Below are 48,317 nucleotides of genomic sequence, written 5' to 3'. Positions count from 1 at the left end.
TCTCAGTTGCACTCGACTTGATAAATCCTCAACATTTAAGAAACTGGTTTGCTAGTTGCTGCTACTGTACCTCATAACAGCCGTAAATGCTGTAACTGTAGCAGTGAAATGGGTTTCTGGATAACAAAAGCATCTAACTTTGTTGCTTATTATACAATTTATTGGCAATAGCAGATTACAGGGGATTGAGTGAAAAGTTGAGCCAGTCACTTGGCGTTAGGTTAGGATTGGATGTAGCAATTTATAAAAATAATAATTTTTTATGGCAATTTAAAATGACTTTGAATTGCTAATTACCATTTTTCAGACCAATAGATAATTTCTGAGGCGGAACTATTAATTGCAACCCCGTAACTATCTCCATGATTCCACTTAAAGCCAGGTCTACCTTTGTCGTCTGTATTTAATACCAGTATTTCATAAGTAGCTGGAAAAGATTCCGTAGGAGAGTCACTGGTGTAGAAAAAAGTTGTCGGTACACCGTTAGGCTGATTTATGTGGTTGTTTGTGTTACCACCTATATATTTGTGCTTTGCACTACTTCTGTATTGTGAGAGTAATTTTTCTATCTTGTTTGGTGGCTCTTTCATCCTAATTTGAAAGAAACTATTTCCTTGTAAAAATTCAGGAGAGTAAGCAATCCGAACGCCTTTAGCATCAGTGGGAATATCATTAGGAAAATGTTTTACTTGGTCATTACCCTTCCATAGTTGATGACGAATTTCTTTGTAGCGTGATGTATCAGTTACTATTTTAGGTTCGCTAGTACTGCTAAAAGTTGTTCTCATAAAAAAGCTTCCCCCGACAATACTAAGACTAGCAAGGGCTAATAGAAATTGCGATCGCTTTATCATCGAGTTGGGTGTGCCTAATCTTTAGAATCATATACCCAACTAATAAACCAAATTAGTACTATTGCGGAGATGCCATCCGAGATATTAATAGAAACTTTGTGTATCCAGGGCAAATTGGAGATAATTGTAAAATTATTGTGAAGCTAGTCAATGATTACCTAGTCAAAAACCGTAGGTTATCCCATTCAAGCTAGTACTGCTGGCGTAGCTAGAAAAATCAACACCACAGCCATCTATTTTTTTCAATTCTTCCTGATTCAGCAATAACTAAGGCGGAGATATAAATAGTAGATGCACCTTAATTAAATCACAGCCCTCGGCTTTTAGTTGGGGGCTTTTTTTATGTTGATATTTTTAAGTTTGGAATAAAATAAATTGGGTTAAAAGTCTAATTTTCCCGGATATGGTAATCAATAAAGTGGATTAATAAATGGTAGATGCACCCTAATAAATTACAGCCCTCAGCTTTTAGTTGGGGGCTTTTATTATTTAAATATAGATGGCAGCAAACCAGGAGCTAACCATAGTGCATAACCAAGAAATCCAAACATCAAGGTAATCAAAATAGTAATTCCGTAGCTGATACAAATTAATAAACCGTCAGATTCGATAGTGGCAACAGTCAAAAGTAAAATACCTATAGTAGGGATAGGATTTGTAAACGGAATTGGTAATATCAGTAATACTGTTAACAAAGAAATACAAAACCCATTAATTCGCCAAATTAAAGGATTATGGGCTATTTTTGCAAATCGGGGACGGGCGATTTTCTGTAAAATTTTGGTAAGATGTCCCAAATTTTGCAAAAGTAACTGGGCGAAGGGACGAGGAAATTTGTAGTTGGCAATTCTTTTCGGTAGCCAAGGCGATCGCCTCCCTAAAACCATTTGCGCTGATAATAGTAAACAAGCACCACCAAAAGGGCCAGTTAATCCTGGTGGCATAGGAAATAAAAAGGGCAAGACTAATAATGTAATTACCAGACTGAACCCTCGTTCTGAGGTTTCTGCCAGAACATCACCTAGAGTAAGTGGTTGTTCAGCTAGGCGTTGCAACAGGGACTTTATATCTTGAGAAAATCTCAGATGCATTTGGCGTGAGTTGATGCGAGTTTCCACATTTTTCGCAGAGGGAGATAACCAGAATAACTCCTAACTCCTAACTGCTTATTTCTGGGGTACTAAAACAGCTATAGCTTTAGATATAACTCGAAAATGAGCAGGAGTGTAAGTAGTGATTTCACCATCTGTATTAATAGGACGCGGTTTGTGAGTATATACTTTTATTTCTTGACCTTGAAAAGAACGTACATTCTCCCAATGTATATGTCGCCCTTGCCGCATGGCAGGGAGTAACAATATAATCTGCCACCAATGTTTTATCTCCAAGCTGTAGAGGTCTAGTCTTTGATCGTCTATTGTGGCATCGTCAGCCACAGCCATACCACCGCCGTAATAACGGCCGTTACCCACAGCAATTTGCACTGTTTTTACGCGAACTGATTCACCATTGATTGCAATCTCCGCAGTAAAAGGTCTAGCTTCCCAAGTTACTTGCAATGCAGTGGCGGCATAAGCAAATATTCCCCAACGGCGTTTGACTTCTTTGGTAAGTCGTTGGGTAATTTTTACACTTAATCCCAAACTAGCAACGTTAAAAAAGTGCTTGCCGTTTACCCAACCTAAGTCGATGCGGCGTAAATTTCCATCTGCAATAATTTTGCAAGCTTCGCTGAGGGAATTCGGAATTTCCAAAGTCCTTGCTAGGTCATTGGCAGTTCCTAAAGGCAAGATTCCCAAGGGCAACTGAGTATCAACTAAAGCATCTACTGCTGCATTGAGAGTGCCATCTCCTCCACCAATAATTACTAGGTCAACTTGATGCTGATAGCGAAATATAACTTCAGCAAGATGTTTTGGGTCTTCTGTAGACTCCTCAATTAAATCAAAGCCGAGTGTCTTCAGATATTCAATCCCTTCCGACAGACTCTTTTGCCCTTGGCGGGCATGACGATTTACTAACAGCAGTGCGCGGGAACTCATGGGTAGTACCTTTTGTAGTTGATATGTCCAATTATCCGCATCTATGTATTCTGCTTTAAGTTGACTACAAACAAAGTGTTTAATTTTTTATGCTATTCATCAATAATTCATTTTTTAAATGCTTATTATGCTGTAGCTATTAATTTTTACTTTCTATTCTATCTAGTTTATCTCTATTAGCCCTTGGTGTGTTGATACTAAGTCAATAAAATTTTTATTAACTAAATGACTGGATTTAGGTATTTTTCTTTGAAAAAAAGATATTTTTGCCAAGATATTACTATAATAACCACGAAATAATACAAAAAAAAAGGATATGTGTTATTGGTAGTAGATAGTGTTCACATTTTTACAAATCTTAAAAAAATTTAATTTTTATAGTTTAGCTAAATCTACTTATTAACAATAAATAATTCAACAGCAAAGCTGCGAAATTCTGTTGCTTACAGCGATCGCAAAATAACTGAAAACTCTTTATTAGTTATCGTATTTCCTATGTTTTTTAACTGGATTCATCCACACTTCTAACCGACTAAATGCTTGTGAAGAAAGTAATGTCAAGAACAAATAAACCACCGCCACAGCCGCGTAAATTTCAAAAGCGCGATAGTTATCGGCGACAATTAGCTGTCCTTTGCGAAACAATTCTTCAAAACCAATCACTGCAACTAAACTTGTATCTTTCAACAAACTGATAAACTCATTACCTAAAGGTGGAATCATCCGCCGGAAAGCTTGGGGAAAAATGATATAACTCATTGTTTGCACAGAACTTAAACCTAATGATTGTGCTGCTTCTGATTGTCCTGTTTCGATTGATTGAATCCCAGCACGCACAACTTCGGCAATGTATGCAGCGCTATTCAAACTTAAGGCAATTACCCCAGCTACCAAACGATCAAAAGTAAATGTCAAACCCAGTTCTTGTAAAATTGCCGGTAATCCGAAGTAAATCATAAAAATTTGCACTAACAAAGGCGTTCCCCGGAAAAAATCTACATACGCCCTCGCTACCCAACGCAAAGGTGCGATACGAGAAAGGCGGATAATACCAATCAGGGAACCTCCAATTAAACCAAATACTACAGAAAGTAACGTCAATTGCAACGTTACTAAAGCTCCCTGTAATAAAGTTGGTAAAACTTGCAAAATTAAGCTAATTGAACTGATTTTTTGAGGTGTACCAGTGTTAGTCTCGTTCTCAAATGGTAATTTGACTGGTAGTAATGGCGGTTTAATTTTAAACCATTTTTGATAAATTTGGGAATAAGTGCCATTTTTCAACACTCTATCTAAACCAGCATTTATTAATGCCAAGTTAGATGAATTTTTCGCCGTAGCAATGCCGTAAAATTCCTCTGTTAGCAATTGCTGTATTACTTTTATTCCCTGAAGATTGCCAGTATCAATAGCATATAAAGTCACTGGTGCATCATTTATTACCGCATCCACATTACCATTGGCCAATTCTTGCAGGGCTAAAGGTGCTGAATCAAAACTGCGAATTTGGACTCCAGGAACACTCTTAGCTTTTGCAGCCCCTGTTGTACCAATTTGGACTGCAATTTTTTTATTTTTGAGACTGTCAAAGCCAGTAATATTTTGATCGTCTGCACGGATTGCGATCGCTAACCCCGCTTTAAAATAAGGACGGGAAAAAGAAATCGTCTTCGCCCTCTCCTCTGTAATTGTGATCGAACTAATCGCTGCATCTACCGTTTTCGCTGCCAAAGCCGATATCATACCATCAAAAGGCATACTTTGAAAATCAACTTTAAAGTTAGCAGAGGAAGCCAATGCATTCATCAAATCAATTGAAAAACCCTGCAACTCACCACCTTCTTTTTTAAACTCAAAAGGTGGAAACGCCGGTTCAGTAGCAACCCGTAAAGTCTTCCCCGCACTAGAATTGACAACACAGCCAGTCAATAACAAACAGCTAAAACTAACAACCACACACCAGCGCAACCAACGTCCAAAAACAAATTTAGCCATATTATTTTCTCTTACTTCTGCGCCCTTGGTGTCTTGGCGGTTCGTTAAAAACCTTACAATCAACTGTAGAGCAGCTTGACACAAGTAATGAACAATACCATTCCCGCGATTATTTTTGACAATATCGAAAAAAACTTTGGTTCCCTCAAAGTCCTCAAAGGAATCACTGGTGAAATCAACCGGGGAGAAGTCGTTGCAGTTATCGGTTCCTCCGGCTGTGGTAAAAGTACCCTACTACGCTGCTTTAATCGCCTAGAAACCATTGACAATGGGCGTTTAATAATTAACGGCATCAACTTATCTAAGCCCACAGTCAACTATAACCAACTGCGACAACTACGAACACAAGTAGGCATGGTTTTTCAACAGTTCAACCTGTTTCCTCATCTCAGCGTTCTGGAAAATATGACACTCGCACCTCGGAAAGTTTTAGGTAAAACACCGAAAGAAAGCGCCCAAATAGCGAGATTATATTTAGAAAAAGTTGGTTTACATGACAAAGCATCTGCTTATCCCGAACAACTTTCTGGCGGACAAAAGCAACGAGTAGCGATCGCCCGGAGCTTATGTATGAATCCCCAAATCATGCTATTTGACGAACCCACTAGCGCCCTAGATCCCGAACTCGTGGGCGAAGTTTTGCAAGTGATGCAACAATTGGCATCAGAGGGGATGACAATGGTGGTTGTCACCCATGAAATGCAATTTGCAAAAGAAGTAGCCCATCAGGTAATATTTTTAGACAAAGGTATTGTGACAGAAAAAGGTTCAGCTTATGAATTACTGACCAACCCCCAAAGCGATCGCCTGCGTATTTTCCTCAGTCGCCTTAAAGTAATTCGTAATTAAAGACTTGCTTTAAACTCTTCACTCCCTACTCAGCACTCAGCACTCTTAAAGGTACTCGCGCAAGAAATCAAAATGATCGTCTTCCCGACACGGTTCAGGTATCAGCCAAACCAAACTACCACTGATGTCGGCTTCAATTTCATCACCGTCGTCTCTATAAAATAGTTCTATCAAAGCTGTCCAATCACGTTCTCTCAGAGATGTTAACGATGGGGCATATACCTGGAAATTATTTGAGTAATTCACGCGCAAAGTTGTGCTTTACAGCCGGAAAAATTTAGTATAGAAATTTGTAAATAATCAGATTCTAGCTTTGCTAACCGTAGTTAAATAGGTATTTTGATACTATTAAATATCGGTTAATTTCATAAGTGTCTCATAATTTAAATAAGACTACTATAGTATTTGTTACATAATTATAAGCTGAATTTACTCAGACCAGAAAAATACTTAAGGTTGCGATTCGATTAATTCCACACCAAACACTTCAGCAAAGCACTGTGCTACATAAAAACGCACTTCTTCGCAAGTAATACCTGGAATCCATTCGGCTAAACTGCCTACAGGTTTATCAGAAATACCGCAGGGTATAATGCGCTCAAAGCCTGACATATCTGGGCAAACATTTAATGCAAAGCCGTGCATACTAATCCAACGGCTGACTTTAATCCCAATAGCCGCAACTTTTCGCCCTTGTAACCAAACACCAGTAAAAGTCGGAATTCTTTCTCCCTGCAACCCATAAACTGCCAATACGCGAATTATCACTTCTTCGAGTTGCCGTAAGTACCAATGCAGGTCTTTACGATAACGTTGCAAATTTAAAATTGGATACCCCACTAGTTGACCAGGACAATGGTAAGTAACTTCGCCGCCTCGTTCAACTCGATGCACATCATATTGACCTTTATCAATATCAAATTTGATAAAATCTGAGTTACTTCCTTGTCCCAGAGTGTAAACGGGTGGATGTTCTAGCAAAATTAACACGTCATCTAGACTGGGGTCATGAATGCGCTGAGTGAGGAGCGATCGCTGCCATGCATGAGCATCTAAGTAAGGTATTAATCCTTGGTTATACAGCAAACAACGGTTTTTGTGTGTTTTCATACTATAGATAATGCCAAAAATCAACTGTATTCAGGACGAAATATATTTCAATTTACAGGATTGGAGTCAATAAATGTTAAGTTTTGCAAAGGATTTTAAAGGAAAGTCAAGGGAACCTGCATTAGAAAATACAAAGTGCTAGCTTGAATATTAACCTCAATAGGTTTTAGGAGGAATTCTCTGCAATAAGCATCATGCCAAGACAATAAGAACGATAAACTGGCTGATGACTCTAATAATCTTGTTTGAAATATAAACAAGATCGACTTCTACAAATACTCTTGTTGTTGATCAACAGTGAGTAAACCTCAACCGGACACAGAAGGAGCAACTATCAAAAGTTCTGTAAGCGTTGTTTTAATAGAGAAGACAGTTACGGCAGAAACTACTCAAATTTCCTCACCAAATAGTTCTATGTGGAAATCCAATTGGATATCAGCGCAGAGATGAGGAGGAAAATCGAGAGTACAATGAGCAAAAAATCAGATGCAGTAGGCTTAGAGATGGCTTACCAGCAGTACATAAAAACAGTTCACAATTTGTTTTGGCGGGAGTAATAGACCTTACCGCAATTTCTTTTCATACAAAGCAAATTCACACATCAAATATTCAGTGGGAGAGTTTACATGAAGCTTGTCATCCACAGCAAAAATATTGAAATCACCGATGCGATTCGGGAATATGTACATCAAAAGATTGAAAAAGCAGTTAGTCACTTTCAGAGCATTACAAATGAAGTGGATGTGCATCTGAGCGTAGCCCGGAATCCTAGAATTAATACTAGACAAGCAGCTGAAGTAACTATTTACGCTAATGGTAGCATTATCCGTGCTGAGGAAAGTAGTGAAAGCCTATATGCCAGCATTGACTTAGTTGCAGATAAAATTGCCCGTCAACTGCGGAAATATAAAGAACGTCGTCAAGATCACAAAACTCATGCCCAACCAACAGAAGTAGTTGTTGCAGAGTCGGTAGTTCCAGATTTAATTGGCGATCGCACCCCCGAACTACCCAACGAAGTCGTCCGCACCAAATATTTTTCCATGCCACCGATGACCCTTGCAGAAGCCCTAGAACAACTGCAACTCGTGGGACACGACTTTTATATGTTCCGCAATTCTGAAACTGGAGAGATTAATGTAATTTACGAACGCAACCACGGCGGTTATGGTGTGATCCATCCCCGCAATGGTAACGGTCATACAAACGGCAAGAATGGGAAGTCAAGCCACACTAATATTGTCATGCCGGAAAAGTTGCATTCTAAATAGGGACTGGGGACTAGGGACTAGGGACTAGGGACTAGGGACTAGGGACTGGGTAAAGAAAGAATTTCTCAGTACCCAGTACCCAGTACCCAGTACCCAGTACCCAGTATCCAATCCCCAATCCCCTCATTTCACAAGCTGTTGCAAAGTTTTCAATGCTTCTTCAACATGACCTTTAAAGTTGAACATTGAATCAAACACATATTGCACAACTCCTTGTTGGTCAATGACATAAGTAACGCGACCGGGGAATAAGCCAAAGGCTGCTGTTGCACCATATAGCTTCCGTACTTGGTCGCCTTTGTCAGTTAACAGGGTAAAAGGTAGATTATATTTTGCAGCAAATTTTTGGTGAGATTCGCTAGAGTCAGCACTCACGCCAACAACTTCAGCACCAGCGCCTTTAAACACTTCATACTGATCGCGGAAGGCGCAGGATTCAGCCGTACATCCTGGTGTGTCATCCTTGGGATAAAAATATAGGACAACAGCTTTTGTGCCACGAAAATCTTGGAGGCTAACTGTTGAGCCGTTTTGAGCAGGTAAAGCGAAATTAGGAGCGGTATCTCCAACTTTAATTGGCATAACAAGTGGTGGTAATTATTTAACAAAATTTTACCTTGTATCCGAGTATATAAATTTTGCTTGATTACCTGCATCAGGCGGGGTAGCTTAGATACTCATCAAAGAAAAAATTCCCCTTATGCGTCTGACTTCACTGGATGTTTTTCGCGGCATTACGATCGCTGCTATGATTCTCGTTAATATGGCGGGAGTCGCAGATGATGTATATCCTCCCTTAGCCCACGCTGATTGGCACGGTTGCACTCCAACTGATTTGGTATTCCCTTTCTTTCTCTTCATTGTTGGTGTAGCCATGACTTTCTCGCTGTCAAAGTATACGGAAGTTAATAAACCCACTTCAACTATTTACTGGCGAATATTACGCCGCGCTGCCATTCTCTTCGGCTTGGGATTGCTACTAAATGGCTTTTGGAATCAAGGCGTTTGGACTTTTGATTTGAGTAGCATCCGCATTATGGGAGTGTTGCAGCGCATCAGCATTACCTATCTGTTGGCTTCCTTGATAGTTCTCAACGTTCCGCGCAGAGGTCAATGGATACTTGCAGGAGTGATACTCATCGGTTACTGGCTAACGATGATGTATCTACCAGTACCTGATTATGGCGCGGGAGTTTTGACACGAGAAGGTAATTTTGGTGCTTATATTGACCGGATAATTATTCCCAAAGCACATCTATATAAAGGTGATGGTTTCAACTTTATGGGAGATCCAGAGGGACTATTCAGTACTATTCCCGCGATAGTAAGCGTCCTCGCTGGCTATTTTACTGGACAATGGATACGCAGCCAAACTGTACAATCACGCACAAGCATCGGCTTAGGATTATTTGGAGTTGGTTGTTTAATTATCGGTTGGGCGTGGGGATGGACATTTCCCATCAACAAAAAGCTGTGGACAAGTTCTTATGTAGTCTTTACTAGCGGTTGGGCGTTACTTTTGCTAGCGGCTTGTTATGAACTCATCGAAGTCCGGCTGCATCGTCGCTGGAGTAAACCTTTTGAAATTATGGGCTTAAATGCGATCGCACTTTTCGTTCCATCGGTTTTGTTGATTAAAATCTTAGTGAAAACCACTATCGGCACCGGTAAAGACGCTCCCAGTACCTACAATTGGATTTACCAGAACTTTTTCGCATCTTGGGCGGGAGTTCTGAATGGTTCTCTATTGTTTGCCATAGTTACCGTATTGTTGTGGTGGGCTGTTGGTGTTCTGATGTATCGACAACGTTGGTTTCTCAAAGTCTAATATTATATCCGATAAATCAGTCGTAATTAGTCAATTGCATCGCAAAGTTTTTTCGGGCTTGTTTCCCTACACTGAAAACAAACGATCGCAACAACAGTTATTTGAGCGGACACGGTATAAACTCTGCCTTTTTCCCTCAAACGCAAATATGCAAAGTTTTTATTTGCGTTGTTTTTGCTCTAAGCTAAGGTTCTAAATTATTGTACTTAAAAGCAGGCATAATCAAATAAAAATATTTTTTGTGGTTTACGTTTGAGTGTTAGCTAGGTTACAACAGGTATTAAGTAATCCTTTTTTTACACTCAAGGAAGAAAGACGATCACAGCGTTATCTATAACTCTTGATAAATTCATTTTCGTTCTTATTAAGGAACTGATAGAAATTCTGATGTCTGGCAAAAAGCCGCTTCTAAAATTACGAATAAAGAAGCGTCTACAAACTTCTCTGTGTGTTGAAAATTATTATTTCTTCTAATTCACTAAATTAATCCATAGAAAAAATTGTGAGGTCATAAATGCATCGCATTAAATTTTGGGTACTTTTACCAGTTACCCTGATATTCGGTTGCTCAAATCAACTGTTTCAATCTAGCCCGTCTGTGGCAAACTCTAACCCAGCAGTAGTTCAACCAACCAGTCCAACTTTATTAGCTAAGGCGAGTTACCTTTCACCACTTGAACAACAGGTAATTGTTGAAACAAATAAGGTACGAACAAATCCCAAATCATACCTTCCGATTATAGAAAACTATAGGAAACGCTTTGAGGGGAATCGAGTCAAAATTGCTAATAATACCTATTTGCGAACTCAAGAAGGAGTCAAAGCAGTTGATGAAGCGATCGCATTTTTGAAATCTGCACGTCCTGTAGGAGCATTGAGTGCCTCAAAAGGTATGTCTTTAGGAGCAAAAGACCATGTTAAAGACCAAGGCCCAAAAGGTGCTATAGGTCATGATGGTAGCGATGGTAGCAACCCCTTTAATCGCATCAACCGTTATGGTAGATGGGAAACAACCGCAGGCGAAAATATCAGTTATGGCCCAAACACTGCCCAAGATATCGTCATGCAATTAATTATTGATGATGGCGTGCGCGATCGCGGTCATAGAAAAAATATTTTTAACGGTGCTTTTAAAGTATCTGGCGTTGCTTATGGAACTCACAAATCATATAGAACAATTTGTGTAATTGACTACGCTGGTGGGTATATGGAAAAATAATTTGAGCTAGCGAGTGGGGACAATACGGTTCGGTTAAAATCCCCCCGCTTTCTTTTTACGAATAGTAACCACTCAGGGGCAGCAATCAGATGGTGATATTATCGTCCCCTTGCTGATTAATCATTAATCGCAAAATTGATAATCCTAAAATTATCAAAAATAGCACTAACCCAATTGTACAAGCATAACTAATTTCCAAGTTACTAAAAGCTTGCTCATATAGATAATAAACAATTGTTTTAGAACTACTGAGTGGGCCACCTTGGGTCATAATATATACTTCCTCAAAAACTTTGGTCGCAGAAATAGCCGAAATCACCGCTACTAATGCTAAATATGGCTTCATGAGAGGTATAGTAATATCCCAGTGTTTGCTAATACCATCAGATCCATCAATGGCTGCCGCTTCATACACATCAGCAGGAATTGATTGCAACCCCGCTAAATAAATTACCATGTAGTAACCTAGTCCCTTCCACACGGTTACAGCCATGACGCTGGCAAGAGAAATTGGTACAATACCAAAAATTTTTGCTGGGCTAGTTAGCCAAGGAATACCTTCAGGAAAAAGCCCCAAAGCTTTCAATAACTGATTGAGTAATCCGTTTTCTGCATACAGCCATTTCCAAGCTATTCCCGCAACCACCATTGAAATTACCACTGGGGTGTAATACGCTGCCCTAAACCAATTCATCCCCCGCAGTTTCTGATTTACCAAAATTGCCAGCACTAAGGGAGCAATTACTAAAATTGGGACTACACCCACAAGATATAAAAAAGTGTTTTCCAAGGTTTTCCAAAAAACTGCATCCTTCCAAAGTTTGAAAAAGTTGGCGAAACCTATCCATTGTGGCGGCTGGGCGATATCTTCATAGCTAGTAAAGCTGAGGTAAAACGCTTGCAGTGCAGGCAAAAAGACTGTTAACCCCAAAAGAATCAAGGCGGGTAGTAAAAATAAATAAGGCGTAAGTCGGTGTTTGATGAATATCCAATTTTTAGGTGTCAATTGATTCATATAAGTTTTAATAGTTGTTTTCGCTTTGTCAGCAATAATTTGGGGATGTGAGTAGATTTAAGCTTCAATATTCTAAAGGCATATATTTGCAATTTGCTCTCATAGCTCAGAGATAAACGATGATGGAAACTCAGCACAACCCGCCCATTGAACATCAAAATGTCCCCATAAACCACCGTGGGCTACATGAATTTTTGTATAGTTCCGAGGAGGAACATGCCGCCATTGAGGTGAGTATAAGCCCTGAACTGGCAAACGATGATACTGAAATCATTGACCTTGAAACTTGGAGTGCATCTGCTCAGAACGCTAAAATTGCGGGTGTTTATGCAGTTTTAGATGCAGAACGCCGCACGCAGTACATCGGCTATTCTCGAAATGTGTTGCTTTCTCTAAATAGTCATGTCACCCAAAATGGTCAGCAAAAGTGTGCTTTTGTGCGGGTGCAAGCATTCAAGTTCCCTAAGCGTCAAGATATGGAAGATTTGCGAGATGCGTGGATAGCAGAACTCGAAACCACACCACCTGGTAATGCAACTGATGGCGAAATGTGGGCTAGTACAGTAGGGGAAGCTGCAAAGGCGGTAATGTCGGAGGTGGAACGTCAAGCCTATGAGGAGAAAAAGTTAAAACTGCGGAAAGCAATGGCTGACACAACCCTCTCTAAAGAGTTAGAAACAATAGATGCGAGTATAGCCGAACGTCAGCGTCAGCTTGAAGCTGCTGTGACAAATGATGACTGGAGTGTAATTATCGACGCACAGACACAAGAAACCAAGTCTTAGAGGATGAATGAACAAGTCCTCTTGTCGGTATCAAAAGTTTTAGATCCCCCTAAATCCCCCTTTTTAAGGGGGACTTTGATTCCGGTTCCCCCCTTTTTAAGGGGAGCCACTCCGGTCTTGGGGTCTCTCCAAGTAGAGCAAGTGGCGTGGGTTAGGGGGGATCTCTAAGTGCCTAAAATAACAGTGAAATACTTGTTCATTCAACCTCTTAGGATGAGTTTCAGTCGGGGTTTAAATCCCCGTCTGAAAATGTCTTTAATTTTGTGAGCGCAGCGTAAAGCCTACGGCATGGCTTCGCTTAGAGCGAGTCGGCGAGCGTCATTTTGAATTTTGAATTTTGAATTGTTAACTCTGTCCAGCCCTTTGGCGATCGCAAAATAATCATGGGATATTCAGGTGTGTTTTTTTCTTAGTCCCCAGTCACTACTCTTTTTTATCCTCATCTCCCAACATTTTGAGTAATTTCCTCGCAGCCAGAATACCCACAACTCCTGCACCTACTATGCCCGCTACCTGCACCACTTTTTTACCTACATCATGAGGGTCGAGATGCTGATGAAAAACCTCTTCATCTACCCATTCAGTTGTAGCTTTAAAATCATGAATTGGTGTTGGTAATAGCGTTAGATAAGTGGCTTGACGGATTAAATGCGCGGTTTCGCCTGCAACTTCAAAAACATTCAAAAGGTTAGCAGCAGCATGATTTATCCCCAATTTCAAGAGAGTTCCACGAATGTTAACCTTAACAGGTTTGAGTTCTTCTCCGAGAGCGATCGCTTTCAAATTATGGGCAATATTAGCTCCTTGTTGATAAGCCACTTGAGCCGTAGGCGGTAGTGAATTATCCTGAACTGCTGCACAATCACCCCCGACAAACACTTCTGGAAAATCAAGCAGTTGCAAGGTGGGAGTAACTAAAGGGCGATCGTGGCGATCTCGATGTTCTTTAGAAATTGGCAAATCTTTAATTAGTGGATGGGTAGAAGTGCCAGCAGTCCAGATTGTAGTGGATGTTGGCAATGTCTTAACTTCATTATTGCTTTTATATTCAATTGCGTTAGCGTGAATAGTAGTGACTTCTGCTCCCGTAAGGATTTCAACTGGTACAGCGCGTTTTTGTAATTCTTTTTCAGCAATTGGACGCAGTGGATTGTTAACATCGCCATCAAGGATTTTTTCACCATGATTGAGCAGTACTATGCGAATTTCACTTGAATTACCTCCCAAAGCGCTATACCACTGTGGGAGAAAATCAGCTAAAGTTGCTGCCATTTCCACACCACTAGCACCACCACCAACTATGACTAGTGTTAATAGTTTTCGGCGTTCTTCTGAATTTTCAGTTTGAACTGCTTTTTGTAAACAGTCACGTAAATGCCCCTCAAGAGCGATTGCATCTGCTTGTGTCCAAAAAGGAAAGGCGTATTCTTTACCACCCTCAACCTGATGATAGCCAGTAACACTGCCCAAAGCTAATACTAAGTTGCTGTAATTATAAGAGTTTCCTGAACTTAATTTGACTTCGCGTCCATGCAAGTCTATCGATTGCACTGCATCTTGAACAAAGATGACACCACTACCTTTAAGTAGTTCCGAAAAGCGCGGGACAACCTGAAAGTTCTCCATCTCGCCATCGAAGTATTCATATAGTAGTGGCTTAAAGCAAAATCGCTCATCTTTATCAATCAAGATCACAGAACGCGGATAATGTTTGTGAGCTAGGTGTAAGGCTGTAAATAGTCCGGTAAAACCACCGCCGACAATCACAGTTTGATCAACTGGGCTGTTCATAAAATCTCTCCCAAATCTTGTTAAATCAGGATATTTAATTAATGAAAGCTTTTCTAGATGAAAAACAAAGCTATCACAATAGCGCTGAGGAGTACAGCCAATGCAATAGCGTATTCAACTCTGCGACTAAAAAATCCTACAGCAGCAATCAGAGCGATCGCTAGCCCAATGATGCCAGCATATTGCTCTTTTTGTAATCCACTTGCAATTAATGGGTCTTTACCTGGTGCTGGAGTTTCTTGAATTGCTTTTGGAGCGAGTTCTGAAGCTGGTATGTCTTGCAAGTATAAATTCATCAAATTACTCCTTAAATAACTGTGGTTTCTGAATGTTTTTATGCCCGCCAAAGGTAGAGAAGTGAGAAAAGAAAGACCCAAATTACATCAACAAAGTGCCAAAATAAAGTGGTGGCACTCGTACCAAAGTGAGTCTTATTATAATTGCCTGGAATGAATGAGCGAATCAGCATAATTATCTGAAGCACAACACCAGCTAAAACGTGTAGACCGTGGAAGCCTGTTAATAAGTAAAATGTCGAACCAACTAACCCTGTTGTAATCTTGAAATCGAGATTTTTCCACTCAATTAACAGACCAACTAAGAAGTAACTTCCCATTGCGATCGTTATTAACCATAACCAGCGAAATTTTTTGAGTTGATTACGCTTGAGGGCAGCTTCTGCTGGTTGAATAACAAAACTACTAGAAAGTAATACTACCGTATTTATAACCACAATTGTAGACAATTCCGGGCCAGAAATACCGGGCGGCAACCAGTTTTTAGTAGTCAGTCGCAGAACAACATAAGTAAAAATGAAACTCAAAAATATGATGCTTTCCGACAATAGGAAGATAGCAAATCCGAACAATCCTTTACCATGCTGATCTTCATGATTACCGCCCCCAGTTGGTAGAAAGCGTTGTAACCAATTTGGCAAGCGTTCCCGCCACAGATCAAAACGGACAGGACTTTCATCTATATGAGTTGGGGGACGTTGCATAATTCGTAATAGAGCCTCCGGCACGCTCCGCGAACGTAATTCGTAATTAAAATGGGTTTAACTCCTTACGGAATTTGAGATTTTGGATGGAATATTCAAAATCTCAAATGGAGTCATTCGTTATTATCTGAATTTACGATTACTGAATACTTTGGATTGGCATAGTCATAAGGAGGTCTTGTTACTGTTGGAATCTCTTCAAAGTTATCTCGTGGAGGTGGTGAAGAGGTTGTCCATTCCAACCCAGTAGCGTGCCAAGGATTATCAACTGCCCTCGGCCCGTAAAGCCAAGAGCCTACTATGTTAGCAATAAAAGGCAGCGTGGATGCTCCTAGTAAGAATGATGCTAGGCTAGCGATGACGTTCCATCCCTGATACTGTGGATCGTAGGAAGCAACTCGGCGGAGCATCCCTTGTAAACCTAATGGATGCATGGAGAAGAAGGTAATATTGGCAGGAATAAAGGTCAGCCAAAAATGCAACTTGCCCCAACCCTCGGCATACATTCTTCCAGTGATTTTGGGAAACCAGTAGTAAATTGCCGCGAAGATTGCCATTGTGATCGTGTTAAAAACGATGTAATGGAAGTGTCCCACAACAAAGTAGGTGTTATTAACGTGGATATCAAAGGGCGTGGCAGCAAGCATTACACCAGTAACACCGCCAAAAATAAACATGGCTGCACCTCCCATTGCAAACAGCATTGGTGTCTCTAGATGTAGCTTGCTCCTCCAGATAGTGGCTGTCCAAGCGAAGGCTTTAATGCCAGTGGGTATGGCAACTAACATTGAGCTAGCCATGAAGGTCATCCGCATCCAACCAGGGGTGGCACTGGTGAACATGTGATGTACCCAAACGAAGATGCTGATAAAAGCAATACCTAATGTAGCGATCGCAACTGACCGATAACCAAATAGGGGATTGCGAGAAAATGCAGGTAAAATCTCAGCAAAAATACCGAAGGCTGGTAGTGCCATGATATAAACTGCTGGGTGAGAATAAAACCAAAATAAATGTTGATAAATGATCGGATCGCCATTCCCGTCCGGTTTAAAAAATTGTGTACCCAAAGATAAGTCAAGCAACAGCAGGATCAATGCAGCTGTCAAGGCAGGCAAATTAATCAGTTGCAATAACTGGGCGCTGAAAACCGACCAAACAAATACAGGCATCCGAAAAAACGTCATCCCTGGGGCGCGCATCCAAAAGATGGTGGTAACAAAATTGACAGCCCCCATAATGGAAGAGATCCCGATCAAAACTAGGCTGACTATCCAAATAAATTCACCGTTAATAAACTGATCCCCTGGAACTTGCAAACTAACTGGTGGATAAGACCACCACCCAGCTTGTGCAGTCCCGTTTGGGAGGAAGAAGCTAGACAGTAGTAAAAGACCAGCTGGTGGCAAAATCCAAAACGAGATGGCGTTGAGCAAGGGAAAAGACATATCCCGCGCTCCAATCATTAGCGGCACTAAGTAGTTAGAAAGACCTGCATTGAAGGGAATAATCCACAGGAAAATCATGATTGTCCCGTGCATGGTGAACAAACCGTTATAAAGCGGGCGATCGACCAAATTTGATTCTGGGGTGAGCAACTCAGCCCGAATCAGCATTGCCAATAGCCCACCAATCAGGAAGAAAATGAAGGTCATCACCATGTACTGAACTCCAATCACCTTATGATCGGTGTTGAAGCTGAAGTATTCCCGCCAAGTATTACCCTGCTGGTTCTGCGATTCTCGATCCCCGGTAATCTCTTGACTAAAGTCATGTGTCATTATTTAATTTCCTTTTATTGGCAATGCCAGGTTGAGCAGGTGTGACGGTGTACCAGCCGCTATTAAACAATGTTTTTGGTGGTTGGATATTTTCGGCAACTGCCTGATTTACTGGAATTTCTTCGCTATTAGCGGTTTGCGTGAGCCACTGATTATATTGCTCAAGGGATTCAACGTATACATCCGTTTCCATTAAGGCAAAGTAAGTACCGCTAAATTGAGAATCTTTCAGCCGATATTTGCCTGGGCGAATCGGTGTTAACACAATATCAATCTTGCGCCCTGGAATAATATCTTGCTTTAAGCGAAATTCAGGGACATAGAAACCGTGAATCACATCCTGCGCTTGCAGATTTAAACGAGTGCTACGATTGATCGGCAGATGTAGCTGATTACTAGTAACGTTATTTGGATAACGAAAAGACCAATCCCACTGCTTAACAAAAACATCAATAGTTTCAGATGCAGGTTTTGGGACATCGGTGACGGTTCCGGCGTAGGCGGGTGCAGATTCTAGGGGTGTATGCAAATGCACGATTTCCTTTAAACCCAAAATATCTAACTGCTGATAAATATTGAAGCTTTGCAAAGCAATCCACACTACTAACAAAGTCGGGGTGGCTGTCCATAATATTTCTAGCCTCGCATCACCTCTAGATGGGTGTCCTTCGGTGTAGTCTTCAGGGGGGGCGCGATGGAATGCGATCGCATACACCATAACGCCAACTAGCCCAAGGAAGATAAATGCTCCAATTGAGACTAAGAAGCTAAACAAATCATCTACCCGTTGTGCTTCTGCTGTAGCTTGGGGAGGCATCCAAGAAAACGCCTGCTGTCCAATCCACCGACTAATGACGAGCAGCACTGCTACATAAACCGCTATTAATACATATTCAAAAACACTAAACATAAAATCCGTTAAATTCTCGTTTAATTATTTGCTGTAAACATTTTTGGAAATTGTATTAGCAGCAGTAACATGAACCCCAAATTCTTCTCCCAAGTGCGCCCCCAAAGTTCCGTGAACGAATAATATGCCTAGTATTGCAATCCCTGCTAACAAGTAAGCCCACTGCACCTGTCTGGAAGCATCCTTACGCCAGAGGTAGCGTTGCAAACCTCTCCATACAGTCATGGCTACAATGATCCCCAATAAGAAAACGCCACCCAAACCATGTAAAAGCATTGTCAAACCAGGACTTAACCCCCAAGCACTCTTTTGATCGACTGGTGGATTTGCCAAAAGTAGCTCAAAAAAACCAGCAGCAACCGTGAAAAATGTGATTGCTGCTGCTGCTATGAGATTGTACCAGCCGACATCAAAAAAGCTAGAACGGATGGCAGGCAATCCCAAAAATTTGAAAATTGGTTTTTCTAAAGAAAACAACACTCCTGCTATATCGAAAATGATGGCAATGATGAACAAACCCAGTGTTAGATGCACTAACTGCGGATGTACAGGAATCTCGTAGGGTAATCCGTTAGCACCCAACCGCAATCTCAACTGATCGATCAGTTGTGAGTTCATGGTGAAACCCCCTGTTTCAAGGCTTGAACTACAGGCTCGACGTGCAAACCATATACCCAAAACAGTTTGCTCCCTAAATATACTTGTAAGGATACTAAGCACACTAACAATGTTACAGCACCAAGGTAAACAGGTGGTACTCTTCGGGGGTTGCGGTTGCGAATCACAAAACGCCAAGCTGCGATCGCGGCAACAATTGCCGCCAGCGACCAACCCAAGACTGTATGATAATTCAGTGTTGACTGGGCTGCTGGCTGGGCTTGTGCTAGTCCTGCTTCAAATTGACCAAAGATAATTGCGATGAAAATTGCGATCGCAGCAACAAACATATTCCAGAAACTCACCTCAAACAAACGCACGTTGCGGGTGAAATACCCCACGACATCGCAGAAGAAAGAAAAAAACACCATCGCAATTACAAAGTGAACAACGATCGGGTGTAAAGGGTCAGGGTATGGTAGATTCTGGCTATTGAGAGGTAAGGCAGACATCGCTTTTTCCTTGGAATATCAGGCGCTATAATTACTTAGACTTTTAGTAAAAATAAAAGTCAGTATTCACTGTTTGGAGATTTTTAATTTCGCAGATGCTGACAAAAATCTCAAATTCCTAACAATCAATATCTAAAAAATAGAGCAAAAAGCTACTGTCTTAGGGATGACTTACCTAAAAATAAATTATTGATTTATTATGAGCCACATTTTTCTAATTTCCTATTTTATCAAGCGATCGCTGTAACTCATCTTCACTCACAGTAGTTAATGTTCTTGTCCCGTTGGTCGGATGAGGATCTCGTTGACATTAACGCGCGATGGCTGGGTGACGGCATAAACGATCGCAGCAGCAACATCTTCGCTTTGCAAAGGTGTAATTGCCTTACGCCGTTCTTGAATGCGTTGTTTGGCCACGGGATCGGTAATTTGGTTGTCGATTTCCGTATCCACCAAACCTGGTTCGATAATGGTGACGCGAATATTGTCTTTGTGGACTTCTTGTCGCAATGCTTCCGAGAGGGCATTAACACCCCATTTGGTAGCATTATAAACACCAACACCCGCCCGTGCTGTGCGGCCAGCCACTGAAGAAATATTGACTATATGCCCCGATTTTTGCGCCTTCAATAGAGGCAAAACAGCGTGAGTAGCATATAAGAGTCCTAGTACATTCAGGTCAAACGATCGCCGCCAGTCTGAGCTATTTCCAGCTTCAATAGTGCCGAGTAAGGCAATTCCTGCATTATTCACAAGGATATCGACCCTTCCCAATTCTGCATTTGCCTTTGCCACCAAGTTATTTACCTGGTTTTCGTCAGTCACATCGGTGACAATAGCCAATGCCTTACCACCACTAGCTTGAATGCGTTCTGCTAATGCCTGAATGCGATCGCCACGTCTAGCAGCCAGTACTACTGTTGCTCCAATTGAAGCCAAAGCGATCGCAGTTGCTTCACCAATTCCTGCTGAAGCCCCAGTGATAATTGCTACTTTTCCTGCTAATTTCTCTGTCATTTATTTAACTCCTTAATAATTGTTAATTGGGCAATAATTAATAGTTTTTCTCCCCCTGCTCCCTACTCCCTGCCCCCCTGCCTCTTCTCGATCCTTAAAACGGATGCAACTGCTGCCACACAAAGGATTAGGGCTGCGAAACGAAAAGTTCCCTGGAACCCTGCAACGATCGCATCAGGAGGGGCAACAGAGACATCAGCACCCGCAGACATGCTAGCGATTAATCCTCCAAATACTGCCCCGATTAATGAAACTCCTACTGTGTTCCCTGATGTCCGTGACAAAGACAGTAGCCCAGAAGCAATCCCTAGTCGCTCCCTTGGTACTGCTCCCATGACAGTGCTGTTGTTGGGCGATTGAAATAAACCCAGTCCAATGCCGTAAATAAAATAGCGCGACACATAATCTAGCTCAGTAATTTGAGCATCAAAAGTGCTAATCCCCAGACAGCCACCGATCATCAATCCCAATCCAATTGGGGTGATTAGTCTAGCGCCAAAGCGGTCTGAAAGTGTTCCTGCTAGTGGAGCAATTAACCCACTAAGTACAGGTGACACGGCTAGTAGCAGGCCCACTTTTATCGTCGGATAATGCTTCACGCCCTCTAGAAAGAAAGGAACGATGAGTAGCGAACCGCCAATAACAATGAATGCTAGCCAACCACTTAGCAAACCCATACTCAACTGAAGATTGCGAAACAGGTGTAGTTCTAGTAGCGGTTGCTTGACGATCGCTTCAACTACCAAAAAAATTGTAAAACTTAGGGTGGCGATCGCTAATAATATTAATGCATTGGTACTGCCAAAGCCCTGGCTTTGCCCTAGCGTCATACCCAGACCAAAACTACCCAGAGTCAATAAAGCTAAAATAGCTCCAAAAAAGTCAAATTTCTGTTTACCCTCAATGCGTACAGAAGGTGGTACTACCCTAGCGATTAAGAAACTAGCTATGATCCCCAACGGTACATTGATGAAGAATATACTATGCCAGCCTGATAAGCTTAGGAGTACTCCGCCAGCCGAAGGGCCAAAAGCAATTCCTAGTGATACAACACTACCGATAACGCCAACAGCCCGGCCTCGTTCAGAAGATGGAAAAACTTCTGTGATGATTGCTAAACCAAGCCCAGAGATGAATACAGCACCCAGTCCTTGAACTGCGCGAAAGGCAATCAACCACTCAATACTAGGTGCAAAACCACACAACAGCGAACTGAGAGTAAACAAAACAAGTCCCCCTTGATATAAGGACTTCTTGCCCCACATATCCCCCAGGCGCGTTGCCCCCAAAACTAAACCGGAACTGACTAACTGGTAACTCAATACAGCCCATTGGGTGGTAGGAAAACTGGTATCAAAGGCTTGCACCAATGTGGGTAAAGTAACATTGATGATGCCTACATCGAGGGTAGACATAAACACCCCAAGTCCGACACCGAGTAAGACCCAATTTTTTTGAGCGCCTGACAAAGTCAGAGGTTCTGCTTCCAATTGTCCCAATGTTTAGCCTCCGCCTTTGATTTTACGGTTATGAATAGTTTGCATACGTATATTCAAATCATATCTCTGCCGAAACGGGGTTTAACAGCAGCAGCAATGATCGTACCCGGATTTCTCACAAACAATAAAAAATAAATTTACATCACCGGAGCTAAGACATTTTTTAGATACATCATTAATTAGAGAAAAGTGAAATGCAGCTTGACTTTAGATTAAGCAGTATTAGGAATCATTTTTAAGCGTTTGTAAGCAGCAGCAAAGCCGAAGGCATCGCTAGTTTGACCTCACGCAAGTCTAGGCTATTTTCGATAAACTCTGTTAGCGATACCAACTCTTGGAGAGGCTTCGCTAACGCATCCACATTGCCATAACCCCTCTATGGTCGCAAATAGTACTTATCTTCTCTTCAGTATTTTCTACGCATTTGATTCAGGATTGATATATTAGATTCATTCACAAATTCTATTTTCAAACTTCGTAACAAAGTAAGATAAAAAGGACTCCTAACTCTTGTACAGACGCAATGAATCGCGTCTTTCCTTCTAACTCTTAACTTTCTTATGCACGCCCTATCGATTCCCACCTGGATTATTCATATTTCTAGCGTTATTGAGTGGATTGTCGCCATTTGGTTAATCTGGACTTACGGCGAACTCACTAATAACCATAATTGGTGGGGATTGTCCCTGGCCATGTTACCAGCTTTAGTTAGCGCTATGTGTGCTTGTACCTGGCATTATTTCGACAACGCCGAATCTCTGGAATGGCTGGTAACACTTCAAGCTACCATGACCTTAGTTGGTAATTTTACGCTTTGGGCAGCAGCGTTTTTGATTTGGCGTTCTACCAAATCTCCTGACACTGTTGAACCAAAACCTATTAAATCAGAGCCATGATTTCTAAAGAAACCCTGTTTGCACTTTCACTGTTTCCCTATTTGGGTTTCTTGTGGTTTCTCAGCCGCAGTCCGCAAATGCCGCGTTTAGCGCTATATGGATTTTACGGTACTCTCGTCTTTGTTGCCATCACCATCCCAGCCGGAATTTATGCTGTATTACATTACGGCGAGTCTTTGGCCAATGTAGATTGGTTGCACGGTGGTGCAGAACTATTTTTGACCCTTTCTAACATCTTGCTGGTGGTGGGTTTTGGACAAGCTGTAAGGCAATTAAAAATCAAAAGTCATTAGTCATTAGTCCTTTGTAAACACAAATGACTAAGGACGACCTTTAAACAAGTCAATATACAGTTTAAATGCGTCACAGCTAAGTTTTAATTGTATTGAGTTATGAGGAAGAAGTAAATGGATGTAATTCCAGCGATTGATTTACTAGAAGGTCGCTGTGTGCGACTGTATCAGGGAGACTACGATCGCTCCCAAGTTTTTAGCGAAAATCCCGTTGATGTTGCCAAACAGTGGGTAGAACAAGGTGCTACCAGATTGCACATAGTTGATTTAGATGGTGCTAAAGCGGGTAAAGTAGTAAACTTAGCAGCAATTGAAGCGATCGCTCATGCAGTGTCAGTACCCATTGAAATTGGTGGAGGATTGCGCGATCGCACCAGTGTGCAACAAGTATTCAATCTCGGCGTACAGTGGGCAATTCTCGGAACCATTGCCGTAGAACAACCCCAGCTAGTACAACAACTGTGTGAAGAATTTCCCGAACAGATTATTATTGGCATTGATGCCCGTAACGGCAAAGTTGCTACTCGCGGATGGTTAGAAACTTCGGAAGTTTTAGCAACTCAACTGGCTGTACAAATGCAAGAATTGGGTGCAGCCGCCATCATTTATACAGATATTCACCGCGATGGTACTCTCATCGGCCCCAATTTAGAAGCTTTGCGAGAACTTGCATCGGTAATTTCCATCCCGATAATTGCCTCTGGTGGAGTAAGTTCTATCACCGATTTGTTGAGTTTATTGGCGTTAGAACCTCAAGGCGTGACTGGTGTAATTGTCGGACGTGCTTTGTACACTGGGGATATTTTACTCAAAGAAGCGTTACGAGCGATCGGGACTGGGCGAATTCAGGATATTCCACCGAATCTAGGTTTTTCTAGCTTTGCTTGATATTTTCTCTGTGTTTCGTAAAAACTCCACACACTGACTCGAAATATCGAGTACAGTTGTGGCTTTCTCAACTAGTCTGGCTATTTGTTTTAGCTAAAAAGTGAACGGTACGGAGGATGAAATGGTTGTTACACTGCAACTGGTCAAATCGACCTTCAACGTATTAAATCAGGGGTAGCATTATTTACTAACTTTTTTAGGTAAACTTAAATTTTCTGTAAAATGTTTCCGTAATCCACAATACCGATCATGTAGATAATATTGTAGTAAATTTTCAAATTCAGTATTATGTCTAGTCAAGAACCAAATTCCAACCAAGCATTTAACGAAACACAGCCTATCGAAACGAAGAAGAAGAAACCACAACCTCCTCCAGACATTAAAAAACCAACTAAAACTGAATGAAAAGTTTGATACTCACTTGTAGAGACTTAATTTAAATTAAGTCTCTACAATTTTTAATAAACAATAAATCAGTTTATTTATTTTTTGCTTGAGTCTTTGCCTGTTCTAAGGCTATTTCTTTGATTGCCTGATACGAATTAACGTTTGAATTACCTTCAATAGCTTTAACTGCCAAATCTTGAACTTGTTTGAGAGCTGATTCAAGTTGTTTAGAAAGATTTTGAACCCGCATTTCTTGATTAGTAATGGTTTGTTCTAAAGATTGCAGCCTCTGTTCATAGAAACGCTTTTGTCCTTCTACTTCCTTAGAATATAAATCTGATTTTACTTTCGCTTGGTAGTGAGCGATGCCTTTGCCTTCTTCTGTAGCTTTTTTGATAGCTGCTTCTTTATCTTTCGGAAAAGCCTCAACCTTGACTTTTAATTCTTCAAATTGTTTCTCTCTCTCAGAAATTGCTTTCTCTTGTTCAGCCCACTGTTTCTCTGTTTCTTGTAATAATTCTTCCAGTTGTTTATATAGTGCTTTCTGCTGTTGTTCGTATTCGTCACTTTGTAGGTGTCGTTGCAGTTCTAAATTATACTTATACTCTGATACATCACGTTGCCGAGTTTTATTCAAGTTTTCATTGCGTTCTTTTATCGCCCGTTGCTGTTCCTCCTGTTCTTTTGCCCAAGTATTCTTTTGCTCTAGGATTTCTTGGAATAACACTTCCGAACGCTGGCTATATTCTTCCTGATAAGCCTTAGTATTATCTTCATAAGCTTGGATGAGAGTATCCAAGATATCATCAGAAATTTCCAAATTATGCAACTGCGTTAATTGTTGGATTTCTTCTTCTAAATTTCGCCTGATTTCTTCTAACTTAGAGGCTTTTGTGGTTAGCTGTTCCGATAATTCATTAGCAGCACTGCCAAAACCTAATTGAATCTTTGCCAAGCTTTCAATCGTATTGTTCATTTTCTGTTGGACACTAGAAAGCTGATTCATAGCTGTTTTTTGTTCTAATTTAGGCTGTTCTTTAGTTTCAGACTGGTTTTCTTTGGCAACTCGATCGATCTCAGATTTCAGCGCTGCTTTTTCTTTAGCTAACTCCTCATACGCCTGAAGAATTTCTACTTTAGTATTCTTATCAGTCGGTTTTTTAACCACCACAATAAACCTCCTCTTCAGGAATTAAAAATGATTAAGATGCTACGGACTCGTAACTATTTAGGGTTAGAACTACCAAAAGCCCTCATAGCTAAGTCTTGTGCTTGTTTTAAAGCAGTTTGCAATTGAGCAGAAATCCCTTCTATTTGCTCAGACTGTTTCTTAATTGTTTCTTCTAGAGATTGAATTTTTTGTTCATAGCTCTGTTTGTTAGATTCCCATTCTCTCTCAAATAAATCAGCCTCAATCTTAGCTTTTTGGCTTGTTTCTTTAATTGCTTCTTCTCTGGCTTTTTTAATAGCTTCTTCCAGTTCGGTAGGAAATGTAGTTACCTTTTGTTCATAATCTGCAAAGAGTGGTTGGCGTTGAGCAAATGTCTTTTCTCGCTCTGCCCAATCTTTGTCTTTATTTTGAGAATTTTCTTGGATTTCCCTTTCTTGTTGGCGTTTTATTGCTTCATAGCTATCTGTGTTGAGCTTACGAGTAGTTTCTAACTTATATTGAGATTCTTCTTGTTCTTCCTGACGCTCTTTTGCTAATAAATCGTTATATTGCTGGAGATTTTCTTCATACTCGGCTTGCTCTTTTTGCCATTCTTTCCGCCTAATTGTAATTTCTTTTTCTAGTGTTTCCCTTTTGCTGATAGTATCTTGTTCTAAGGTTTTTAATTTTTCTTGGTGTTCTTGACTTAAAATGTCTAGAGTATCCGCTACAACTCTGATTTGTTGAAGTTCTTGTAAACGTTTAGTTTCAATTTCTATAGCTTGGTTAAGTTCATCTAACTTGGAATTTTCTTGAGCTAATTTTTCAGATAATCCGTTGAGAATACTGCCAAACTCTAATTGTAAATCAGCTAAACCTTTAACAATACTATCAACCGTATATGCAGAAGCTGCTTGGAGAATTTCTTGACTTTTTGCTCTTTCTGCTTCCTCTTGTTTGGTTGCTATTTTAGAATCCAGCTTTTTTCTTTGGATAATAATTTGTTGAAATGCTTGCATTAGTTGTTGTTTGCTGTCCTTGACTCCAACTGTAGTCATCTTTCAACTCCCTTCAATAGGCAAATGATTTATTGGGTAGCAAGCCATACCAATGACTACCCTATGCAGACATCAGATTAGCCCTAAATCAACACTTTTAACGCAGTGGAAATACTGAAATGATCGACATAGGACACTTAAGTGGTACGAATTTTCCACAGATATGTCCTTCTATTTTTCATATATAGTATTTTTGTACTATGACAAATATACCTAATTTTCCCTCCTCTTGTCAAGACAAACCTTCATCTAATTGCGTCAGAGAACAAAGTATTAAAAACTGGTAGTTACAGGAATTTAGAATGTATTACTTTTTGTAAAGAAAATCTGAAAGAATTAACCTTAGTAGAAGCACAGTTGCACTAAGGCGAGATAATAGATTTAATCATGCTAATTGATACAAGCACAGTCCCAGACTTTTGTGATATCAATGTATACCACTGAATCGACCAAATACTCTGCTAGAACGGACATTGGACAAACCAGCCGGATTCTAGTAGTAGAAGATGAAGAATTAATCCAAGAAATGCTAGCTGTAGCCCTAGAAGAGGAAGGTTACGGGGTGATAACAGCACCCGATGGGCGATCTGCTATAGAGTATCTCAAAAGTTTTGAAACCAACTCAGGGGAAGTTCCCTTTGATTTGATTATTCTTGATTTGATGCTGCCGCAAATTAATGGGCTAGATATTTGCCGTTTACTACGTCATCAAGGAAACCCAATACCTATTTTAATGCTTAGTGCTAAGGGTAGCGAAACTGACCGCGTTCTGGGGTTGGAGGTGGGTGCAGATGACTACCTCACCAAACCTTTTAGTATGCGTGAGTTAGTGGCTCGTTGTCGCGCTTTACTCCGCCGCCAACGCCTAAGTAATTTACCACAACTACCAGTATTAAAATTTAAGGATGTCACCTTGAATCCTCAAGAATGTCGGGTGCTGGTTCGTGGTCTAGAGGTGAGTCTTTCCCCTAAAGAGTTCCGCTTGCTGGAATTGTTTATGAGTTACGCCCGTCGGGTATGGTCGCGGGAACAATTGCTAGACCAGGTTTGGGGGCCAGATTTCGTTGGTGATAGTAAAACCGTAGATGTCCATATTCGGTGGTTGCGCGAAAAATTAGAGCAAGACCCCAGTCATCCCGAATATATTGTGACTGTAAGAGGTTTTGGCTATAGGTTTGGATAATTAGTTTAGATAGTTGTTAGTTTTTAGTAGTCACCAAAAAACTAACAACTCAAATGCTTTTATTGGGATTTATTCTGGGTTTAGCGGTAGGCATTGGGTTTTGGGTTTGGCAACAGGTTCAACTTAACCGCTACCTGGGGCGTTTACTCCGACCGTTAACCTCCCATTCCTCTAAGATAGGACTGCTGCTGATTCCTGGATTGCGGCAGGAAATAGCGATGGTGAAGCAGCAACGGCAAGATTTACAGCAGTTATTGCAAACTTACCAAGACCTGCTAGATTTTGCACCAGTAGGATATTTGCAGGTGGATGAAGAAAATCAACTGCTGTGGTGCAATCGGCAGGCGCAGGAAATTTTGTATCTGCAAAGGTGGCAACCAGAACAGGTACGCTTGTTATTAGAGTTAGTACGGTCTTACGAACTTGACCATTTAATTGAGCAAACTCGCGATCGCCAAAAACCACAAACGGCAGAATGGATATTTCATCCATCTTGTGATGATGCGGCAGATATGCCAACAATGAAATCTCTGGCTTTGCGGGCATCTAGTTTGCCTTTACCCAATGGACAAGTGGGAGTATTTTTAGAAAATCGTCAACCCCTATTAGATATAAATCAAGTACGCGATCGCTCTTTTTCCGATTTAGCCCACGAACTCAGAACGCCCTTAACTTCGATTCGCTTGGTTGTGGAAACGTTACAAATCCGCTTGGAACCGCCTCTCAATCGTTGGGTTAACCGTTTAATGCAGGAAGTCGATCGGCTGATTAACTTAGTGCAAAGCTGGTTAGACTTGACCCAAATGGAAGCAAACCCAACCATGCAATTACAAGCCAAAGCTGTAGAATTGCGATCGCTAATTACATCTGTTTGGGAAACACTAGAACCCTTAGCACAGCGTCAACACCTATCTCTTTCTTATTCTGGCCCAGAAAATCTCTGGATTAAGGCAGATCAAGCCCGGATTTTCCAAGTTTTTCTCAACTTGTTAGATAACAGTATTAAATACAGTCCTGCTTCTACAAGTATTCACGTTGAAGCGAAAATCTTATCAACAAAAGATCGTGATGCTACTTCTCCAATTCTAGAAATAAATCTTATTGATTCTGGAGTTGGGTTTTCGGAAGCAGATTTACCCCATGTTTTTGAGCGATTTTATCGAGGAGATAAAGCGCGAACCCATTCCCCACAAGATAGTAACTCCGTATCGGCGATCGTTGGCAATGGTTTAGGATTAGCGATCGTTGAGCAAATTCTTTTGGCACATGGTGGTTCAATCAAAGCTATGAATCATCCAGAAACTGGTGGTGCGTGGATGCAACTACAATTTCCTCAAGTTATGGCAAACTCCTTAAGCCAAGACTATAGTTAGTAATATCTTCACCTTTAAGACAACAAGTGTGAAAGCTGTCCATCATAGTCCCAATCCTGAAAGACCCCAACTCGCACGTGCCATTCGGCGCTTAGAACGAGACGTATTACGCATGGGTGCTTTGGTAGAACAATCTTTTCGCCTCAGCCACCAAGCGTTATTTGCTCGTAACTTAACAGCAGCTGAGGAACTTCCCCGATTAGATAAAAAGATCGATCGCTTTTATCGTCAAATCGAATCAGACTGTACGGCAATTATGACGCTGCAAGCGCCTACGGCTCAAGATTTGCGGTGCTTGAGTGCTTTTATGCAATTAGTGAGAGACTTAGAGCGCATTGGCGATTATGCTGAGGATTTAGCTGAGATTGCGATTAAAATTTTTCCTTATGCGCCTCATTCATGTTTATCTGAGATTGAAGCCATGTCCCTTCACGCACAGGCTATGTTAGCAACTAGCTTGAAGGCTTTGGGAGATTTTGATGAAGGTGGTGGTCGTCGTTTAAAGCACCTAGATGATACCGTAGACGATGCTTACGATCGCGTTTATCTAACTTTAGCCCAACAACGGGATGTGCCTGGTGTAGTCGAGCCAATTGTGCTGCTAGCGCTGGCAATTCGTTGTCTAGAACGGATGGCAGATCATGCCACTAATATTGGTCAGAGGGTAGCATATATCGTCACCGGGCAACGATCTTAATTGACCTCCTAGATCCCCGACTTCTTAAAGAAGTCGGGGATCTAAGGCATTTCAGTCTTCAGAAAAGATTCAATAATTAAAAATAAGTTAACTCAATATTTTACTAAAAGCTTACCTATTCTTAAACTTACACAATTAAAGTAACAAATAAACAACTGAAAAATTATGGTCTATCTAATTGATAGATACCTGAAATCAGAAGTTGTTAATAACATCAGAAGATTTAGAGTTAGTTTCTAGCTCTGAATAAGAAGGTACACTTTCAAATATACAGGTAAATTTTGATACAAATTATTAGAGTTTCTTAATCATTCTAAATAGCGAGATTCCCTAATAATTATGTAGTTACGGTTAATGATGTATTCCACAACTCCCACTTCAAACTCTTCTACCCTGTCAAATAATTCTGCTTTTGACGGACAATTACCCCAGCAGATATTTTCTCGTCGGGAAGTAATTCCACATCAAAATGATGTACTTTGGCGCATTGAACAGGGTGCAGTTCGTACCTTAACTTGGGGTGAAGATGGAACATTCATCACTCTCGGTTATTGGGGATTAGGGGATCTGATTGGCTATCCTTTATCTAAAGTCAAACCCTACCAGATTGAATGTCTCACAGGGGTGGAAGTAAGTATTGTGCCACCTCATTTATGGCATCAAGATACTAACGCTTTGTTGTCTCACATTCAACAGGCAGAGGATCTACTAAGTATTGTGCATCGAAAACCAACTTCGCTACGTTTATGGCAGTTTTTGGTGTGGTTAAGTGAAAAATTTGGACGTGACGTAGAGAAGGGCAAGCTAATTGATTTAAATGTTACTCATCAAGATATTGCTGAAGTTTTAAATACTACAAGAGTCACAGTTACTCGACTCTTACACCAGTTGGAAGAAGAAGGAACAGTGTTACGTCACAAACGCCGCATTATTTTGCGCTTACCAAATCAATTAATCAAAAATTATGGTTCAGCAATATCTAACTGAATTGCTTGTAAAAATCACAGAAGATAATGTATAATCGTGGCTGTGATTGTGTGTAAAATTCCCGAAAGTCAAGTGCTATAAGCACTTTATCTTAACTGGGTTATTTAGGTGTGAGTGAGACTAAAAACATGACAAAACGATTCTGGAATCTTATTAAGATTAGTCCGGTTCTTGTAGCTACTACATTTTTAGCTGCCAATAGTGCATTAGCTGCTGAAGTAAACGAAAAGGTAACAAATGTTGCCCAGTTATCTGAAGCTCAAGACTCTAACAACATCGGTCAGGTAACATCAGTTTCGCAATTTTCCGATGTGCAGCCCACAGATTGGGCATTCCAAGCTTTACAATCTCTAGTTGAGCGCTACGGCTGTATTGCAGGTTATCCCAACAGTACCTATCGTGGAAACCGTGCTTTGACCCGTTATGAATTTGCCGCAGGTTTGAATGCCTGTTTAGACCGGGTTAACGAACTGATTGCTACAGCTACTGCCGATTTGGTTAGCAAACAAGATTTAGCTACTCTACAGCGCTTACAAGAAGAATATTCTGCTGAACTAGCAACTCTGCGCGGTCGTGTGGATGGATTAGAAGCCCGCACTTCTGAGTTGGAAGCTAATCAGTTCTCTACTACCACCAAGTTAGTTGGGGAAGCAGTTTTCAACGTATCTCAGCCTTTTGGTGGTGACAGGGCAGTTGCTGCTGCTACTAATACGAGCGCCAGAACCAAATTGAATTCTAACACCACTTTTTCTGATCGCGTTCGTTTGAACTTGTATAGCAGTTTCACTGGTAAAGACCAGTTGCAAATTCGGTTAACTGCTGGGAATATCGTCAATAATAATACTGGTACTGGTGCGACTGGTACTAACATGACCCGCTTGGGCTATGACGTGGGTACTGCGGACAACAGCGTTAGCATAGATAAAATCAACTATGCTTTCAATTTTAGTGATGCAATACGTGTCAAGGTTGATGCTAGTGGTGGTGAGTTATGGGAGAACGTCAACGTCTTCAACTCAGACTTTAGCAGTTCTGGTAGGGGCGCTCTCTCTCGTTATGGACGTTTCAGCCCCATCTATCGTCAAGGTCAAAATGGTGCCGGTTTGACTGTGACTTTGAATCCTAACGAAGCTATCAGCTTAACTGGTGCTTATCTAGCACAAAATACTAATGGTACTACTGTTAATGCCTTTGGTGCTAATAATCCTGGTCTTAATAATGGTCTGTTCAATGGTGATAACACTATCTTCGGACAGTTATCTTTCAAACCTAACAAAGCCTTCAATATTGGTCTAACTTACGCCCACACCTACCTGGCTGGCAATTCTGCCAACAACTTATTCCAAAGTACAGGTAGTGCCTTTGCAAATAATCCCTTTGGCAGTACTTTTAATAATGGTGTTAGTAGTAATACTAAGATTGAATCCAACAACTACGGTGTAGAAGGTACCTTCCAATTTAGCCCTAAGTTGGCTCTTAGTGGTTGGGGGGGTTACACAACTGCATCTACTCTTACTGGTGCTGCTAGAAATGCAGAGATTTGGTACTACGGTGCAACACTTGCTTTGAAAGACTTTGGTGGAGAAGGCAATGTCTTAGGTATTATCTTTGGTCAACCACCCAAAGTCACTGGTGGCAACATAAGAAATGTCGGCACCAATCGTAACCTTGACAGAGATACCTCTTATCATTTAGAGGGTCTTTACAAGTACAAGCTTTCCGATAATATTCAAATTACCCCTGGCGTGTTGGTAATTTTCAATCCAGAGAACAACAATAATAACGACACTGAATATGTAGGTACTCTACGTACTACCTTCACCTTCTAAAACTGGTGATGGGAAATAAACCTCAGAATTAGATAAACAAAAGCCCGCCTTAAGGTGGGCTTTTGTTCAGGAAGAAAATTAACTATGTGGGATTATATGTCTGTCTGACTTGATATATCTTTAGGAGGGCGATCGCTACTCCAAGCCCACCACACAGTACCACAGTGGCAATAATAGAACTCTTGCCATTTACGACGACGGTCTTCTGTAAGCACAGGCGATCGCCGATTTAGCCAAACTTTCTCAGCTTCTCGGCTAGTTGAGTGGCAATTAGGACAGCAAAATTCGTATGCATGTATTGCCTTATTTGTCCATTCAGGCGGGAAAGTAGCAAAAGCGTCCATGTCGTTACAAATGTAGTATCAATGGTTATCCAAAACTCTGAGGTTTTGAACTTGGGGGCATACGGATACTATAAAAAAAATCCCCCTACACTATCGAACTGCTTATCAATATTCTTATGGCTTTGTCTGAACTATTTACAAATCACCATTTAAAGAGGTTTTCACTAATAGAATAACCATTTATAAAGATTGCAAGAGCATCTCACAAATCAAAGGTTAACACGAATGGTAACTAAAATAATTACTACGCACATTATGGCTAATAATTATATTTATGGAGCCAAATATTGAAATTCGCCGTTTATTAGATGTAATGCCTGCTTCTGGTCGAATGACGACAAAAATTGTTAGTAAGCCGGAACAAGCAAAAGTGATTAACGCCTCCTTTCCCCAACCCTGGAATCAGGCGCGACCGATATATATTAATTTCGATTTGTGGCCGCGCTTGACCAAGCCGCAACGAGACTTGTTGCTGTTGCAGATGGTTAACTGGTTGACAGGGGTAAAATGGTTTAAACCTGACATTTATCAAGGTGTGGTAGTAGCGGGGCTGTTAGGCGGCTTATTAGAAGCATCACAATCAGATGTAGTGGGTGTAGTTGTAGCTGGGGGATTAAGTGCGATCGCAGCTTTTCGGATCTGGCGGACTAATAAATCTCAAGAGTCAGAGTTAAATGCCGATGCAGCAGCAATTCGCATAGCACAACGGCGTGGTTATTCAGAAGTTGAGGCAGCGCAACACCTGTTGTCTGCAATTGAAGCGGTAGCCAAAATTGAAGGGCGTTCTGGTTTAAATTTTACTGAGTTGATTCGTTGCCAAAATCTAAAAGCGATCGCAGGGTTATCACCAGTGGGTATGCCAGAAAGTTACGATCGTTAGAATAAACGTCTCTGCTACCCATTTGTAGCAATTTGTGGGTTTTTGATAGCGATCGCTCCCAAAATATCTAAAATTAAGATGAGATTTTGGTCTTATCTAAGCTTAATTTGTACTTTTTTCTCATTACAGCAAGCTTTTAGTCACAAATACGACTTTGTGCATTTAGCTCAAAGCTTCTAACAGATTACAAAAGATGAGCCTCCAAGTAGCTGCAATGCATGGGGCTATTCTACACTGGAATAAGAGAATGTATGTTTAACTGACTTAGAGGACGTTTGAAAAGTCCTATTGTAGGTATCAAAACGTTCTAGATCCCCCTAAATCCACGCCACGTGCTTCAAGTCGGCAGAGCCGCCCAACGCAGTGGCTCCCCTTAAAAAGGGGGACTTTGATTCCGGTTCCCCCCTTTTTAAGGAGGGTTAGGGGGGATCGCTAAGTGTCTAAAATTACGGCGAAATACTTTTCAAACATCCTCTTAGATGTAAAAAAATGGAGAATCTTATCATACCTTCTCAATGTTGCTTATGAAATGCTTACCTCGTGTGGTAAAACTTAACTTAAATTCTGTCAGTTACTAACGGAGTTGATAGGAATGGGTAACTTTATTATTTTTGTCTTGATAGTGGTTTACGGAGGCGGCGTTTGGAAGTTTTGGAATGGCTTTGGACGGACTAATTTTAATCCAACTTTGACCAATCGCATTGGTTTATCCTTGCTATGGCCAGCTTTGTTTATTACAAATCAATCCTATCGTCGAAATTTTAAAAAGGCGTTGAAAGGTTAGAGTTTAGTATTAATTTTAACGTCATCTGAGTGTAAGGGTGGCATATATTTCAATATAAACCTAACCCATCAACCCCCTTTCCCTGGTAGGGAAAGGGGGTTGTATTTGCTCATCCTAACAAGGAGAGGAATTAGGGTAAGGATAAGTTCGTAATGTTAACTAGTGGAACTTGTTAAGTGTTGGGAAGCATTTTCGCTGATGAATTTACGAATTATTTACAATTACTTGGTTAGCAGATGGATTGCTGCGCCTACAGCTGCACCATCAACAGCATTCCCAAGAGTATCTCTCTTATTGCCAGTAATTATGCCAGTCACTGCGCTAGCACCTGCACCGACTCCAACATCTTGACCAATATTCCGGTGATGGCGATTCCGAGTGTTTCTTAGACCATTTGCACCATTGACGGCTGCACCAGTCACACCACCTTTAACAGCGTTGCCTAATACATTACGCTTTCCTCTAACGGCTCCGGTGACGACATTGGTAACAGCCCCAATACCTGCATCTCTTAGTACTTGGTCATCAGCAACAGCCGGTTTAGCAGGAACCAAGGTTACACCAGCTAAACTTGCAGCCATGAGGCTGGGTAGGAGTGTGCGTTTTAGGATATTATTCATTGTGTTACCTTCTCAAAACATCAAACAATTAGCTAAAAACCAAAGTTACTGGGGTCGGACAAAATCTGATTTTCATCGGAACAACAGCAACTATTTATTGTTTGAGAACATATATATAATCGCATTTATCAAGTGATAACTGCATCCTCTGAAAGCATGAATATAGATTAAGCCTTGAGAAGGTCTTCCTGATTTCTTAGGTGATAGTGGAGATTACACATTGACAAAATCAATTAAATGTGAATTAAAATCTGTCGGTACGAAACCTTCATTTTTTGATTACTAGCAGCTATTTCATGACGATCAGCCGTATAGTGTTTACTCTATACTTAGCCGTTCAAGCTGGGATTCAATGGCTGCCAAAAGTTCGTGTTGCTGCCAATCTTGGCTCAGATGGGCGGCTATGCAAGCGGCTCCAGCACCCATACCTTCTTTGACAAAGCCCTGTTCATAAGCTCTCAGTTGGGGATAACGAGAATCAGCAAAGCTCAGATCGGTTGCTAATAAGGTAGGGGTTCTTCCACTCTGAGTTAAGTTATCTTTTCCTAAGCTGAGGGCTAAGTCAACTGTAGCGCCAGTAGGATCTTCTGCCACCCAACGGGTTGTGCCTACAACTACTGCTTCTGGTTGCCATGATAAGGCGTAAGTTTGAGCGATCGCACCGCTCAGAGCATAAACTGCCAGCATTTGCGTTCCACCAGCCAGCATTACACCACAACTACGACTAGCTGCGATCGCCATCCCAGCTACCACTACCTGCATGGGATCGCCCACGGCGGCAACGAGTTTTAGAGGATCTACAGAATTTTGGATTGAAGATTGCAAATTTATCTCCCCCTGCTCCTTGTTCCTCCTCATCTTCTCTAGCCCAGCTTGCACTAATGCCCACTTTTGCCCGTGGTTACAGATAGGGTGGCTACTGTTAACTTTTCCGGCAGCTTCTATACCCAAACCAGTTAAGATTGCCAAGGCAGTTGTAGTGCCTCCAACGACGCACTCACCGAGAATTACATACCCTTCTTGCATATTGTTGGCAGCAAGGCGTTCTCCCCAAAGTAACCCTTGTTCAAACAAGTGGTGTACCACTGTAATTTCCATAGCAGCACCTCCACTTAAACACTTAGCAGGAGCGCCACCCAAATCAATTACTGGCACAGCAGGAGGTTGGGGTAAACCAGCATTAAACAAATTAACTGGTATATTTAGTGACTCAAATACCGCGCGCGAAATCAGCACAGGTGAAGCCCCAGCAGCTAATGGTGGTAAGGGATATTGGGCTTTATGTTCTGGGCCGTAATACAAAAACTCGGCATCAGCACAAGCGGTATATTTTCGATCCTCTGGAGTGCGACCAGCAGCTGAAATCCCTGGAATTAAACCAGTTTCAGTAAATCCTAAAACACAGGCAAATAGGGGTAGACAACCACGATACCGTCGTAGCCATTCTTCACCCTGTTCTTTTTGGGTATAAATACGAATTTGGGCATTGGGCATTGGGAATTGGGAATTGGTGATTATTTACTAGTTAGGACTCATTACTCCTGGTTCGCTCATTTTTTAGAGAGTTAGAACAAAGGCTACTCAGGGGTGAAAGATTGACCACCAAGCTGAGTATAAATGGTAGTTGAAAATCCAAGTAAAATAATAAGACGCTGCTGTAAGGGTGAAAGGGCAGTCAAATGAGCATAAACTTCGTTTTTAACCTCAATCAACAGCAGCGTGATTTCTTTAAATGCAGCAAGAAGTATTTCAGCAGTTGGACGTGCTGTTTCTCGCTTAGGATTACCAACATAAAGTCCAGCAAGCTTTTCTTTATTTTGCTCCAGATTGCGGCGAACCTGAAACTCCAAAATGGTTAACACTTATATAGCAATCCTGATTTTTTTATTGTTAAGCGTACTCTTTCAATTGCTGGAATATATAGCGGGTCATCTGCTTTTTCTGCTGACAATATTTCTGTACACATATCTATGTGCTTTTTTTGGGAATATGTCCTTTGGCATACTTACACCCTTCATTTTTTCTAACTCTCTAAAAAATGAGCGAACCGGGAGTTCTCAGACATCCTTTAATAAATTACTCAACACTCAAAGAAGTCCTGCTGATTCATATAATCGTTTGACCATTGCGGAAATCTTCGTACCATAATCCAAATCTGCTGACCACCGCCCTGATAGCTGATCGATTAATGGCGCAATTCCACGTGTGACAAAACGAAACCTTGGATCTACTACTTCTTGTACCAAAGGTTCTAAGCTAGCGTAAGCTTTCAAATGTTGGATGTGCGCCCTCACTCCAATTCTGGCACTTGGAAAAGATGCAGCCTCTGAACCACCACCGATCGCACCTAAGCCTGCAAAGTTATTTTGCTCAGGTTTAATATCACCACCAAACTGTAAAAATCCAGTTTCTACACACATTTGACAAAAGGCAATATCATAGTTCACTCCTTCTATCCCTGCTTCTTCTCGATAAAGTTTTGGAATGTCAGGAAATTTTGCCAAAGCATTTTGATTATTGTTTCTCAGAAATAATTGTAACTGTACTTCTGAAGTATTACCGTTCGACATTACCCGCGACAATTGACCAGAGCAAACCATCAAATTCGAGCGCAAGCTAACAGTACGAGTTGTAGCATCCCAATTGACTGCAACATTAAAATCTCGCAGTTCGATCGCTTTGACATAAACTACTTTGTGATAGGTAATCCGATTGACATTAGCTGCTTTTGAAAGGTCAATCCGTAGAACGTCTACTAAATCAATGGGAATGTAAGCATTACCATTAACTAAAACTCCTTGCTCTGAGTAATTTTGCCCATTAATATTAATATTAATTGCCGGATAATTTGGTTCTGGCGGAGTTCCAGGAGTAGGGTCAATCACACGGCTCCAAGTTACCAATCCATCAGCAATTCCCAATGCAAAATCGCGGCGACGAGTTTGCAGCAAAGCCCGATCCTCTGGATTGCTGAGAAACGCCACTTGCATCGCCAAAGCTGGAAGCGTTGTCTGGCGACAGAATGCTAAACTTCCCAATCCGCTATCTGTATCTGGCTTGACTCCCCGATTCGGTAATTGGGGTACGCGGCGCAACAAACCCATTAGTAACTGTTCAGCATTACTTTTGCGATCGCTATTATTAACAATATAAAAGACGCTACCCCCACGCACAGAAGGGCTGTTAGCCGCGTTAGATTCAATTTCCAAGGCAACATCACCCCGTCGTCCGCGAGAATTGATCCAGGCGATAGTTTGGGCGGCACTCAAGTCATCGGGAACCGCCAAAATTTCCAAATTCCGCGCCCTCAGTTCCGTGACAATTAAATCCCGCAGCAGAATCATTTCTTTAGCTTCAGTTGTACCACCTGCGATCGCACCTGGATCGACCCCTTCAGTTTCTTTGCCTCCATGAGCCGCAGAAATAAAAATACGCCCCATCTTAAGTATTTCCTCTGATAAAATTAAGTGTAAGCAATTATATAAGTCATTCTTGGTCTAGCAACAAGAATATAATAGCTATCAGAAGTCATTTGTCCTTTGTCCTTTTTTCAAAGTTAATGCCCAATGACTAATGACTAATGACCAATGACTAATGACTAAATATGCAAATCCCCCGCTTGCACCCAGATACAATTGAGGAAGTTAAACTACGAGCTGATATTGTAGATGTCGTCTCGGAATACGTAGTTTTACGCAAACGTGGAAAGGATTTTGTCGGTTTATGCCCTTTCCACGATGAAAAATCTCCTAGTTTCACCGTTAGCCAGACTAAGCAAATGTACTATTGCTTCGGCTGTCAAGCTGCGGGAAATGCCATTAAGTTTGTCATGGAGTTGGGAAAGCGTTCTTTTCCTGATGTGGTACTGGATTTAGCACGGCGTTACCAAGTACCTGTACAAACACTCTTACCCGAACAACGCCAAGAATTACAGCGTCAGCTATCTTTGCGCGAGCAGTTATATGAAGTTCTGGCAACGTCCGCACAGTTTTATCAACACGCCCTGAGACAATCTCAAGGGCAAAAAGCACTTCAATATTTGCAATCTAACCGCCAACTAAAACAAGAAACCATACAGCAATTTGGCTTAGGCTTTGCCCCCGCAGGTTGGGAAACTCTCTATCGTTATCTAGTGGAAGATAAACATTACCCAGCGCAGATACTGGAAAAAGCGGGATTAATTAAGCTACGCAAGGAAGGAGGTGGTTATTATGATGTGTTCCGCGATCGCTTAATGATTCCCATCCGCGATGTTCAAGGGCGTGTCATTGCCTTTGGTGGAAGAACTCTGACTGATGAACAACCGAAATATCTGAATTCACCAGAAACGGAACTTTTTAGTAAAGGTAAAACATTATTTGCCCTCGATCAAGCCAAGGGTGGAATTTCCCAACTCGATCAAGCGGTGGTGGTAGAGGGATATTTTGATGCGATCGCTCTCCACGCTGTTGGTATTAACAACGCCGTCGCCTCCCTTGGTACAGCTTTAAGCTTAGAACAAGTCCGGCTAATATTACGCTACACCGAATCGAAACAATTAATACTCAACTTTGATGCTGATAAAGCCGGAACCAATGCCGCCGAACGTGCGATCGGTGAAATTGCCGAATTAGCATACAAGGGCGAAGTTCAGCTAAAAATTCTCAATTTACCCGATGGTAAAGATGCTGATGAATATTTGCATAGTCACACTTCAGAAGACTATGGAGAACTGCTAAAAAATGCGCCACTTTGGTTAGACTGGCAGATTCAGCAGATTATTCAAGATCGTGACTTAAAACAGGCTACTGATTTTCAGCAAGTAACTCAGCAATTAGTCAAATTACTTAAGAATATAGCTAACAGCGATACACGAAATTATTACGTTTCTTACTGTGCAGAAATACTCAGCTTGGGAGATACCAGACTTATACCCCTGCGAGTCGAAAATCTCCTAACTCAAATTGCTCCAGTTGGGGCTACATACACTAAGCCTGTATCAGCGAAGAAAGCATGGGGAAGTAGCAAAGTTTCCCACTCCCCACTCCCTACAGAACGCAGTCTTTTAGAACACGCAGAGGCATTATTACTGCGAATTTACTTACATTGTCCTGAACAGCGTCAAGCGATTATTGTCGAACTAGAGGAGCGAGATTTGCAATTTAGCCTTTCGCATCACCGATTTTTATGGCAACAGATTTTAGAAATATCATTCGATGATGGAGAAACGAGAAATGTTGCGTCTCAACCAGATTTAATTTCTCGCTTGCAAGACCATTTTTTAGAATTTAGCAGCGAAATGGGGTTAATTTCCCATTTATTCCATGTAAATGAAAAAAACCAGAAAGAAATACTTCGGACACCGCAAGTAGTTCAAGCTGCGATCGCTTGTATGGATTTAGTCATGCTTGAAAAACGCTATCGTCGTTTTTTGGAACTATGGCAACAAACCGATCCAGAAGCCGAACCAGAGCGCTATCAATCTTATTATCAGGCTTTCTACGCCGAAAAAATCAAGCTTCAGAAAATAGACAAGCAACGGCTATTTTCCATCACAGATTTGATCTAAGCTGGTATAGGCGATATCTACAGCCAATCCTAGCGCACACGTGGGTCGATGTTACGATCTTATCAAGAGTATCAACGACAAGTCAACTACCCTGTCCCTTGGTGGATATGGCTTGTAATTCTTACTAGCATGATAACCGTGTTATCGTGCTAGTTATATAGTATCATTTAATGACAAAGGAACTGAAGACATTTTTGATGGTAAGGATTCAAAGCAAGCGCGAAAACAGTGTCCTATAAACTGTTGGCAAGTTGCACAGAGAAAATTAGATCAACTCAATGCAGCGTTCTTTTTAGATGATATGAAAGTTCCACCAGGTAACAATTTAGAAGCTCTAAAGGGCGAGCGCAAGGGTCAGTATAGTGTTCGGATTAATGACCAATATCGGATTTGTTTTACATGGACACCCCAAGGCCCATCAGAAGTTGAAATAGTAGATTACCATTAGGAGTTAGCAAAAGATGAGAGTTCCAAAGCATAGGTTTCCCTCGCATCCGGGCGAAATATTACTTAAAGAGTTTCTAGAGCCAATGGAAATATCACAACGAGAACTTGCAGATGCAATTCACGTTCCTTATCAACGAATTAATGAGGTTGTAAATCAAAAGCGAGGTATCACGCCTAGTACAGCAGTACGATTATCAAAATTTTTTGGAAATAGTTCAGAGTTTTGGTTAAATCTCCAACAGAATTGGGAACTGTACCATGTTCTCAAGGAAGAAAAAGAGGAATTAAAAACTATTAGACAGTTCAATACTTCTGAAGCAACTACATGAGAAAAAGTAGCAATGGTTATGTTGCAAAGTAATTGTCTGGGTGTGAGTGTAGTGCGTAGGCGTAGCCCGTCGTAGACATCGCTTGCATGGATTTGGTGATGCTTGAAAAACGCTATCGTCATTTTTTGGAACTATGGCAACAAACCGATCCAGAAGCCGAACCGGAGCGTTATCAATCTTATTATCAGGCTTTCTACGCCGAAAAAATTAAGCTTCAGAAAATAGACAGGCAACGGCTGTTTTCTATCACAGACTTGTTGTAGATGACAAAAAAATCAGGTTGGCGTTGGATGTGCGATCGCTTTCATCGCTATGATTGGATCGGGTTTCGGGGCTAACTGGAATCTTAAATCACTAGGAGTCGATCTGAGAAATGCCTAACACGCTATACGATCAAGATTTGCAATTATGGATTGAGCAAACCATTCAACAGTTACAAAATCATGAATTTGAGGCGTTGGATATTGAGCATTTGATTGAGGAGCTAGTTGATTTGGGTAAGGCAGAGAAAAATGCCCTGAAAAGCAATCTGACAATTCTGTTGGCGCATTTACTCAAGTTGCGAGTTCAGCATGATGTACCCGATAGTATGAAAGGAAGCTGGTTTAGCTCAATACTTGAACATCGTCAGCGAGTTCTGAATAATTTAGCAGATACTCCTTCTCTAAAAAGTTTTCTCTTAGAGGCAGTGGAAAAAGCCTACCCAGATGCCCGTAAGCTAGGGATTAAAGAAAGCAAGCTAGCTAAGTTTCGGGTTCGCATCCCCCAGGAAAGTGAGTATCCTACCGTTTGTCCTTTTTCTATTGACCAGATTCTAGATGAGGATTTTTACGGTTTGTAGAGGATTGGTATTACTGTTACATTGCTTAACATTTAAATGGATAGACAGGTGAACCGAAAGGTTTTACAATCTGACTGATTACGGTAAATTTACTTATTGCCTAATCAACATAAGCATAGTAAAGATTTTCTAGTGATTACGTTTGATTGCGGAAGCACTAAATTAATATAAGAAAGTCTTGAGTAAAGGGCAGCAAGCAAATGGATGTAAAGCTGATTCTAGCTGGATTAACAGTTATATTCACGCTTTCGTGCTTATTTTTTGGCACGAAAAATGGATTCTATGATTCCGATAACTATCACGGAAATGGCTCTGCACATTGAGTTCAATCTGTAGATGCCGCTTCGCGTAGGGTGAGTTAGCTAAGATAGCTCAGAACTTGCAAAGGGAAAATACATAAGAAGCAAACTCCTTTAGCTCCTAGTTTGATGGCTTTTAGTTAGCCCACCTTTCCGAAGCAGTGCGGGTTCGGAAAGGTGTCCTCCCCAATCAAAATCTGTATTCTCAGGGTGTAGGGACGCACTATAAAACTTACCCCTAAGTCACAAAACCAAAATTTGTGTAATTTTTGGCTTTTGGGATATGTCTATGACGAGATTTGAGGGGAGGAGAGCATGAGGGATAATCTGTCGGCATCCTCTGGCGTAGATGCTGCGGAGGCGGGTAGTGAATTAGAATGTTTGCCCTATAGTGTCCAGCATGACAATGAGGGCGTGTGTTTACTGGTGAAGATGGGCCCACACCGCATTCTATTGGATTGTGGTATGGAGGATATTTCATCGCTGGCTAAGGGGCTTACGAACTCGGAACGTAAATCTAGTTCGTCCCTGCCAGCAGATTTAGTTTTGATTAGTCATGCCCACCCAGATCATGCTAGGGGCTTACTGGCACTGCATAAAGCTTTTCCTAAGTTACCTATTTATAGTAGCGAAGTAACCAGCAAATTACTGCCACTGAATTGGTTAGACCAAGACGCTGAGGAAATTTCCAAATTTTGTCATGCTTTGCCGTTGCGATCGCCTGTGGAACTCCAAGATGGTTTGGTAGCAGAATTATTTCCCGCCGGGCATCTACCAGGGGCAGCGGCAATTCTCCTTACCTACACTACCAAGCAGCGTACCTACAAGCTACTGTACACGGGAGATTTTTTCTTATCAAACTCCCGCTTGGTAGAAGGTTTGCGTTTAGAAGAACTGCGGGGCTTAGATTTGGATGTGCTAATCATTGAAGGTAGCTATGGCACATCCCGCCATCCTCACCGCCGCAACCAAGAAAATCAACTAGCAGAGCGAATTAATCGCGCGATCGCTGACCATTGTTCTGTAATCTTACCCACTCCTGCTTTAGGATTGGGTCAAGAGATGCTAATGCTTTTACGCTCTCATCACCACTTCACCGGACGAGATTTAGATATCTGGGTGGATGGTGCTGTTGCTACTGGGTGTGATGCGTACCTAGAACTTCTACCCCACCTTCCCCCATCTGTACAGAATTTTGCCCGCCATCAACCCTTGTTTTGGGATGAACGGGTGCGCCCTCGCGTGCGTCGTTTAAAAGCAGAAGATCGTCCCACAGTGGGCAAGTCACCTTGTATTGTCCTTACCGACTCTACAGATGATTTGGGTAAGCACTGCCAACTAAACACAGGCCCCTGGCTGATTCTTTTACCAGAAAAAATTGATATAAAAGTTAATAAAGAATATTTAGCGCCTACCACTGTCGAAACCTATCTCTTAGCTCAACATAGTGATGGCCCTGGTACTACGCAGCTAATTCATAATTTGCGACCCCAGCATGTCATTTTTGTTCACGGTTCTCCTGCTTATTTAGCAGACTTGACTAGCTTAGAGGAGTTGCAAAACCGCTACCATGTACATTCTCCGGCAGCTAACACCTTAGTAGAACTGCCTATCGGCGACACATTTTTACAACCGGCAGCACCAGAGACAAACTACGAAGGCGAACTAACAGAGTTAGGAACACTAATCACAATCACCCTACCAAATATGATTACTGGTGATCCCCGTTGGCGGCAATTTGCCGATACTGGTTTAATCGAGGCTCGTTGGCAAGGTGAAGAACTAGTCTTAAGGGGATTGTCTCAACGAGAACTTCTTAGCCAAAATAGCGATCGCTACACATGGACAGATGTAGACTGTTGCGGTACTTGCCGACACCAAAGAGGGCAGAGATGTTGGAACCCAGCTTCGCCATTGTATAACTTTAAGGTAACTCTCGAAGGTTACTGTCCTGCTTTTGAAGGCTTGAGTGATAGCCAATAGTCATTAATCCGATGCCCTTTGTCATTTTTAATTAATGACTAATGACCAATGACTAATGACCAATGACTAATCACTAATTATTCTGGATTCGAGTCAGTGTAACGGTTGTGGATGCGCTCTGCTTCGGGACAATCTTCAGTCATCAGAGGTTCCACATTTCCGCGCGGTACTGAAGCCAGTTTTTGCGTTACTGCACCAATGCTCTCGAGGCGAACCATTTCTTCCCAAGAACAAACTTCGTCCTCTTCTTCTGTTTCATAGCGTAGGGTAACTAAATCTCCCTCTATGTCTATGATGCGGGCGCGTTCAATCCAGCGTTGCTGGTCCCGCAAGAAAACACATACCTCGCGCCCATCGCAACACAGTTGATAAATCTTGCGGTGTAGCATGTATTGTTTCTGCCTTTTTAAACAACGTAGTTAAACCTTTCAAAATCTGGGTTCTACCCCATTACATTACACCTTTGAGAGGTTAATTTCACCTTTGAGAACAAGTAAGCTTCATGACCCAATCCCAAAATTTGCTTGTAGTTGTCAAAATATCGGGAAATGTTGAATTATAAATCAATGGTTGTTCTAGTAATGAAATTATCTCCTTCAGGCTCGTTCTACGGAATGTCTGCTTCATAGAAGTCAAACAATTCCCAACCTGTCTTAAGCAGGCTCATATTTTATGCTGAGTCATTCTTACCATTATGTAACAAATAATACTCCAAAACAATCGTGAATTGCGGTTGTTTAATTTCCCTACTTTTACTTATTGGCATTTTTGGGAAGTCCGGGGACTCGGCTTTAGTTTTACCCACTTGTATCTGATCTTAACTCATTCTTTTGCTGACCTTGATAGTTTTCAACAACAACACCCAAAGAGTTTTTAATTTTTGAGATTTTTTGCCTGATGAGGAATAAAGAGGCAGGAGGCACAGGGCAGGAGAAATGACCATAAATATATTTAGAATATTTAGAATATTTAGAGATATTTAGAGAATTTTATAAAGATAAAAGGGTATTAAATAAGTAAAAATACTTACAACAAGCTTTCCTCAGTTCCTCTGCTTTTTTGAAGTATCAGCAAGATTTATGTGGCAAAGGAAATTCCATAAGCACGTTCGACGAGGATGCTTCTCGTTTAATTTTACCTGCACGAACTGCATCATATAAGGCTGCGAGGGCTGGCAAATCCTCTGACTGATAGCATTTAGTCACCAGTACTTGATGAAGTAAACCCTCAGATTCAACACTAAGATATCCAGTTTGGAAAGCAGATTCAATGATTGTGCGAATCATCTTGGTTAGGGCAGAGTAAACAATTTGTTATCTCAAGTGTGGAACATTTTCTGGTGTAATTAATTGATATAGGACATTGATCTCATGTGATTATAGTTACAAGTAAACAGTGATTTGTATCACATAAATGGTAGGAAATATCAACTTATGATGATAATCTTTGGTATATATAGCAGATTTTTTATACAAATGTCTTAAGTATTAATAGTGCTAGACGATGTGGCAAAATTTTAAGCAAGCATTTAAAAAATCTAGTGAGACACAAACAATCAAGCAAAAAACTGGCGGAAATCTTCATCCTTTTGACTTAGCTGCACCCAGTCTAGGTTTAAGGACTGGAATTTTTGCACTAAGCGATCGCAAGCTGGGCGTTCGGTAGCATAATGTCCAGCATCGATTAAAATGAGATTGCGTTGGCGCAGCCCGCCGTAGGCATCGCGGCTTTCTTGAAACTGATGAAACTTACAGTCAGAAGTCAGATAAGCCTCAGCACCAGTTTTGGCGACGGCTGAAATGTAACCAGCCCCCGAACCACCCAAAACAGCAACTCGTGAAATTGTTTGCTGTAAATCAGCACTAGGGGAAAAAATCAAATTAGGGGGAGCAAGTCGGGTTTGAATGGTTGTGAGTAGTTCTTGTAATGTCAGAAATGGCTCTAGCAAACCAACACGACCATATCCTAATCCTCCTTGTGTGGGTACTATGGGAGTAACTTCTTTGAGTTCTAAAATTTGAGCTAATACGTCAGCAGTACCATCCTGCACTTGGTCAAAATTGGTGTGAGCGCTGTAAATACCAATATTGTAGGTAAAAGCTAACCGTAGCATTTCTGCGATCGCTTCACCAGTGCGTAAAGATTTGAGAGGATTAAAAATCAAGGGATGATGGGCAAATATCAGATTAGCATTCAGAGCGATCGCTTCTTGCATTACTGCCAAAGTCGGTGTCAAACATACCAAAACCCGTACTTTTTCCTGCAACACACCTGGTTCAATCTGCCAGCCACAATTATCCCAGCTTTCACACCAGGCGGGATTAGCCCATGCTTCAAACCAAGTAATTAAATCAGCAATTTTCATAATTATTTTCTTCAGCAATTTTCAAACAATTCTGGGGGTTTAAATCCCAGTTACATTACTTAATTATGAATTACGAATTACGAATTATGAATTACGAATCAGTGTCTCTGTGGTTGAATATTTAATTTTAATGCTAATTGCTGGCGCATTTCTTGAAAAGGTTTGTTCCATACTGGGCTAGCATTCCAGTTCCACACTGCTACGGGGATAAGTTGCTCCTCAGCCAGATAAGCTAATAGACGACGTTCATCTTCTGGTTCACGAGAAAATGTGAACGGATTGCGGTAGCCTGTATCACATACAGCAAATTGCAACTTGGTGAGGTACAGATAATCGTAGTAGGGGCACAACATGTTGTGCCCCTACCCGTGTACTTCATTTACCTGAAATACGCTGTAGTTTATAAGATGTAACCTGGCCGTGACTAATCCGTTGTAAAAGTTCCTTACCTTTGGCGAGCAAATAATCCAAAAAAACCAAACTAAAAGGCTCTATGTGGGCGCGATTTTGTGGCTCTTTTTGTACCCACCTTGCCCACTCAAACCCATAGATAAAATCGTGAACGTAACGGAAACGAATTTCTGTTTTAGTTCCGAACATTTCTATCAGAGTAACCATTTTTTCACCAAAAACTTTTAAAAAAGGAATAGCACCCTCATCTGCTGCTAAAGCCTGTCTAATCATACTACTGACCAGAAAATCAAAATCCCAGAATATGTTTTCTGGGAAGTTTTGTAACTGAGTACGGACTATACTTTCAAGAGTTTCTTGGAGATTTATAAGAAGTTGAATATCGGTGTTTTGCTCAGTAATTAAATTTTCCAGTTCTGCAAAACTGGTACTTAATGTCTTTTGAGGGTTAAGTAATAACAAATGAATAGACTGTTGGGCAAGTATTTCATCAATATATTGGAAAGTATGAGCTGGTGTCAGTTCTTGCTTCATAGTAATTGAAAGAACCCAAACAGGTATCCCCTCAATAATTCGGGGTAGGCGGTTATTCAGGTATCAAAGACCAAGCAAAAGGATGGGAAGAAGACTTTAGCCGAATAACGCTTCCC

General features: G+C 41.2%; 49 protein-coding genes and 2 pseudogenes. 21 read left to right on the top strand and 30 right to left on the bottom strand.

The features are described 5' to 3' along the window. Positions 1–293: 293 nt before the first annotated feature. The 4 genes from V7K38_RS05850 to V7K38_RS05835 all read right to left on the bottom strand — a co-directional run bounded on the left by V7K38_RS05850 (position 294) and on the right by V7K38_RS05835 (position 4,891). The gene (locus tag V7K38_RS05850) at positions 294–854 is read right to left on the bottom strand and encodes a hypothetical protein (RefSeq protein WP_334856169.1); all 561 of its coding nucleotides are present in this window, start codon (positions 852–854) and stop codon (positions 294–296) included. 485 nt (positions 855–1,339) lie between these two features. Continuing rightward, on the bottom strand, positions 1,340–1,945 hold the full coding sequence (locus V7K38_RS05845; protein ID WP_334856174.1) for an exopolysaccharide biosynthesis protein: 606 nt from the start codon (positions 1,943–1,945) through the stop codon (positions 1,340–1,342). A gap of 75 nt (positions 1,946–2,020) precedes the next feature. Next, positions 2,021–2,896 (bottom strand): lipid kinase, encoded by an 876-nt coding sequence (locus tag V7K38_RS05840; RefSeq protein ID WP_334856167.1) that lies wholly within the window; start codon positions 2,894–2,896, stop codon positions 2,021–2,023. 477 nt (positions 2,897–3,373) lie between these two features. Then, on the bottom strand, positions 3,374–4,891 hold the full coding sequence (locus tag V7K38_RS05835) for an ABC transporter permease subunit (RefSeq protein ID WP_334856165.1): 1,518 nt from the start codon (positions 4,889–4,891) through the stop codon (positions 3,374–3,376). A gap of 87 nt (positions 4,892–4,978) precedes the next feature. Here V7K38_RS05835 and V7K38_RS05830 point away from each other — a divergent pair, with 87 nt between their 5' ends. Continuing rightward, the gene (locus V7K38_RS05830) at positions 4,979–5,740 is read left to right on the top strand and encodes an amino acid ABC transporter ATP-binding protein (RefSeq protein ID WP_334856164.1); all 762 of its coding nucleotides are present in this window, start codon (positions 4,979–4,981) and stop codon (positions 5,738–5,740) included. 45 nt (positions 5,741–5,785) lie between these two features. On the opposite strand, the gene V7K38_RS05825 is transcribed toward V7K38_RS05830, so the two are convergent. Beyond that, a complete protein-coding gene (locus V7K38_RS05825) occupies positions 5,786–5,986 on the bottom strand; it encodes a hypothetical protein (protein ID WP_334856163.1) in 201 nt (66 codons plus the stop codon). Positions 5,987–6,190: 204 nt separating this feature from the next. Further along, complete coding sequence (lipB, locus tag V7K38_RS05820) at positions 6,191–6,850, bottom strand: lipoyl(octanoyl) transferase LipB (protein WP_442940752.1); 660 nt, start codon at positions 6,848–6,850, stop codon at positions 6,191–6,193. A 626-nt stretch (positions 6,851–7,476) separates the two neighbouring features. Between lipB and hpf the strand changes: the two genes are divergently transcribed. Continuing rightward, a complete protein-coding gene (gene hpf / locus V7K38_RS05815; RefSeq protein ID WP_334856162.1) occupies positions 7,477–8,121 on the top strand; it encodes a ribosome hibernation-promoting factor, HPF/YfiA family in 645 nt (214 codons plus the stop codon). 123 nt (positions 8,122–8,244) lie between these two features. Here hpf and V7K38_RS05810 read toward each other — a convergent pair whose 3' ends face one another. Then, positions 8,245–8,703, bottom strand: a complete 459-nt coding sequence (locus V7K38_RS05810; RefSeq protein WP_334856161.1) for a peroxiredoxin — start codon at positions 8,701–8,703, stop codon at positions 8,245–8,247. 118 nt (positions 8,704–8,821) lie between these two features. Between V7K38_RS05810 and V7K38_RS05805 the strand changes: the two genes are divergently transcribed. Together V7K38_RS05805 and V7K38_RS05800 are read left to right on the top strand one after the other, a co-directional pair. Continuing rightward, on the top strand, positions 8,822–9,949 hold the full coding sequence (locus V7K38_RS05805; RefSeq protein ID WP_334856160.1) for an acyltransferase family protein: 1,128 nt from the start codon (positions 8,822–8,824) through the stop codon (positions 9,947–9,949). Positions 9,950–10,463: 514 nt separating this feature from the next. Next, positions 10,464–11,168 carry a CAP domain-containing protein gene (locus tag V7K38_RS05800; RefSeq protein WP_334856158.1) on the top strand — a complete coding sequence of 235 codons (705 nt, stop codon included), beginning with the start codon at positions 10,464–10,466 and terminating at the stop codon, positions 11,166–11,168. Between the two features lie 85 nt (positions 11,169–11,253). Here V7K38_RS05800 and V7K38_RS05795 read toward each other — a convergent pair whose 3' ends face one another. Beyond that, entirely contained in the window at positions 11,254–12,183 is a 930-nt protein-coding gene (locus V7K38_RS05795; protein ID WP_334856157.1) for a carbohydrate ABC transporter permease, read from the bottom strand. 119 nt (positions 12,184–12,302) lie between these two features. On the opposite strand from V7K38_RS05795, the gene V7K38_RS05790 reads away from it, so the two are divergent. Next, entirely contained in the window at positions 12,303–12,968 is a 666-nt protein-coding gene (locus tag V7K38_RS05790; RefSeq protein ID WP_334856156.1) for a GIY-YIG nuclease family protein, read from the top strand. Positions 12,969–13,391: 423 nt separating this feature from the next. On the opposite strand, the gene V7K38_RS05785 is transcribed toward V7K38_RS05790, so the two are convergent. The 10 genes from V7K38_RS05785 to V7K38_RS05740 all read right to left on the bottom strand — a co-directional run bounded on the left by V7K38_RS05785 (position 13,392) and on the right by V7K38_RS05740 (position 22,436). Continuing rightward, positions 13,392–14,759, bottom strand: a complete 1,368-nt coding sequence (locus V7K38_RS05785; protein ID WP_334856155.1) for an NAD(P)/FAD-dependent oxidoreductase — start codon at positions 14,757–14,759, stop codon at positions 13,392–13,394. Positions 14,760–14,812: 53 nt separating this feature from the next. Next, on the bottom strand, positions 14,813–15,055 hold the full coding sequence (locus V7K38_RS05780) for a hypothetical protein (protein WP_334856153.1): 243 nt from the start codon (positions 15,053–15,055) through the stop codon (positions 14,813–14,815). Between the two features lie 38 nt (positions 15,056–15,093). After that, entirely contained in the window at positions 15,094–15,759 is a 666-nt protein-coding gene (locus tag V7K38_RS05775) for a cytochrome c oxidase subunit 3 (RefSeq protein WP_334856151.1), read from the bottom strand. A gap of 113 nt (positions 15,760–15,872) precedes the next feature. Beyond that, positions 15,873–17,540 carry a cytochrome c oxidase subunit I gene (locus tag V7K38_RS05770; protein ID WP_334856149.1) on the bottom strand — a complete coding sequence of 556 codons (1,668 nt, stop codon included), beginning with the start codon at positions 17,538–17,540 and terminating at the stop codon, positions 15,873–15,875. After that, positions 17,530–18,450 (bottom strand): cytochrome c oxidase subunit II, encoded by a 921-nt coding sequence (locus V7K38_RS05765; protein WP_334856148.1) that lies wholly within the window; start codon positions 18,448–18,450, stop codon positions 17,530–17,532. Before V7K38_RS05765 ends, V7K38_RS05770 begins: the two co-directional genes overlap by 11 nt. Before the next feature lie 24 nt (positions 18,451–18,474). Then, entirely contained in the window at positions 18,475–19,068 is a 594-nt protein-coding gene (locus V7K38_RS05760; protein ID WP_334856147.1) for a DUF2231 domain-containing protein, read from the bottom strand. After that, positions 19,065–19,559 (bottom strand): DUF2231 domain-containing protein, encoded by a 495-nt coding sequence (locus V7K38_RS05755; protein ID WP_334856145.1) that lies wholly within the window; start codon positions 19,557–19,559, stop codon positions 19,065–19,067. The genes V7K38_RS05760 and V7K38_RS05755 overlap by 4 nt, the downstream gene beginning before the upstream one ends. A 267-nt stretch (positions 19,560–19,826) precedes the next feature. Then, complete coding sequence (locus V7K38_RS05750) at positions 19,827–20,576, bottom strand: SDR family NAD(P)-dependent oxidoreductase (RefSeq protein WP_334856143.1); 750 nt, start codon at positions 20,574–20,576, stop codon at positions 19,827–19,829. Positions 20,577–20,638: 62 nt separating this feature from the next. Beyond that, the gene (locus V7K38_RS05745) at positions 20,639–22,075 is read right to left on the bottom strand and encodes an MFS transporter (protein ID WP_334856141.1); all 1,437 of its coding nucleotides are present in this window, start codon (positions 22,073–22,075) and stop codon (positions 20,639–20,641) included. A gap of 235 nt (positions 22,076–22,310) precedes the next feature. Then, a complete protein-coding gene (locus V7K38_RS05740) occupies positions 22,311–22,436 on the bottom strand; it encodes a hypothetical protein (RefSeq protein ID WP_334856139.1) in 126 nt (41 codons plus the stop codon). Positions 22,437–22,635: 199 nt separating this feature from the next. On the opposite strand from V7K38_RS05740, the gene V7K38_RS05735 reads away from it, so the two are divergent. From V7K38_RS05735 to hisA, 3 genes are all read left to right on the top strand, one after another. Further along, the gene (locus V7K38_RS05735; RefSeq protein ID WP_334856137.1) at positions 22,636–22,971 is read left to right on the top strand and encodes a DUF2499 domain-containing protein; all 336 of its coding nucleotides are present in this window, start codon (positions 22,636–22,638) and stop codon (positions 22,969–22,971) included. Next, the gene (locus V7K38_RS05730) at positions 22,968–23,264 is read left to right on the top strand and encodes a DUF3593 domain-containing protein (protein ID WP_334856136.1); all 297 of its coding nucleotides are present in this window, start codon (positions 22,968–22,970) and stop codon (positions 23,262–23,264) included. The genes V7K38_RS05735 and V7K38_RS05730 overlap by 4 nt, the downstream gene beginning before the upstream one ends. Before the next feature lie 114 nt (positions 23,265–23,378). After that, the gene (gene hisA, locus V7K38_RS05725) at positions 23,379–24,152 is read left to right on the top strand and encodes a 1-(5-phosphoribosyl)-5-[(5-phosphoribosylamino)methylideneamino]imidazole-4-carboxamide isomerase (protein WP_334856135.1); all 774 of its coding nucleotides are present in this window, start codon (positions 23,379–23,381) and stop codon (positions 24,150–24,152) included. A gap of 478 nt (positions 24,153–24,630) precedes the next feature. Here hisA and V7K38_RS05720 read toward each other — a convergent pair whose 3' ends face one another. Both V7K38_RS05720 and V7K38_RS05715 read right to left on the bottom strand, forming a co-directional pair. Next, positions 24,631–25,710 carry a hypothetical protein gene (locus tag V7K38_RS05720; RefSeq protein ID WP_334856134.1) on the bottom strand — a complete coding sequence of 360 codons (1,080 nt, stop codon included), beginning with the start codon at positions 25,708–25,710 and terminating at the stop codon, positions 24,631–24,633. Between the two features lie 53 nt (positions 25,711–25,763). Then, the gene (locus V7K38_RS05715; protein ID WP_334856133.1) at positions 25,764–26,747 is read right to left on the bottom strand and encodes a hypothetical protein; all 984 of its coding nucleotides are present in this window, start codon (positions 26,745–26,747) and stop codon (positions 25,764–25,766) included. A gap of 430 nt (positions 26,748–27,177) precedes the next feature. On the opposite strand from V7K38_RS05715, the gene V7K38_RS05710 reads away from it, so the two are divergent. From V7K38_RS05710 to V7K38_RS05690, 5 genes are all read left to right on the top strand, one after another. Then, the gene (locus tag V7K38_RS05710; RefSeq protein WP_334856131.1) at positions 27,178–27,930 is read left to right on the top strand and encodes a response regulator transcription factor; all 753 of its coding nucleotides are present in this window, start codon (positions 27,178–27,180) and stop codon (positions 27,928–27,930) included. 53 nt (positions 27,931–27,983) lie between these two features. Continuing rightward, entirely contained in the window at positions 27,984–29,303 is a 1,320-nt protein-coding gene (locus V7K38_RS05705) for a sensor histidine kinase (RefSeq protein ID WP_334856130.1), read from the top strand. Between the two features lie 28 nt (positions 29,304–29,331). Further along, entirely contained in the window at positions 29,332–30,000 is a 669-nt protein-coding gene (phoU, locus tag V7K38_RS05700) for a phosphate signaling complex protein PhoU (protein WP_334856128.1), read from the top strand. A 354-nt stretch (positions 30,001–30,354) separates the two neighbouring features. Then, positions 30,355–30,987, top strand: coding sequence for a Crp/Fnr family transcriptional regulator (locus V7K38_RS05695; RefSeq protein WP_334856126.1), 633 nt, complete (start codon positions 30,355–30,357; stop codon positions 30,985–30,987). 128 nt (positions 30,988–31,115) lie between these two features. Beyond that, positions 31,116–32,816, top strand: a complete 1,701-nt coding sequence (locus V7K38_RS05690) for an iron uptake porin (protein ID WP_334856124.1) — start codon at positions 31,116–31,118, stop codon at positions 32,814–32,816. 92 nt (positions 32,817–32,908) lie between these two features. On the opposite strand, the gene V7K38_RS05685 is transcribed toward V7K38_RS05690, so the two are convergent. Further along, positions 32,909–33,160, bottom strand: a complete 252-nt coding sequence (locus V7K38_RS05685; protein WP_334856122.1) for a hypothetical protein — start codon at positions 33,158–33,160, stop codon at positions 32,909–32,911. A 274-nt stretch (positions 33,161–33,434) separates the two neighbouring features. Here V7K38_RS05685 and V7K38_RS05680 point away from each other — a divergent pair, with 274 nt between their 5' ends. Together V7K38_RS05680 and V7K38_RS05675 are read left to right on the top strand one after the other, a co-directional pair. Next, on the top strand, positions 33,435–34,040 hold the full coding sequence (locus V7K38_RS05680; RefSeq protein ID WP_334856120.1) for a DUF3318 domain-containing protein: 606 nt from the start codon (positions 33,435–33,437) through the stop codon (positions 34,038–34,040). Between the two features lie 592 nt (positions 34,041–34,632). After that, on the top strand, positions 34,633–34,824 hold the full coding sequence (locus tag V7K38_RS05675) for a hypothetical protein (RefSeq protein ID WP_334856118.1): 192 nt from the start codon (positions 34,633–34,635) through the stop codon (positions 34,822–34,824). A 221-nt stretch (positions 34,825–35,045) separates the two neighbouring features. Here the strand turns inward: V7K38_RS05675 and V7K38_RS05670 are convergent, their stop codons facing one another. The 4 genes and pseudogenes from V7K38_RS05670 to tftA all read right to left on the bottom strand — a co-directional run bounded on the left by V7K38_RS05670 (position 35,046) and on the right by tftA (position 38,884). Continuing rightward, positions 35,046–35,444 carry a hypothetical protein gene (locus V7K38_RS05670; protein ID WP_334856116.1) on the bottom strand — a complete coding sequence of 133 codons (399 nt, stop codon included), beginning with the start codon at positions 35,442–35,444 and terminating at the stop codon, positions 35,046–35,048. A 318-nt stretch (positions 35,445–35,762) separates the two neighbouring features. Continuing rightward, positions 35,763–36,938: a nicotinate mononucleotide-dependent phosphoribosyltransferase CobT gene (gene cobT, locus V7K38_RS05665; RefSeq protein ID WP_334856114.1), complete on the bottom strand. Its 1,176-nt coding sequence runs from the start codon at positions 36,936–36,938 to the stop codon at positions 35,763–35,765. 83 nt (positions 36,939–37,021) lie between these two features. Then, a pseudogene (locus tag V7K38_RS05660) lies at positions 37,022–37,306 on the bottom strand (IS1634 family transposase); the annotation flags it as partial. A 225-nt stretch (positions 37,307–37,531) separates the two neighbouring features. After that, the gene (gene tftA / locus V7K38_RS05655; RefSeq protein ID WP_334856110.1) at positions 37,532–38,884 is read right to left on the bottom strand and encodes a hormogonium tapered terminus morphoprotein TftA; all 1,353 of its coding nucleotides are present in this window, start codon (positions 38,882–38,884) and stop codon (positions 37,532–37,534) included. Positions 38,885–39,048: 164 nt separating this feature from the next. Here tftA and dnaG point away from each other — a divergent pair, with 164 nt between their 5' ends. The 6 genes and pseudogenes from dnaG to V7K38_RS05625 all read left to right on the top strand — a co-directional run bounded on the left by dnaG (position 39,049) and on the right by V7K38_RS05625 (position 44,891). Further along, the gene (dnaG, locus tag V7K38_RS05650; RefSeq protein WP_334856108.1) at positions 39,049–40,992 is read left to right on the top strand and encodes a DNA primase; all 1,944 of its coding nucleotides are present in this window, start codon (positions 39,049–39,051) and stop codon (positions 40,990–40,992) included. 157 nt (positions 40,993–41,149) lie between these two features. Next, a complete protein-coding gene (locus V7K38_RS05645) occupies positions 41,150–41,440 on the top strand; it encodes a type II toxin-antitoxin system RelE/ParE family toxin (protein ID WP_334856171.1) in 291 nt (96 codons plus the stop codon). 13 nt (positions 41,441–41,453) lie between these two features. Then, entirely contained in the window at positions 41,454–41,768 is a 315-nt protein-coding gene (locus V7K38_RS05640) for a HigA family addiction module antitoxin (protein WP_334856107.1), read from the top strand. Between the two features lie 77 nt (positions 41,769–41,845). Further along, a pseudogene (locus V7K38_RS05635) lies at positions 41,846–42,031 on the top strand (hypothetical protein); the annotation flags it as partial. Positions 42,032–42,141: 110 nt separating this feature from the next. Beyond that, positions 42,142–42,609, top strand: coding sequence for a DUF29 domain-containing protein (locus V7K38_RS05630; protein WP_334856105.1), 468 nt, complete (start codon positions 42,142–42,144; stop codon positions 42,607–42,609). Positions 42,610–43,223: 614 nt separating this feature from the next. Beyond that, positions 43,224–44,891 carry an MBL fold metallo-hydrolase gene (locus tag V7K38_RS05625; RefSeq protein ID WP_334856104.1) on the top strand — a complete coding sequence of 556 codons (1,668 nt, stop codon included), beginning with the start codon at positions 43,224–43,226 and terminating at the stop codon, positions 44,889–44,891. Positions 44,892–44,968: 77 nt separating this feature from the next. Here V7K38_RS05625 and V7K38_RS05620 read toward each other — a convergent pair whose 3' ends face one another. The 5 genes from V7K38_RS05620 to V7K38_RS05600 form a co-directional block, all read right to left on the bottom strand. Continuing rightward, a complete protein-coding gene (locus tag V7K38_RS05620) occupies positions 44,969–45,280 on the bottom strand; it encodes a DUF6679 family protein (RefSeq protein ID WP_012408115.1) in 312 nt (103 codons plus the stop codon). 678 nt (positions 45,281–45,958) lie between these two features. Further along, positions 45,959–46,177, bottom strand: a complete 219-nt coding sequence (locus V7K38_RS05615; protein WP_334856102.1) for a hypothetical protein — start codon at positions 46,175–46,177, stop codon at positions 45,959–45,961. A 269-nt stretch (positions 46,178–46,446) separates the two neighbouring features. Beyond that, entirely contained in the window at positions 46,447–47,256 is an 810-nt protein-coding gene (locus V7K38_RS05610; RefSeq protein WP_334856101.1) for a Nif3-like dinuclear metal center hexameric protein, read from the bottom strand. A gap of 98 nt (positions 47,257–47,354) precedes the next feature. Next, on the bottom strand, positions 47,355–47,609 hold the full coding sequence (locus tag V7K38_RS05605) for a hypothetical protein (protein WP_334856099.1): 255 nt from the start codon (positions 47,607–47,609) through the stop codon (positions 47,355–47,357). Positions 47,610–47,631: 22 nt separating this feature from the next. Then, positions 47,632–48,201, bottom strand: a complete 570-nt coding sequence (locus tag V7K38_RS05600; protein WP_334856098.1) for a hypothetical protein — start codon at positions 48,199–48,201, stop codon at positions 47,632–47,634. Positions 48,202–48,317 lie beyond the last annotated feature (116 nt).

Source organism: Nostoc sp., assembly GCF_036917465.1.
Lineage (GTDB): Bacteria > Cyanobacteriota > Cyanobacteriia > Cyanobacteriales > Nostocaceae > Nostoc.
Note: the sequence above shows the minus strand (reverse complement) of the source record. Positions and strands in the feature narration are given on the sequence as shown.

Coding starts and splice junctions, on each gene's coding strand:
- V7K38_RS05850 (WP_334856169.1), bottom strand. CDS start 854: ATGATAAAGCGATCGCAATTTCTATTAGCCCTTGCTAGTCTTAGTATT.
- V7K38_RS05845 (WP_334856174.1), bottom strand. CDS start 1,945: ATGCATCTGAGATTTTCTCAAGATATAAAGTCCCTGTTGCAACGCCTA.
- V7K38_RS05840 (WP_334856167.1), bottom strand. CDS start 2,896: ATGAGTTCCCGCGCACTGCTGTTAGTAAATCGTCATGCCCGCCAAGGG.
- V7K38_RS05835 (WP_334856165.1), bottom strand. CDS start 4,891: ATGGCTAAATTTGTTTTTGGACGTTGGTTGCGCTGGTGTGTGGTTGTT.
- V7K38_RS05830 (WP_334856164.1), top strand. CDS start 4,979: ATGAACAATACCATTCCCGCGATTATTTTTGACAATATCGAAAAAAAC.
- lipB (WP_442940752.1), bottom strand. CDS start 6,850: ATGAAAACACACAAAAACCGTTGTTTGCTGTATAACCAAGGATTAATA.
- hpf (WP_334856162.1), top strand. CDS start 7,477: ATGAAGCTTGTCATCCACAGCAAAAATATTGAAATCACCGATGCGATT.
- V7K38_RS05810 (WP_334856161.1), bottom strand. CDS start 8,703: ATGCCAATTAAAGTTGGAGATACCGCTCCTAATTTCGCTTTACCTGCT.
- V7K38_RS05805 (WP_334856160.1), top strand. CDS start 8,822: ATGCGTCTGACTTCACTGGATGTTTTTCGCGGCATTACGATCGCTGCT.
- V7K38_RS05800 (WP_334856158.1), top strand. CDS start 10,464: ATGCATCGCATTAAATTTTGGGTACTTTTACCAGTTACCCTGATATTC.
- V7K38_RS05795 (WP_334856157.1), bottom strand. CDS start 12,183: ATGAATCAATTGACACCTAAAAATTGGATATTCATCAAACACCGACTT.
- V7K38_RS05790 (WP_334856156.1), top strand. CDS start 12,303: ATGATGGAAACTCAGCACAACCCGCCCATTGAACATCAAAATGTCCCC.
- V7K38_RS05785 (WP_334856155.1), bottom strand. CDS start 14,759: ATGAACAGCCCAGTTGATCAAACTGTGATTGTCGGCGGTGGTTTTACC.
- V7K38_RS05780 (WP_334856153.1), bottom strand. CDS start 15,055: ATGAATTTATACTTGCAAGACATACCAGCTTCAGAACTCGCTCCAAAA.
- V7K38_RS05775 (WP_334856151.1), bottom strand. CDS start 15,759: ATGCAACGTCCCCCAACTCATATAGATGAAAGTCCTGTCCGTTTTGAT.
- V7K38_RS05770 (WP_334856149.1), bottom strand. CDS start 17,540: ATGACACATGACTTTAGTCAAGAGATTACCGGGGATCGAGAATCGCAG.
- V7K38_RS05765 (WP_334856148.1), bottom strand. CDS start 18,450: ATGTTTAGTGTTTTTGAATATGTATTAATAGCGGTTTATGTAGCAGTG.
- V7K38_RS05760 (WP_334856147.1), bottom strand. CDS start 19,068: ATGAACTCACAACTGATCGATCAGTTGAGATTGCGGTTGGGTGCTAAC.
- V7K38_RS05755 (WP_334856145.1), bottom strand. CDS start 19,559: ATGTCTGCCTTACCTCTCAATAGCCAGAATCTACCATACCCTGACCCT.
- V7K38_RS05750 (WP_334856143.1), bottom strand. CDS start 20,576: ATGACAGAGAAATTAGCAGGAAAAGTAGCAATTATCACTGGGGCTTCA.
- V7K38_RS05735 (WP_334856137.1), top strand. CDS start 22,636: ATGCACGCCCTATCGATTCCCACCTGGATTATTCATATTTCTAGCGTT.
- V7K38_RS05730 (WP_334856136.1), top strand. CDS start 22,968: ATGATTTCTAAAGAAACCCTGTTTGCACTTTCACTGTTTCCCTATTTG.
- hisA (WP_334856135.1), top strand. CDS start 23,379: ATGGATGTAATTCCAGCGATTGATTTACTAGAAGGTCGCTGTGTGCGA.
- V7K38_RS05715 (WP_334856133.1), bottom strand. CDS start 26,747: ATGACTACAGTTGGAGTCAAGGACAGCAAACAACAACTAATGCAAGCA.
- V7K38_RS05710 (WP_334856131.1), top strand. CDS start 27,178: ATGTATACCACTGAATCGACCAAATACTCTGCTAGAACGGACATTGGA.
- V7K38_RS05705 (WP_334856130.1), top strand. CDS start 27,984: ATGCTTTTATTGGGATTTATTCTGGGTTTAGCGGTAGGCATTGGGTTT.
- V7K38_RS05695 (WP_334856126.1), top strand. CDS start 30,355: ATGATGTATTCCACAACTCCCACTTCAAACTCTTCTACCCTGTCAAAT.
- V7K38_RS05690 (WP_334856124.1), top strand. CDS start 31,116: ATGACAAAACGATTCTGGAATCTTATTAAGATTAGTCCGGTTCTTGTA.
- V7K38_RS05685 (WP_334856122.1), bottom strand. CDS start 33,160: ATGGACGCTTTTGCTACTTTCCCGCCTGAATGGACAAATAAGGCAATA.
- V7K38_RS05680 (WP_334856120.1), top strand. CDS start 33,435: ATGGAGCCAAATATTGAAATTCGCCGTTTATTAGATGTAATGCCTGCT.
- V7K38_RS05675 (WP_334856118.1), top strand. CDS start 34,633: ATGGGTAACTTTATTATTTTTGTCTTGATAGTGGTTTACGGAGGCGGC.
- V7K38_RS05670 (WP_334856116.1), bottom strand. CDS start 35,444: ATGAATAATATCCTAAAACGCACACTCCTACCCAGCCTCATGGCTGCA.
- cobT (WP_334856114.1), bottom strand. CDS start 36,938: ATGCCCAATGCCCAAATTCGTATTTATACCCAAAAAGAACAGGGTGAA.
- tftA (WP_334856110.1), bottom strand. CDS start 38,884: ATGGGGCGTATTTTTATTTCTGCGGCTCATGGAGGCAAAGAAACTGAA.
- dnaG (WP_334856108.1), top strand. CDS start 39,049: ATGCAAATCCCCCGCTTGCACCCAGATACAATTGAGGAAGTTAAACTA.
- V7K38_RS05640 (WP_334856107.1), top strand. CDS start 41,454: ATGAGAGTTCCAAAGCATAGGTTTCCCTCGCATCCGGGCGAAATATTA.
- V7K38_RS05630 (WP_334856105.1), top strand. CDS start 42,142: ATGCCTAACACGCTATACGATCAAGATTTGCAATTATGGATTGAGCAA.
- V7K38_RS05625 (WP_334856104.1), top strand. CDS start 43,224: ATGAGGGATAATCTGTCGGCATCCTCTGGCGTAGATGCTGCGGAGGCG.
- V7K38_RS05620 (WP_012408115.1), bottom strand. CDS start 45,280: ATGCTACACCGCAAGATTTATCAACTGTGTTGCGATGGGCGCGAGGTA.
- V7K38_RS05615 (WP_334856102.1), bottom strand. CDS start 46,177: ATGATTCGCACAATCATTGAATCTGCTTTCCAAACTGGATATCTTAGT.
- V7K38_RS05610 (WP_334856101.1), bottom strand. CDS start 47,256: ATGAAAATTGCTGATTTAATTACTTGGTTTGAAGCATGGGCTAATCCC.
- V7K38_RS05605 (WP_334856099.1), bottom strand. CDS start 47,609: ATGTTGTGCCCCTACTACGATTATCTGTACCTCACCAAGTTGCAATTT.
- V7K38_RS05600 (WP_334856098.1), bottom strand. CDS start 48,201: ATGAAGCAAGAACTGACACCAGCTCATACTTTCCAATATATTGATGAA.